Annotated in this window: 51 protein-coding genes (1 of these 51 running past the window's edge); 24 read left to right on the forward strand and 27 right to left on the reverse strand. The window is 65.8% G+C overall.

Annotation, left to right across the window (positions count from 1 at the left end):
* Positions 1-28 precede the first annotated feature (28 nt).
* The 5 genes from HNO88_RS08015 (at position 29) to HNO88_RS08035 (ending at position 4,194) form a co-directional block, all read left to right on the forward strand.
* The gene (locus tag HNO88_RS08015; protein ID WP_184243868.1) at positions 29-370 is read left to right on the forward strand and encodes an HNH endonuclease signature motif containing protein; all 342 of its coding nucleotides are present in this window, start codon (positions 29-31) and stop codon (positions 368-370) included.
* Positions 371-505: 135 nt separating this feature from the next.
* Positions 506-1,237 carry a transglutaminase family protein gene (locus tag HNO88_RS08020; protein WP_246381344.1) on the forward strand — a complete coding sequence of 244 codons (732 nt, stop codon included), beginning with the start codon at positions 506-508 and terminating at the stop codon, positions 1,235-1,237.
* Between the two features lie 123 nt (positions 1,238-1,360).
* Complete coding sequence (locus tag HNO88_RS08025) at positions 1,361-2,032, forward strand: peptidase (protein ID WP_184243872.1); 672 nt, start codon at positions 1,361-1,363, stop codon at positions 2,030-2,032.
* Between the two features lie 144 nt (positions 2,033-2,176).
* The gene (locus tag HNO88_RS08030; RefSeq protein ID WP_184243874.1) at positions 2,177-3,304 is read left to right on the forward strand and encodes an App1 family protein phosphatidate phosphatase; all 1,128 of its coding nucleotides are present in this window, start codon (positions 2,177-2,179) and stop codon (positions 3,302-3,304) included.
* 140 nt (positions 3,305-3,444) lie between these two features.
* Positions 3,445-4,194: an SDR family NAD(P)-dependent oxidoreductase gene (locus HNO88_RS08035; protein ID WP_184243876.1), complete on the forward strand. Its 750-nt coding sequence runs from the start codon at positions 3,445-3,447 to the stop codon at positions 4,192-4,194.
* 24 nt (positions 4,195-4,218) lie between these two features.
* Here the strand turns inward: HNO88_RS08035 and HNO88_RS08040 are convergent, their stop codons facing one another.
* Positions 4,219-5,097 carry a LysR substrate-binding domain-containing protein gene (locus HNO88_RS08040; protein ID WP_184243878.1) on the reverse strand — a complete coding sequence of 293 codons (879 nt, stop codon included), beginning with the start codon at positions 5,095-5,097 and terminating at the stop codon, positions 4,219-4,221.
* 126 nt (positions 5,098-5,223) lie between these two features.
* On the opposite strand from HNO88_RS08040, the gene HNO88_RS08045 reads away from it, so the two are divergent.
* From HNO88_RS08045 to HNO88_RS08065, 5 genes are all read left to right on the forward strand, one after another.
* On the forward strand, positions 5,224-6,102 hold the full coding sequence (locus tag HNO88_RS08045; RefSeq protein ID WP_312857019.1) for a transketolase: 879 nt from the start codon (positions 5,224-5,226) through the stop codon (positions 6,100-6,102).
* Between the two features lie 11 nt (positions 6,103-6,113).
* A complete protein-coding gene (locus HNO88_RS08050) occupies positions 6,114-7,109 on the forward strand; it encodes a transketolase family protein (protein ID WP_184243880.1) in 996 nt (331 codons plus the stop codon).
* Positions 7,110-7,158: 49 nt separating this feature from the next.
* Complete coding sequence (locus HNO88_RS08055; RefSeq protein WP_184243882.1) at positions 7,159-8,457, forward strand: MFS transporter; 1,299 nt, start codon at positions 7,159-7,161, stop codon at positions 8,455-8,457.
* 89 nt (positions 8,458-8,546) lie between these two features.
* Positions 8,547-9,914 carry a carbohydrate porin gene (locus HNO88_RS08060; RefSeq protein WP_184243884.1) on the forward strand — a complete coding sequence of 456 codons (1,368 nt, stop codon included), beginning with the start codon at positions 8,547-8,549 and terminating at the stop codon, positions 9,912-9,914.
* Between the two features lie 186 nt (positions 9,915-10,100).
* Positions 10,101-12,470, forward strand: a complete 2,370-nt coding sequence (locus tag HNO88_RS08065) for a membrane-bound PQQ-dependent dehydrogenase, glucose/quinate/shikimate family (protein ID WP_312857025.1) — start codon at positions 10,101-10,103, stop codon at positions 12,468-12,470.
* A gap of 222 nt (positions 12,471-12,692) precedes the next feature.
* On the opposite strand, the gene HNO88_RS08070 is transcribed toward HNO88_RS08065, so the two are convergent.
* From HNO88_RS08070 to nhaA, 3 genes are all read right to left on the reverse strand, one after another.
* Positions 12,693-13,439 (reverse strand): SDR family NAD(P)-dependent oxidoreductase, encoded by a 747-nt coding sequence (locus HNO88_RS08070; RefSeq protein ID WP_184243886.1) that lies wholly within the window; start codon positions 13,437-13,439, stop codon positions 12,693-12,695.
* A 96-nt stretch (positions 13,440-13,535) separates the two neighbouring features.
* Positions 13,536-14,348, reverse strand: a complete 813-nt coding sequence (locus HNO88_RS08075) for an SDR family NAD(P)-dependent oxidoreductase (protein WP_184243888.1) — start codon at positions 14,346-14,348, stop codon at positions 13,536-13,538.
* A gap of 321 nt (positions 14,349-14,669) precedes the next feature.
* On the reverse strand, positions 14,670-15,887 hold the full coding sequence (nhaA, locus tag HNO88_RS08080) for a Na+/H+ antiporter NhaA (protein ID WP_184243890.1): 1,218 nt from the start codon (positions 15,885-15,887) through the stop codon (positions 14,670-14,672).
* A 313-nt stretch (positions 15,888-16,200) separates the two neighbouring features.
* Between nhaA and HNO88_RS08085 the strand changes: the two genes are divergently transcribed.
* Both HNO88_RS08085 and HNO88_RS08090 read left to right on the forward strand, forming a co-directional pair.
* Positions 16,201-16,872, forward strand: a complete 672-nt coding sequence (locus HNO88_RS08085) for a hypothetical protein (protein WP_184243892.1) — start codon at positions 16,201-16,203, stop codon at positions 16,870-16,872.
* A 57-nt stretch (positions 16,873-16,929) separates the two neighbouring features.
* A complete protein-coding gene (locus HNO88_RS08090) occupies positions 16,930-17,733 on the forward strand; it encodes a hypothetical protein (protein WP_246381349.1) in 804 nt (267 codons plus the stop codon).
* A gap of 166 nt (positions 17,734-17,899) precedes the next feature.
* Here HNO88_RS08090 and HNO88_RS08095 read toward each other — a convergent pair whose 3' ends face one another.
* From HNO88_RS08095 to HNO88_RS08105, 3 genes are all read right to left on the reverse strand, one after another.
* Positions 17,900-18,955, reverse strand: a complete 1,056-nt coding sequence (locus HNO88_RS08095; protein ID WP_184243895.1) for an NAD(P)H-dependent amine dehydrogenase family protein — start codon at positions 18,953-18,955, stop codon at positions 17,900-17,902.
* Positions 18,956-18,969: 14 nt separating this feature from the next.
* Positions 18,970-19,776, reverse strand: a complete 807-nt coding sequence (locus tag HNO88_RS08100) for an SDR family NAD(P)-dependent oxidoreductase (RefSeq protein WP_184243897.1) — start codon at positions 19,774-19,776, stop codon at positions 18,970-18,972.
* Positions 19,777-19,875: 99 nt separating this feature from the next.
* On the reverse strand, positions 19,876-20,271 hold the full coding sequence (locus tag HNO88_RS08105; RefSeq protein ID WP_312857020.1) for a ribonuclease HI family protein: 396 nt from the start codon (positions 20,269-20,271) through the stop codon (positions 19,876-19,878).
* A gap of 66 nt (positions 20,272-20,337) precedes the next feature.
* On the opposite strand from HNO88_RS08105, the gene HNO88_RS08110 reads away from it, so the two are divergent.
* Complete coding sequence (locus HNO88_RS08110) at positions 20,338-20,583, forward strand: glutaredoxin domain-containing protein (RefSeq protein ID WP_184243901.1); 246 nt, start codon at positions 20,338-20,340, stop codon at positions 20,581-20,583.
* A 31-nt stretch (positions 20,584-20,614) separates the two neighbouring features.
* Here HNO88_RS08110 and HNO88_RS08115 read toward each other — a convergent pair whose 3' ends face one another.
* Both HNO88_RS08115 and HNO88_RS08120 read right to left on the reverse strand, forming a co-directional pair.
* Positions 20,615-20,977 (reverse strand): DUF3253 domain-containing protein, encoded by a 363-nt coding sequence (locus HNO88_RS08115; protein WP_184243903.1) that lies wholly within the window; start codon positions 20,975-20,977, stop codon positions 20,615-20,617.
* On the reverse strand, positions 20,977-21,234 hold the full coding sequence (locus HNO88_RS08120; protein ID WP_184243905.1) for a hypothetical protein: 258 nt from the start codon (positions 21,232-21,234) through the stop codon (positions 20,977-20,979). The genes HNO88_RS08115 and HNO88_RS08120 overlap by 1 nt, the downstream gene beginning before the upstream one ends.
* Positions 21,235-21,471: 237 nt before the next feature.
* Here HNO88_RS08120 and HNO88_RS08125 point away from each other — a divergent pair, with 237 nt between their 5' ends.
* The gene (locus tag HNO88_RS08125) at positions 21,472-22,455 is read left to right on the forward strand and encodes a MucR family transcriptional regulator (RefSeq protein ID WP_184243907.1); all 984 of its coding nucleotides are present in this window, start codon (positions 21,472-21,474) and stop codon (positions 22,453-22,455) included.
* Positions 22,456-22,475: 20 nt separating this feature from the next.
* Here the strand turns inward: HNO88_RS08125 and HNO88_RS08130 are convergent, their stop codons facing one another.
* Positions 22,476-22,928, reverse strand: a complete 453-nt coding sequence (locus tag HNO88_RS08130) for a tRNA (cytidine(34)-2'-O)-methyltransferase (protein ID WP_184243909.1) — start codon at positions 22,926-22,928, stop codon at positions 22,476-22,478.
* Positions 22,929-23,024: 96 nt separating this feature from the next.
* Between HNO88_RS08130 and HNO88_RS08135 the strand changes: the two genes are divergently transcribed.
* The 9 genes from HNO88_RS08135 to HNO88_RS08175 all read left to right on the forward strand — a co-directional run bounded on the left by HNO88_RS08135 (position 23,025) and on the right by HNO88_RS08175 (position 36,469).
* Complete coding sequence (locus HNO88_RS08135; protein ID WP_184243911.1) at positions 23,025-25,334, forward strand: patatin-like protein; 2,310 nt, start codon at positions 23,025-23,027, stop codon at positions 25,332-25,334.
* Positions 25,335-25,414: 80 nt separating this feature from the next.
* The gene (locus HNO88_RS08140) at positions 25,415-26,581 is read left to right on the forward strand and encodes a hypothetical protein (RefSeq protein ID WP_184244060.1); all 1,167 of its coding nucleotides are present in this window, start codon (positions 25,415-25,417) and stop codon (positions 26,579-26,581) included.
* Between the two features lie 592 nt (positions 26,582-27,173).
* Entirely contained in the window at positions 27,174-28,154 is a 981-nt protein-coding gene (gene coxB, locus HNO88_RS08145) for a cytochrome c oxidase subunit II (RefSeq protein ID WP_184243913.1), read from the forward strand.
* On the forward strand, positions 28,151-30,664 hold the full coding sequence (gene ctaD, locus HNO88_RS08150; RefSeq protein ID WP_184243915.1) for a cytochrome c oxidase subunit I: 2,514 nt from the start codon (positions 28,151-28,153) through the stop codon (positions 30,662-30,664). The genes coxB and ctaD overlap by 4 nt, the downstream gene beginning before the upstream one ends.
* Positions 30,661-31,041, forward strand: a complete 381-nt coding sequence (locus HNO88_RS08155; RefSeq protein WP_184243917.1) for a hypothetical protein — start codon at positions 30,661-30,663, stop codon at positions 31,039-31,041. Before ctaD ends, HNO88_RS08155 begins: the two co-directional genes overlap by 4 nt.
* Positions 31,038-31,637, forward strand: coding sequence for a cytochrome c oxidase assembly protein (locus tag HNO88_RS08160; RefSeq protein WP_184243919.1), 600 nt, complete (start codon positions 31,038-31,040; stop codon positions 31,635-31,637). Before HNO88_RS08155 ends, HNO88_RS08160 begins: the two co-directional genes overlap by 4 nt.
* Positions 31,634-32,677, forward strand: a complete 1,044-nt coding sequence (locus HNO88_RS08165) for a c-type cytochrome (RefSeq protein ID WP_184243921.1) — start codon at positions 31,634-31,636, stop codon at positions 32,675-32,677. The genes HNO88_RS08160 and HNO88_RS08165 overlap by 4 nt, the downstream gene beginning before the upstream one ends.
* A 167-nt stretch (positions 32,678-32,844) precedes the next feature.
* Positions 32,845-35,337, forward strand: a complete 2,493-nt coding sequence (locus tag HNO88_RS08170) for a TonB-dependent receptor (protein WP_184243923.1) — start codon at positions 32,845-32,847, stop codon at positions 35,335-35,337.
* 85 nt (positions 35,338-35,422) lie between these two features.
* Positions 35,423-36,469, forward strand: a complete 1,047-nt coding sequence (locus HNO88_RS08175) for a phosphatidylinositol-specific phospholipase C1-like protein (RefSeq protein ID WP_184243925.1) — start codon at positions 35,423-35,425, stop codon at positions 36,467-36,469.
* Positions 36,470-36,533: 64 nt separating this feature from the next.
* Here HNO88_RS08175 and HNO88_RS08180 read toward each other — a convergent pair whose 3' ends face one another.
* From HNO88_RS08180 to HNO88_RS08190, 3 genes are all read right to left on the reverse strand, one after another.
* On the reverse strand, positions 36,534-37,298 hold the full coding sequence (locus HNO88_RS08180) for an SDR family NAD(P)-dependent oxidoreductase (RefSeq protein WP_184243927.1): 765 nt from the start codon (positions 37,296-37,298) through the stop codon (positions 36,534-36,536).
* A 167-nt stretch (positions 37,299-37,465) separates the two neighbouring features.
* On the reverse strand, positions 37,466-38,899 hold the full coding sequence (locus HNO88_RS08185) for an acyl-CoA reductase (protein ID WP_184243929.1): 1,434 nt from the start codon (positions 38,897-38,899) through the stop codon (positions 37,466-37,468).
* A 25-nt stretch (positions 38,900-38,924) separates the two neighbouring features.
* Positions 38,925-40,445: a hypothetical protein gene (locus HNO88_RS08190; RefSeq protein WP_312857021.1), complete on the reverse strand. Its 1,521-nt coding sequence runs from the start codon at positions 40,443-40,445 to the stop codon at positions 38,925-38,927.
* Here HNO88_RS08190 and HNO88_RS08195 point away from each other — a divergent pair.
* The gene (locus HNO88_RS08195) at positions 40,432-41,292 is read left to right on the forward strand and encodes an SDR family oxidoreductase (protein WP_312857022.1); all 861 of its coding nucleotides are present in this window, start codon (positions 40,432-40,434) and stop codon (positions 41,290-41,292) included. The two genes, HNO88_RS08190 and HNO88_RS08195, sit on opposite strands and share 14 nt — an antisense overlap.
* Before the next feature lie 4 nt (positions 41,293-41,296).
* Here the strand turns inward: HNO88_RS08195 and HNO88_RS08200 are convergent, their stop codons facing one another.
* The 14 genes from HNO88_RS08200 to HNO88_RS08265 form a co-directional block, all read right to left on the reverse strand.
* Positions 41,297-41,887 (reverse strand): TetR/AcrR family transcriptional regulator, encoded by a 591-nt coding sequence (locus tag HNO88_RS08200; RefSeq protein ID WP_184243933.1) that lies wholly within the window; start codon positions 41,885-41,887, stop codon positions 41,297-41,299.
* 72 nt (positions 41,888-41,959) lie between these two features.
* Positions 41,960-43,225: an MFS transporter gene (locus HNO88_RS08205; RefSeq protein WP_184243935.1), complete on the reverse strand. Its 1,266-nt coding sequence runs from the start codon at positions 43,223-43,225 to the stop codon at positions 41,960-41,962.
* 67 nt (positions 43,226-43,292) lie between these two features.
* Positions 43,293-45,815 (reverse strand): TonB-dependent receptor, encoded by a 2,523-nt coding sequence (locus tag HNO88_RS08210; RefSeq protein WP_184243937.1) that lies wholly within the window; start codon positions 45,813-45,815, stop codon positions 43,293-43,295.
* Between the two features lie 352 nt (positions 45,816-46,167).
* On the reverse strand, positions 46,168-47,646 hold the full coding sequence (locus HNO88_RS08215) for an aldehyde dehydrogenase (RefSeq protein WP_184243939.1): 1,479 nt from the start codon (positions 47,644-47,646) through the stop codon (positions 46,168-46,170).
* A gap of 53 nt (positions 47,647-47,699) precedes the next feature.
* Positions 47,700-48,509 (reverse strand): HpcH/HpaI aldolase/citrate lyase family protein, encoded by an 810-nt coding sequence (locus tag HNO88_RS08220; RefSeq protein ID WP_184243940.1) that lies wholly within the window; start codon positions 48,507-48,509, stop codon positions 47,700-47,702.
* Complete coding sequence (locus HNO88_RS08225) at positions 48,506-49,339, reverse strand: HTD2 family dehydratase (RefSeq protein ID WP_184243942.1); 834 nt, start codon at positions 49,337-49,339, stop codon at positions 48,506-48,508. Before HNO88_RS08225 ends, HNO88_RS08220 begins: the two co-directional genes overlap by 4 nt.
* Positions 49,336-50,613 (reverse strand): MFS transporter, encoded by a 1,278-nt coding sequence (locus HNO88_RS08230; RefSeq protein ID WP_221419891.1) that lies wholly within the window; start codon positions 50,611-50,613, stop codon positions 49,336-49,338. The genes HNO88_RS08225 and HNO88_RS08230 overlap by 4 nt, the downstream gene beginning before the upstream one ends.
* A gap of 17 nt (positions 50,614-50,630) precedes the next feature.
* Positions 50,631-51,578, reverse strand: coding sequence for an SMP-30/gluconolactonase/LRE family protein (locus HNO88_RS08235; protein WP_184243946.1), 948 nt, complete (start codon positions 51,576-51,578; stop codon positions 50,631-50,633).
* Between the two features lie 22 nt (positions 51,579-51,600).
* On the reverse strand, positions 51,601-52,485 hold the full coding sequence (locus HNO88_RS08240; RefSeq protein ID WP_221419892.1) for an NAD(P)-dependent oxidoreductase: 885 nt from the start codon (positions 52,483-52,485) through the stop codon (positions 51,601-51,603).
* 37 nt (positions 52,486-52,522) lie between these two features.
* Positions 52,523-53,719 (reverse strand): CaiB/BaiF CoA transferase family protein, encoded by a 1,197-nt coding sequence (locus HNO88_RS08245; protein WP_184243948.1) that lies wholly within the window; start codon positions 53,717-53,719, stop codon positions 52,523-52,525.
* A gap of 4 nt (positions 53,720-53,723) precedes the next feature.
* On the reverse strand, positions 53,724-54,869 hold the full coding sequence (locus HNO88_RS08250; protein ID WP_184243951.1) for a CoA transferase: 1,146 nt from the start codon (positions 54,867-54,869) through the stop codon (positions 53,724-53,726).
* Between the two features lie 185 nt (positions 54,870-55,054).
* On the reverse strand, positions 55,055-56,263 hold the full coding sequence (locus tag HNO88_RS08255; RefSeq protein WP_184243953.1) for an FAS1-like dehydratase domain-containing protein: 1,209 nt from the start codon (positions 56,261-56,263) through the stop codon (positions 55,055-55,057).
* Between the two features lie 263 nt (positions 56,264-56,526).
* The gene (locus HNO88_RS08260; protein ID WP_184243955.1) at positions 56,527-57,129 is read right to left on the reverse strand and encodes a cysteine hydrolase family protein; all 603 of its coding nucleotides are present in this window, start codon (positions 57,127-57,129) and stop codon (positions 56,527-56,529) included.
* Positions 57,129-57,671: the 3' portion of a GntR family transcriptional regulator gene (locus tag HNO88_RS08265; RefSeq protein WP_221419893.1), read on the reverse strand. The gene runs 123 nt beyond the window's last position; the window shows 543 of its 666 coding nt (coding positions 124-666); its start codon lies off the right edge, out of view — the gene reads right to left on this strand; the stop codon is at positions 57,129-57,131. Before HNO88_RS08265 ends, HNO88_RS08260 begins: the two co-directional genes overlap by 1 nt.

The raw sequence follows: 57,671 nt of genomic DNA on the forward strand, positions 1-57,671 counted from the left end.
GGCACAGCAACCCGATCCAGGCAGAAGCATGGCCCGCAAACACCCCAAGCATGGTCCCTATCCCGAAGACGCGCAGGACGAAGACGACGCGCCGGCTCCCGCAGTGCCTTGCTGGCTCTGTGGCCGGCCGCTGGGCAAGTCGATCGTCCTGCACCATCCCGTTCCGAAGAGTCGCGGCGGGCGCGATACCGTGCCGATGCATCCGATCTGCCAGCAGACGCTGATCGCCAACTTCACGAACTCCGAGATGCAGCGCCACGGCATGGATGTGGAGGGACTGCTGGCGAACCCCAACGTGCGCAAGTTCGTCGACTGGGTCGCGAAGAAGGAACCGGACTTCACCGCGACGATCACCAGGAAGCAGCGCTGAGCGCCCAGCGCCACGCCCGGGGGGCCGAGTTGCAGATCCCGCTGCGGCCCCCATCTTGCATCCATGCATGACGACCTAATCCAACTCGGCCTCGTCGAGGACGAGGACATCGATCTCGACGATGCGGCCCTTACATTGGCGCTTCTCGACCATCCCGACAGCGAAGAAGATCCCTGCCTCCACGTCCTGGCAGACATCGCCGAACGGCTCGACGACCTGAGCGGCGAAGTCACCGACGCGCGCCGGCAGGCGGCGTTGCTGGCCCAGGTTCTGGGCCGTGAATTCGGCTTCACCGGCGACACCGATACCTATGACGATCCGGCCAACGCCGATCTGTTGCAGGTTATCGGGCGCCGCCGTGGACTGCCCGTGAGCCTGTCCATCCTCTACGTCGCGGCGGCGCGGCAACTCGGGTGGATGGCCAACGTGCTCGACCTGCCGGGCCACGTTCTGGTGCTCGTCGGCGACGATCCCGACCCGGTGATCATCGACCCGTTCAACGGCGGGCGTGTCGTCGACCGCGATCAGCTCGTCGCCTTTGTGCGCGACATGAACCAGGGTCGCGAGACTGCCGTGACGCACGTCTCCACGATGTCGAATCGCGCCGTGCTGGTGCGCCTGCTGATGAACAAGGCGACCCGCGCCGAGGCAAGCGGCCAGGGCCGGCGTGCGCTCACCCTGTATCAGCGGATGACCGTCATGGCGCCCGGCTACCCCCATGCCTGGTGGGAGCGGGCGCGGCTCGAGCTCGCCGACGCGGACGTCGCCGCGGCGCGCAGCAGCCTGACCGCGATGCTGGAGGTCACCCGTGACGACGACATGCGCGCGCGTATCTCCGAACTGCTGTCATCCTTGCTAGCCAACTAAGGTCATTTACTTATTGCCTGCGGAGAAACACGCAGCGCAGCGTTGAAACCGTAAGCCCCTGTCCCACGTTGTTGGTCTGAGCGTCGCGCCGTTGGGCCCCACGCAAACACAAGGACTCACACGATGGCTTCCCTGAAAAGGCGCCTGATTGCAGTCGGCGCCGCGCTGGGCCTCAGCGTCTCGCTTGCCGGCTGCATGGGTGATTATGGTTACGGCGGCGTCGGCTACGCCTCCGACTACTACGACGGCTACGGCCCCTCCTATGCCTATGGCGGAGGCTATCCCGGCTACGGCGGTTATGGTGGCTACGGCGGATGGTACAACGACTTCTACTACCCGGGCTATGGTGTCTACGTGATCGACCGCAGCGGTCGGCGCTCCCGTTGGAACGACGGCCAGCGCCGCTATTGGGAGGGCCAGCGTGGGCGCGGACAGCGTTGGGGCGACGGGCGCGGCTACAATCGTCCAGGCCAACCTGACCGCGGGCGCGGCGATCGGCAGTATAGGGGGTGGCGCGGCGATGGTCAGCGAGGCGATGGTCAACGCGGCTCATGGCGCGGCGATCATCAGCCTGGCTTCGCGCGGCCGCAGGGTGAGCGCGGAAGCTTCCGCGGCCAGCCCGGCGTGACACGTCCGGACCGTCCAGCCCCTTCGGCCGGACAGTGGCGCGGTCGGGGTTCGAGCGTCGGAGCACCGTCCGGCTGGGGCGGTCGCGGGCAAGGCACGACCGGCGGCCGTGGCTATGGCGGCGGGCGTGGCTTTGGCGGGGGGCGCGGTGGACAGCGCCCGAACTGAGGCTGGTTGCACAGCCTGAGCTTCCGTTGCGCAGCGGCGTTGTCTCCACACACCGCTGACGCGAACGGATGAGCGGATGGGCGGGCCGCGCCCGGTTCCGAGCGATGTTCCGGAACGATCGGGCAGCGTCGGAATTCCTGGCAGATGGATACTGCCGATACCTTCGGACGCTGGCTCCGCTCGCTTGCTAGCGGGCTGGAGCAGGATGTCGACCAGCTCAAGGCCCTGCTGACGGATCCCGTGAAGCCGGGGTCGGTGCAGGTGCTGCCCTATGTCGGCTACCGCAATGCCACGGCACTTCGCGTGTCCGGGAGGGTCATCGAGCACCAGGCGCCGCTTAGCTCCGCCGAGGGCGTGCTCGACAAGTTGCGCGCCATGTGGACGATCTACAACAGCCGCGAGGTCGGCGGGATCACGGTGCGTTGCGAAGCCGATGGCGTCAGCGCGACCTGCGTCAGCGACGAGGAAGGCTACTTCGCCTTCGATCTCGCGATCGATCGCCCCTTGCCACCGCGCGCCTTGTGGGAGCATGTGACGCTATCGCCCCCCGGGCTCGAGCCGCACCTCCCGCTCAACGTTCCCGTCCTGGCCCCCGGAACCGACGACCACTGGGGCATCATCTCCGACATCGACGATACCGTCATGGAGACGGGCGCGACCGATTTCGCCGCCAACTGGCGCCGCATCATCCTGGAACAGCCGGCCGAGCGGCTCGCGGTGCCGGGTGCGGCCGATCTGTACCGGCTGATTGCGCGCGACCATGCCGCGCCGACGCGACCGTTCTTCTACGTTTCGTCCAGCCCCTGGAACCTCTACGGCTTCCTCACCCAGTTCATGGAACTGAACCGTATCCCGCACGGTCCCATGTTCCTGAAGGACCTTGGCATCGACGCGGGCAAGTTCATCGATGCCGGGCACAAGGGCCACAAGCTCGACGCCGTCCGCACCATCCTGCGGTTCTACCCCGAGCATCGCTTCCTGCTGATGGGCGACAACGGCCAGCAGGATGTCGAGATCTACGCGCAAGTGGTGAGCGAATTCCCGCAGAGGATCGGCGCCGTCTTCATCCGCGACGTCTCCGGCGAGTGCGGCACCGGCGCGAAGGCGGCGCACCTTGCCGAGATGGCGCGGCTCGGCGTGCAGACATACTGCGCGGCCAGCTTTGCCGACGGCGTCTCGATCCTGCGCGCGCTCGATATCGACAATCCGGTCGAGGCCACGCGCGCTTCTGGCGAGGGCGCTGCCGTCGCTGCCGGGACTGAAGCCGGTTGATTCCGGAGCGGGAGGCGAGCAGCGGCGCCATCCATGCCGAGTGAATCTGCTTCATCCAAGCTGCGAACACTGCGTTTGTTACATGCGATACGCCCGCCTACCTCGCCGATGCGGCATAAAGTTCGCGATGGAGAGGTACCATGCTGTTGGAAGGAAAAGTTGCAATCGTCACCGGCGCCGCTTCGGCGCGCGGCATCGGGCGAGCGACGGCGCGCACGCTTGCCGATCACGGCGCGCAGGTCGTCATTCTCGACTTGGATGCAGACACGGCGCACGAAGCGGCACAGTCGCTCGGCAGCGCGCACCTCGGGCTGGGCGCCAACGTGGCCGACGAAGCCGCAGTCGCTGACGCGGTCGACGCGGCCATGGCACGGTTCGGGCGCATCGACGTGCTGGTCAACAATGCCGGCATCACTCAACCGGTGAAGACGCTCGACATCCGCCGCGCCGACTACGACCGCATCCTCGACGTCAACTTGCGCGGCACGCTCATCTGCTCGCAGGCGGTGATCCCGCACATGATCGCCGGCGGCAGCGGCAGCATCGTGTGCATCTCGTCCGTCTCGGCACAGCGCGGCGGCGGCATCTTCGGGGGCCCGCACTATAGTGCCGCCAAGGCCGGCGTGCTCGGCCTGGCCAAGGCCATGGCGCGCGAATTCGGGCCGCAGCAGGTACGCGTCAACTCGATCGCTCCGGGGCTGATCTCCACCGACATCACCGCCGGCAAGCTCAGCGATGCGCAGGAGGCGGAGATCCGTTCGGGCATCCCGCTGGCTCGGCTCGGCCGCGCCGACGACGTCGCCAACGCGGTGCTGTTCCTGGCAAGCGACTTGTCGAGCTATCTCACCGGCGTGACGCTGGACGTGAACGGCGGCATGTTGATCCACTAAGGATCACCCCGCAGGAATTGCGGCTCAGCCAGCCCCGTCGGCGATCTCGGCCAGCACCCAGCGAGTGAAGGCCTTGACGATGGGGCGGGTGGCGTTGCGCTTGGGATAGACGAGGTAATGCCCGGTTTCGAGGAGGTCCTCGCTTCTGCCCGCCAGCGGCGCCACCAGCCGCCCGCTCGTCAGCTCCCGCTCCGCGAGGCGAGTCGAATCCAGGCAGATGCCGAGCCCGTCGGCCGCGGCGCTGATCGCCATGAAGCTGCGGTCGAAGCGCATCATCGCGCCCTGCCCGGGCTGCAGTCCGTTGATCCGCAACCAGTTGTCCCATTGCACCGACTTGAGCGTGCTGCAGATCAGCACATGCGAGAGCAGGTCTGCCGGCTTCGCAATCCTGGCGGCCAGCTCGGGCGCGCAAAGCGGGCTGATCCGCTCTTCACCCAGCGGGTGGACGATCATGCCCTCCTGCTCTCGCAGGCCATAGACGATGTCGGCGTCGAACTCGTCGTTGGTGAAGCGGCTGTAGTCGGTGTCGGCGGCGATCTGCACTTCCATGCCCGGGTTCGCCGCCAGGAACTTGTGCAGCCGCGGCGTGAGCCACTGCGCGGCGAAGCTGGGCGCGGCGTGAAGCCGCAGCATCTCGGCCTGCCGGGTCGTCACCGCCTTGATGCCCGAGCGGACCAGCGCCAGCGCTTCCTCGACGGGGCGGTGTAGCGTCCGTCCGTCGAGAGTGAGCGCGAGTTGCCGGCCGTCGCGATCGAACAGGATCGCACCCAGATCGCGCTCCAGCTTGGCGATCGCGTGGCTCACCGCGCTGGGCGAAAGGTTGAGTTCGTTCGCCGCTGCCTTGAACGACAGGTGGCGGGCGGCGGCGTCGAAGACGTGAAGCGATCCCAGGCTGATGTGCATGACGTCACATGAACGAAGTTCATCCACGATGTAAACATAGCGTTTGTCTAAACGGGGCGTCTGCTTTCAATTCGGACGATGACAGGACTGCCCCACGAGGGGCGGATTGCCGAGAGGAAACTGAACGTGAGCGCCTCAGCCGCCGTCAACATGCCTGTTCGCCAACTGGCGGAACATGCCTACCACATCCGCAAGCACGCCCTGCGCATGGGCGCCGTCCAGGGCCAGGGCTACATCGGCCAGGCCCTCGGCGTCGCGGATGTGCTTGCGGTCTCCTACTTCCGGGCCTTGCGCTACCGTCCCGAGGAGCCGCAATGGGAAGGACGCGACCGGTTCCTCCTGTCGATCGGACATTATGCCATCGCGCTCTATGCGGCGCTGATCGAAGCCGGGATCGTGCCCTTCGAGGAGCGCGAGACTTACGGTTCGGACGATAGCCGGCTGCCGATGTCGGGCATGGCCTCGTACACGCCCGGCATGGAGATCTCCGGCGGGTCGCTGGGCCAGGGCCTGGGCATCGCGGTGGGCATGGCGCTGGGCCTGAAGCGCAAGGGCTCGGACCGTTTCGTCTACAACCTGCTCTCCGATGGCGAGCTAGGTGAAGGATCGACCTGGGAGGCCGCCATGTCGGCGCCGCACTGGAAGCTCGACAACCTTATCGCCATCGTCGATTTCAACAACCAGCAGGCGGACGGCCCCTCGATGGACGTGCTGGGCCATCCCGATCTGGTCGCCAAGTTCGAGGCGTTCGGCTGGCACGCACAGCGGGTGGACGGCAACGACATCGAGGCGCTGGTCGCCGCGTTCGATGCCGCGCGCGAACTGCGCGAGCCGCGCCCGCGCATCATCATCTGCGATACCCTGATGGGTCGCGGCGTGCCGTTCCTGGAGAGCCGCGAGAAGACGCACTTCATCCGTGTGGATGAGGACGAGTGGGACAAGGCGATCGCGGACGTCGACGCCGGCTGGGTCGCCCGGGGCGGCGCCGTGAACAGCGCGATCTGAGGAGTAAGACCATGAACGCACCTGTCCGCCTCAAGACTTCGGCCATGATCGCCTCGATCGCCGCCGAGGGACAGCGCACCATCAGCGCACCGTTCGGCCACGCGCTCGCCAAGGCGGCCGAGAGCCGCCCGCGGATTGTCGGCATGACCGCAGATCTGGGCAAGTACACCGACCTGCACATCTTTCAGGCCGCTCACCCGGACCGCTTCTACCAGATGGGCATGGCCGAGCAGTTGCTCATGATGTCGGCCGCCGGCATGGCCCGCGAGGGCTTCCAGCCCTGGGTCACGACATATGCCGTGTTCGCCGCTCGCCGCGCCTACGATTTCCTGTGCCTTGCCATCGCTGAGGAAGACCTGGACGTTAAGGTGGTGTGCGCGCTGCCGGGCCTCACCACCGGTTACGGCCCCTCGCATCAGGCGACGGAGGATCTCGCGATCTTCCGCGGCATGCCCAATCTGACGATCATCGATCCGTGCGACGCGATCGAGATCGAACAGGCGACCACCGCCCTCGCCGACCATCGCGGGCCGGTCTACATGCGGCTGCTGCGCGGCAAGGTGCCCGCCGTGCTCGACGAGTACGATTACAAGTTCGAACTCGGCAAGGCGAAGCTGCTGCGCGACGGCAACGACGTGCTGATCGTCTCGTCGGGCCTCATGACCATGCGGGCGCTGGAGACCGCCGACGCCTTGCGCGCCGACAAGGTGGACGTCGCCGTGCTTCACGTGCCCACCATCAAGCCGCTGGACGAAGCGACGATCCTGGTCGCCGCCGGAGCCAAGCCGGGCCGCCTGGTCGTGGTCGCGGAGAACCACTCCGTCATCGGCGGACTGGGCGAAGCCGTCGCCGGCGCCATGATGCGGGGGGGCGTGCATGCACCGTTCCGGCAGGTCGGCCTGCCCGACGCGTTCCTCGACGCGGGCGCACTGCCGACGCTGCACGACCGCTATGGCATCTCGACCAAGGCCATGACCGACAACATCAAGGCGTGGCTTGCCGCGTGATCGTGACGTGGGACCCGAAATATCGGGACCGCGCGACAAGGAGAGGACAATGACGACCGTCGCCCTTAATGCGGCCGACCAGCCGGCAAGCACCACCGCTTATGGCAAGATCGCCTGGCGCGTGCTGCCATTCCTGCTGCTGTGCTATCTCGCCGCCTATATCGATCGCGTGAACATCGGCTTCGCCAAGCTGCAGATGTCGTCCGACCTCGGATTTTCCGAGGCTGCGTACGGCCTTGGCGCCGGGATCTTCTTCATCGGCTATTCGATCTTCGAAGTGCCCAGCAATCTGATGCTGCACAAAGTGGGTGCGCGGCGCTGGATCGCCCGGATCCTGGTGAGCTGGGCGATCGTGTCGGCCGGCTTCTCCTTCGTGCAGACCGAAACGCACTTCTACATCCTGCGCTTCCTCCTCGGCGTCGCCGAAGCCGGCTTCGCGCCGGGCGCCCTGCTTTACCTGACCTACTGGTTCCCCGCTGCCCGCCGTTCGCGCGCCAACAGCATCATGTTCCTGGCGATCCCGCTGGCCGGCATGATCGGGGCGCCGCTCTCGGGCCTGATCATGGAGAAGATGGCCGGCGTCGCCGCCTGGGAAGGCTGGCGCTGGATGTTCGTGATCGAGGCGGTGCCCGCGCTCGTCGCCGGTCTGGTGACCTTCCGCTTCCTGCCCGATCGCCCCCAGGACGTCGACTGGCTGACCGCCGAGGAGAAGCGCCAGGTCCTGGATGACCTTGCCGAGGACGCCGGAGCGCGCACCGACCACCTTTCAGTGCGCCAGTTCCTGGCCGACAAGCGCTTGTGGCTCCTGTGTGCCATCTACTTCGCGGTCGTGATGGGCCAGTATGCGATCACCTTCTGGCTGCCCACGATCATCCGGAACGCCGGTGCAGCCACGCCGCTGATGAACGGGCTGCTCACCGGACTGCCTTTCCTCGCCTCGATGGTCGCGATCCTGGCCTTCAGCTTCTCCGCCGACAAACATCGCGAACGGCGCTGGCACCTGATCGCGCCGATGGTGGTGGGCGCCGTCGCCCTCACGATCGCCTCGTTCGTGCCCGAGAACCTGACGCTCTCGATCATGCTGCTTTCGGTCGCCGCGGCAGGCATGCTGAGCGCGACGGTGATGTTCTGGAGCTTGCCGCCGGCATTCCTGGGCGGTGTCTGGGCCGCGGCCGGCATCGGCGGCATCAACGCCATCGGCAACGTCGCCGGCTTCGTCTCCCCTTACGTCATCGGCTCGCTGGTGTCCGCGAGCGGTGACCTGCGACTGGGTCTCTACGCCATCACCGCGGCCGTGCTGATCGGCGCCGCACTGGTGCTGCGCGTTCCCACCAGCGCCAACCGCTGATCCGAGCAGGGTGCGCGCCCCGCGCGCACCCTGCCTCCCATGAACGATCGAGGGCTCACCGCGACGGTGTCGCGGTGGAGGAGAGCCTTATGCTGCTGCTTGCCCTGGCGGCCACGGCCGCCGTGAACGCGGATGCCGATTCGGTTCCGCTCCGCCCCGCTTCGCAGGATGCCGTCGAGGCCGCAGCGCCGCGCTCGGCGGAAGGTCCGCCCCGCCCTGCCCCTTCGGTGACCGGCGCACCGCCGCCGCCTGCGCCGCACCTGCTAGGCGACTGGGGCGGGCTGCGCACCGCGCTCGAGGAAAGAGGCGTCACGCCGACGCTTCAGTACATCGCCATGCCGGCCTGGAACGTGAGCGGCGGAACGCGCAAGCGGGTCGAATATGCCGCGCAGTTCCAAGTGGGCGCGAGCGCCGACCTCGGCCGGATCGCAGGGATCGAGGGCGGGAGCCTGCAAGTGCTCGTCACCAATCGCCACGGCCGAAATCTGACGGCGACCGCGGGGCTGGAGGTGCTGCAGAACCCCCAGGCGATCTTCGGGGCCGGCCAGATCTGGCGATTGTCGCAGCTTTTCTACCGCCAGCGCCTGGGCAAGGCGGAGCTGAAGCTGGGCCGGATGAGCATCGGCGAGGACTTCGGCACCGCGCCCTGCTTCTTCGAAAGCCTCTATTTCTGCGGCATCGTGCCCGGCCACGTCACGCCCGACTACTGGTACAACCCGCCCGTCAGCGTCTGGGGTGCGCGGGTCAGAGTGGAGGACGGGCTCGGCTATACCCAAGTCGGCCTCTACGAGCGCAACCCCACCAACTTGCGCGAGGATCGCGGCTTTTACCTCGGCACATCGGGGCAGACCGGGGCGCTGATCCCGCTCGAACGCGGCTTCGTCGTCCGGCTGGGCGGAGACGCGCGCCGCACCGGCACCTACAAGTTCGGTGTCTGGCACGACACATCGCGCAGCACCGATCTCGTGCGCGACACAGGCGGTGGCCATGCCGCGCTGTCTGGCCTTCCGCTCGCGCGGCAGCGTGGTCGATGGGGCGCCTACTTCGTCGCGCGCCAGCAACTCACCGCAGCGCGGGAGGATGGCAGCGGAGTGGTCAACGTCTTCCTCAGCGGCACCCTGACCGACGCGCGCACCAACCTCATCCGCTCGATCGCGGTGGCCGGCGCGACCTGGTCGGGCATCATCCCCGGACGCCCTCGGGATGAGATCGGCCTGGCGATCGGACGCACGCGGATCAACCCGCGACTGACCCGCGTGCAGGGCCTGCAACGGGACGCCGGGTTGACCGATCGGACGCCGCAGCGAGCCGAGTGGGCGGCCGAGCTCGCTTACTCGATCGTCGTCGATCCGGCTTTCAGCTTGCGACCGAACCTGCAGCTCTATCGTCATCCCGGCGGACGTTCCGACCGAAGCACCGTCACCGTCCTGGGACTGGGCGCCTTCGCCACCTTCTGACATGAACGCCGGTCATGCTCGGCGGTATTTCTGCACGTCACGCCCTGTTTGCTTGAGATTGGCGCGGCGATGGCCGAAATGCGTTCCAACTCTGGCCCGCGCGCGACATCTTGGCGCGGGCGGCGATTTCCATTCGCGCCACCTGTCCCCCCTCGTGGCGAACGTGAAAGGTTTTATTCCTTGGACGTGACGAAGCGCGCGCGGATAGCGCCCCTCGCATTCGGCGCCGTACTGGCTTTGCTGGGCGCCTTCTTCGCCGGGTTCGGCGGCTGGCTCGCCATGCTGGGCGGCTCGCTGTACTACGTGCTGATCGGCTTGCTGATGATCGCCAGCGGCGTGCAGGTCGCGCGCGGCCGGCCCTCGGGCTTCTTCCTCTATCTCGCGATCTGGCTGATCACCGTGGTCTGGGCCATCTGGGAGGCGGGCAGCGATCCCTGGAAGCTGGAGGTTCGCCTCTTCGCGCCAAGCGTGCTGCTCGCGCTGTTCCTGATCCCCGCGATCGGCGCCCCGGCGCGCACCCGGGTTCCGGCGAGCGCGTGGCGCGGCTTCCAGGCGGCGACGGCGGCCGGCGCGGTCGGGATCGTCGGCCTCATCCTCTACGCAAGCTTCGGGCCGGAGCGCGGCGCGGTCTCGCAGATCGCGCAAGCCTCTGCGCAGCGGCCCACCGATTGGGCATTCTACGGCAACGACGCCGGCGGAACGCGCTACAGCGATGCCGGGCAGATCACGCCGGCCAACGTGAATGACCTGGAAGTCGCGTGGATCTCCAAGAGCGGCGACGGTCCGGACGAGACCGAGATCAACCACAAGGGCCGCGAGTATCACTCCGAAGCGACCCCGCTGAAGATCGGCGATACGCTGTTCACGTGCACGCCACACTCGATGGCCATGGCGATCGACGCGTCCACCGGCCGCACGCGGTGGAAGTTCGATCCCAAGCTCCCGCGCACCAATCCGTACATCGTCTGCCGAGGGGTTGCCTACCATGCCGCTCCACAGGCGAGCGAGTGCAAGACGCGCATCTTCCTGCCCACCATGGACGCGCGCGTCTTCGCGCTCGATGCGGCCACGGGTCGGCTGTGCCGCAGCTTCGGGCGCGACGGCGCGGTCGATCTGCGCGATCAGACCGGCACCTGGCCTCCGGGCTGGCAGGTTTCCACCTCCACCCCACTGGTGCTGAACGACCGGCTTGTCATCGGCAGCCGCGTGATCGACAACATGACGACCAATGCGCCCTCGGGCGTGGTGCGCGCGTTCGATCCGGTCACCGGCGAGCAGGCCTGGGCCTGGGACGTGGGCCGGTCGCCCGATGCACTGCCGGGCCGCCTGCCGGAAGGTCAGGAGTATACCCGCAGCACGCCCAACGTCTGGGGCCCGATCACCGGCGACCCGAAGCTGGGGTTGGTCTACCTTGGCACGGGCAATCCCTCGCCAGACTACTACACGGGTTTCCGTCGCCCGTTCGACCGGCGCTTCGGCTCCTCGATCGTGGCGCTCGACGCGGCCACCGGCAAGTTGCGGTGGAACTTCCAGATGGTCCACGACGACATGTGGGACTTCGACACGCCGATCGGGCCTTCGCTGTTCGACTTGGCGGATGGGACTCCCGCGCTCATCCAGACCACCAAGATGGGTCAGGTGTTCATGCTCAACAGGGTGACCGGCAAGCCGATCGCCCGCGTCCAGGAGCTGCCCGTGGATCAGGTGGGTGCGCCCGCGAACACGTTCCTGTCTAAGACCCAGCCGTTCTCGACCGGGATGCCCAGCCTGATCCCGCCCAAGCTGACGCCGCAAGACATGTGGGGCGCGACCCCGCTGGATCAGCTGATGTGCCGCATCGACCTGGCGCGGGCCCGCAACAGCGGGATCTACACGCCGATCGGGCCGACGCGGTCGATCGGGAACCCGGCGTTCGACGGCGTCACCGACTGGGGCGGCGCCTCGGTGGACACGCGCAACCGCGTCATGTTCGTCAACACCATGAACATGCCGTTCTACTTCGAGCTGGTGGACCGCAACACGGCGCGCGGCAAGGAGCTGCTGAAGCGCAAGAGCAGCGGCGGCGAGAACGCCAAGAAGCTGGACGTGCGGCTTCAGACGGGAACGCCGTACCTGGCGACGCTGCGTGCCTGGCTGAGCCCGGCGACAGTGCCTTGCGTTCCCCCGCCGTGGGGTGAGCTGGTCGCGATCGACCTAGACTCGCGCCGGGTCCTTTGGCGCAAGACCCTGGGCAGCGCCCGTGACAACAACCTGTTCGGGCTGCAGCACAACCTGCCGCTGCCCACCGGCACGCCGAACCTGGGCGGGTCGATCGCGACCGCGGGTGGCCTGGTGTTCATCGGCGCGACCACCGATCAGTACTTGCGCGCCTTCGATGCCCGCACCGGCACCGAGGTGTGGAAGCACCGGCTGAAGGCGGGCGCCACCGCCACGCCGATGACGTACATTGGCAAGGACGGCCGCCAGTACGTGGTGATCACCGCCGGCGGACATGGAGCGCTGGGCACGCGCTACGGCGACGAGACGATTGCCTTCGCTCTGCCGCGCGGCGATTGAATGGGGAGTGGCTTGAGCCGAGCGGGTCGGCTGCGCCGAAGTGGCTTGGGTCGGGTGTTCGGCCGGACACCCAAGCCGGCGTGATCCGCGGATGACGCCGGTGCCACGAGGCGCGGGCCGACGGTGATACAGAGGGCGGGATCTTGCAGCCGAGCCTTCGCATCGAACCGACGCGAGTGGCCGGAGCGGCGATGGAGTGCGATCACTCCATCGCCAACCGTCTTAGATGTACATACCGCCATTCACCGCCAGAACCTGGCCGGTGATGTAAGCGGCCTCGTCCGAGGCCAGGAAGGCGCATGCCGAGGCGATCTCGTCCGGCGTTCCGGCGCGCGAAATCGGGATCATCGGCAGGATCGCCTCGAGCGGGAACTCACCGGCTTCGATCGCGCGATGCATCTGCGGCGTCTCGCAGACCGAGGGAGCGATGGTGTTCACCGTCGTGCCATGCGCCGCCATCTCGCGCGCCAGGCCCTTGGTCAGGCTGATGACGCCGCCCTTCGCCGCGGAGTAGTGCGCCATGTACATGCCGCCCGACTGGCCGGCATGCGACGAAATGGGAACGATGCGGCCCCACTTGGCCTCGATCATGTCGTTCACCGCGGCCTGGATCGTGTGGAACACGCCGGACAGGTTGATGTCCATGACCTTCTGCCATTGCGCGGCGGTCATGTCCTGAAACGGAACCATCGGCGCGATGCCGGCATTGGGAACCACGATCGTGATCGGCCCGAACTCCTGGCGGATACGCGCATAAGCCGCGTCGATCGCGGCTCTGTCGGAGACGTCCACGTTCGCGGTCAGCACATTGGCACCGGCCGAGCGCAGCGCATCCGCCTCCTGCTCGAGCAGATCCTGCTGCACGTCGAGCATGGCAGTGGGGTGCCCGTCACGGGCGAAGCGCTGAGCGATGCCCAGCCCGATCCCGCCAGCGGCACCGGTGACGACGACTACGCGGTCCTTACTCATTGCATGCTCTCCCAACAGGAGCGTGCCGGACGCGCCACGATCGGCGTGGCCGGCACCTCCGAGAATCATTTACTCATGGTCAACGGCGCCGCGCGATCAGGCGAGGACGCCGCCATCGACCACCAAGGTGCTGCCGGTCATGAACATGGCCATGTCGGAAGCGCAAAACAGGATGGTGCGGGCGATGTCGTCGGCCGAGCCGTGGCGTCCGAGCCGACCGCCGCCGATGCCGGGGATCCCGGTCGCAGCCGCCATGTCCTTCCCGGCGTCGGCCAGGAACATGGTCTTCTCGGTGAGCATCACGCCAGGCGCGATGCCCAGGACCCGGATATCGTGCGGCGCGAGTTCGATCGACATCTGCCGGGTGAGGCCGACGACGCCGTGCTTCGAAGCGACATAGGCAGCCTGCCCCGCCGCGATGCCGTTGATCCCGGCGAGCGAGGCGACGTTGACGATCACGCCGCCCTGCCCTGCTGCGATCATGCGGCGCGCCGCTTCACGCGCGCCGACGAAGGTGCCGCGCAAGTTGATCGCCTGGACCTTGTCGAACTCGTCGTCGGTCAGGTCGAACAGCGGCACATGCGAGGCTACGCCCGCATTGTTGACCCAGATGTCGAGCGATCCGAAGTCGCCCACCGCCTTGTCCGCCACCGCGGTGATCGCCTCGGGGTCGCCGGCGTCCATCCTGACCGACGTCACCGTGCCGCCGAACTCCTGCGCCAGTTCGCTCGCGGTCGCCGCAGCCTTCTCCTCGTCGAGATCGGCGATCAGCACCGAAGCGCCCGCTTCGGCAAGCCGGCGCGCGGTGGCGCGGCCCAGGCCCCACGCAGCCCCCGTGACGACGGCGACACGGCCCTGAAGCGAGATCAGCTCCTGGAGGGGCTTGGATGAAACGTCCTTGATGGTCATGCAGCTTCCTTCTTCCGACGCACTGCGCCGGTTTTGTGGCGTGACAGTGATATGCAGCCCGGCCGATGGCCCGACGGCTCGGCGTCGAGCCATACGGATTCTTCAAGCGGCGACAAGACTTTCAGCAAGGGGGGTGAGCTTCACCTACAGGTCGGCCAGTCCGCGCACGATGAAGCTCGGCTCGAAGCTGTAGCGGCGGTTCCCCGGAGTGGCGTGACGTTCTTCGTCGAGCTCCATGTGCGAGGTCTTGGCGAGCGGCTTCTCGAACAGGGTGCGGACCTCGGCGCGGGCGACCGGACTGACCTTGCGGATCGGCGTGGGTCAATCGGCCTGGGCGCTGGTGGCCGCAGGCACGCTCCGTGCTGCGTCGGAGCGCTCGGGGCGCACGAAGCGCAGGACAAGGTAGCCGCTGAGCCCGGCCATGAGCGAGCCGGCCAGGACCCCGATCTTGGCTTCGGCCTGGAGCAGCGGATCGCCGGGGAAGGCAAGCAGGGCGATGAAGATACTCATCGTGAAGCCGATGCCGCACAGCAGGGCCACACCCAGCATATGTGGCCAACCGGCGTGCGCCGGCATGTCCGAAAGCTTCAGGCGAACGGCCAGCATCGCGAAGCCGAACACGCCGACCACCTTGCCCATCAGCAGGCCGAGCGCGACGCCGAGCGTTACCGGCGCCAACAACGCACCGGCGGGAAGGCCGAGCACGGGAACGGCCGCGTTGGCCAGAGCGAAGATGGGCAGGATCACGAAGCCGACCGGAAGGTGCAGCGCGTGCTCCAGGCGGTGAAGCGGGCTGGCGCTGTGCGCGTCGCTTGTGCCCGGCGTGCGATCCATCGGAATGGTGAGCGCGAGCGCGACGCCGGCAAGCGTGGCATGAACACCCGAGCGCAAGACGAATACCCAGAGCACCAGGCCGACCAGCAGGAAAAGCGACAGGCGTCTCACGCCCGATCGATTGAGAGCGACCAGCACCGCAAGCGCCATTCCGGTGCCCGCGAGGTCCGGAAGCGAGATGCCCGCGGTGTAGAAGAACGCGATGATCGCCACCGCCCCCAGGTCATCGATGATCGCCAGCGCTGCAAGGAAGATGCGCAACGATGCCGGCACCCGCTTGCCCAGCAGGGCCATGACGCCAAGCGCGAAGGCGATGTCGGTGGCAGCCGGAATCGCCCAGCCCGATGCGGTTGCTCCCCTGTTGAACGCAAGGAAGATCAGCGCCGGGACGATCATCCCGCCCGCCGCCGCCACCCCCGGCAAGATCCGCCGCGGCCATGTCGAGAGCTGGCCGTCCAGCATCTCCCGCTTGATCTCGAGACCCACCAGCAGGAAGAAGATCGCCATCAGGCCATCGTTGATCCAGTGGCCGAGTGACAGTGGCCCGACATAGGCGTGCAGCAGGACATCGAAGTCCGGCCCGATCGGCGAATTGGCGATGACGAGCGCGACGAGCGCAGCCACCACCAGCACGATGCCGGAGGACGCCTGGGCGTTGAGGAAGCGACGAATGGCGCTGAGCGGTATCAGGCGGGCAGGCGCCATGGGCAATGGACTCCGGGCAAGGCTTCTCGTCGCTGGCGGCCCGACCAGCGAGAAAACCTGCCCGCCAGAACCGACGAACACCCAGGCGGGGCTTAGCAAGGCTCGCGGTAGGCGGCAAGCGCGCGGCATTGCGTCGTGCACGTAGCGACGAAGAGGGCCGAAGATGGAGGCTCACCGTGCCGCAGCCTTCGCGTCCGCCCCTCCCGTGCACGCGCAGAGCAGGCCGTCCGCCGTCGGATCGAAAACGTGCATGCGTTCGAACCGGCGACCGAAAGATCATTGATTTGGGTCGTTGGAGCCGCGACGGTGCGGCATGGACTTCATGAAGTGGCTCAACTCGCTCGACGAGTTTCTGTTCGAGGTGATGAGCTGGCTCGTCTTCTTCCCGCTGACGCTATGGCGCACGCTGGTGCAGCCGTTGGAGATGATGGCCTATGCCGACGCGCAGTTGGCGCTGCCGGAGGATGAACAATACGCCGCCGCCGTCAGCCCGCCGCTGTTCCTGGCCCTGGCGCTGCTGATCGCGCACGGCCTGAGCACCGCCTTGGGACAAACGGACGCGATCATCGCCAACCGCCATGGACTGGCCGCACTGGTCGACAGCGAGACAAGCGCGCTGCTGTTGCGACTGGTGGCGTTCGCCACGATCCCGTTGGTCATGTCGGTTCAGTTGCTTCGCCGGCGAGGCGTGAAGATCGTGCGCGGCACCCTGCGCCTGCCCTTCTATGGCCAATGTTACCCGGCGGCGGCGTTCGCGCTGATGCTCAGCCTCGGTACGACCCTGGGATCTGTACCGCATCGATCGGCTCACATCGCCAGCACCGTCCTGACGATGCTTGCGTTCCTCTACTTCCTCGCCGCCGAAACCCGCTGGTTCATGGCTCAGCTTTCGATCAAACCGCTGCGCGCGTTTGGTGCCGCCGCGATGGGCTTGCTCGAAGGCTTCGCACTACTTCTACTGGTGGGATTCCTGTTCACGCGATAGAAGGACACACCATCATTGGAAGTTCGATCCATGCGGATGCACTATTCAGCGCCCTCGTTGCTTCTGTTGATTGGCACGCCCCTCGCGGCGCAGAGCCCATCGGACCTGTCGGACCTCGTGGGCGCGCGCGGCGCCGGCGGCGAAAGCGAACTGCAGCGCCGCGGCTATGTCTTCGTGCGCACGCAGGAGGGCGACGACCGCAAGTGGAGCAACTGGTGGAATCCCGCGCGTCGGCAATGCGTGACAGTCGTGACCATGAACGGCCGGTATGATTCGATCACGGCCACGCCGGCGCCCGACTGCAACCAGCAAGCGAAATCCGCTCAGGCAGATCGCGGCCGTGGCGCCCGGCCTCGCCCCGACCTTGGCTATGGCGCGCCCGCTCCCCAGGTCGGCTCTGCCAGCTACGCGGATCGCGATCGGGGAAGCCAGTATCGCAGTGACGCCGGGCTTGGTCTGGTCTGCTTCGGGGACGGCCAGCGGCCACGAGCGGCCACGAGCACGGGCTGGACCTGGAACAGCAGCTCGCGCCGGTACGATTACGGCAGCCGCACGCAACTGACGCAGGAGCATTTCGATGCGTCGCTGATGCTGCAGCTGGACGGCAACTCGGGCCAGATCCGCTTGCCCAAGAAACTGATCCCGCCGCTCCACTCGCGCGGGCAGGACGACTGGTGGCAACTCGACAATGTCGTGATCGGCGCCGACACGATCAGCGCGAGGTATCGCCTGAACGGCCTCAACAAGCCCCGGCTCACCGTCGATCGTCGGAGTGGGCGCATTACTGTCGTCGGCTCCGGTGATTACGCGTTCCGCGGCAGTTGCGACCTCGTCGACGACGCCCAGCAGCGGCGCTTCTGATCGGTCATCTGCTGCATGAAGGCACGCCGGGTAGCGTGGTGTCGACGACGGTGACAGTCATGTGCCGCCGCTCTCAAGGCGGCACCCCTTCTCACCCTGAACCGTCACTTCGCCCTCGGCTTAACGTCCGATCGATTCTGATCTCAGCTGAAGGTAGGCACGGCGCTCAGCGCCGTACCAGACCCTTGGGCTCCACCACGCCCAGGTCGACGTGGTCGACGATCCCCGGAGCGGCGTCGCACACCGCTCCCACCGCCGTGCAGCCGACCAGCCCGGTCCACGGCAGGCCCAGGAACGGATGGCGACCGTCCTCGTCCTCCATGCTCATCAGGTGGCATTCCAGTGGCGGCTCGCCCTTGATGCGCACGCGGTACTTGGCCTCGCCCTCTTCCCACAGGTGGTCGAGGTCGGTGCCCAGCTGCCAGTAGAAGTGGTAGACGATCAGCGGCGCGCCTTCGCACCAGGCGGTCCACTCGTAGTGCTGGCCGCCGACGGTCCCCGCCTTGACCTCGCCGAACTGGTGCTTGATGTCCTTGGTGGCGCGCGACACCTCGAACTTGACGGTGACGTTGTCGATCTCCTTGCCCAGCCCGCGCGCGATCATGTCCATGCTGGAATAGAAGTGCTTGTAGGTCTCGGGCGAGCGGCGCGGGTTGGCGAGCAGTTCCTCCGGGTCGGCGCCGAAGCCCATGATCTCGGTGTAGATCATGGGGTTGCGGACCTTGTCGATGATCTCGGAGACCTCGACGCAATCGACCCGGCTCATCAGCCGCGCCAGGGTCAGCGGCAGGATATCGCCCGAAAAGCCGGGATGGATGCCGCAGCCGTGGAACGAGACGCCGCCCGCCGCACAGGCCTCCTCGATCCGCCGGGTCTCCTCGGGCAGCCACTTGTTGGGCAGGTGCGGGCCGGCGGGCGAGACGACGTTCTTGCCAGAGGCGAGCAATGCACAGACCTGCTCCAGCGGCGGCGTCATCATGCTGGGGGAGAACAGCACGCAGTCCGCATCCAGCGCCAGGATCGCGTCGATGTCGCTTGTGGCCTTCACCCCGGTGGTCGCCGGCAGGCCAACCAGCTCGCCGGCGTCCTTGCCGACCTTCTCGGGATTGGTGACGTAGACGCCGACCAGCTCGATGGTCGGGTTCTCGATGAAGTACTTCAGCGCCGCCGAGCCGACAACGCCCGTGGCCCACTGGATGACGCGATAGGTTTTCTCAGCCATGGTTCGGCTCCTCTTCAATTCAGGCCGCGGCTCTGGCCGCCGTCGACGCGGTAGTTGGCGCCGGTGATGAAGCCCGAGCGCGGGCTGGCGAGCATGCAGGCGACCATCGCCAGCTCCTCCGGCTTGCCGACGCGGCCGACCGGCGGAATATCGAACACCTTCGCCTCGCCGAATTTCTCGCAGATTTCCTCGAAGCTGGCGTCCGGATTGCCGAACTTCTCGCGCCCGAAGCGCATCAGGCCGTCGACCATGATGATGCCGGGCGTCAGGATATTGGCCGTGACGCCCACGTTGCGCAGAGAGCCGGCCAGGCTGACGGTGTAGTTGTTGAGCGCCGCCTTGGCCGCCGAATAGTCCGCGCCGACGTTGTTGGGCTGCATGGCGACGGCGCTGGAGACGTTGACGATGCGCCCGAACTTGGCCCCAATCATGTCGGGGATGCACAGCTGGCACAGCTGTACCGCGCCCAGCGTGTTGGCCTTGTAGTTCGAGAGGAAATCGGCCGCGTCGATCTCGTGCGGCTTCTTTGCGGAATTGCCCTCCGAGTTGCCGCCGGCGTTGTTGATCAGGATTTCGACGTTGCCGCCCAGCGCCGCCACCGCCTCGGCATGGACGGCCTGCGCGCCGCCGTCCTCGGCCAGTTCACCGATGGCGACACCGGCTGCGCCGATCGCCTTCGCCACGGCCTCGGCCCTTTCGCGATTGCGGCCATGCACGACGACCTGCGCGCCTTCCTGCGCGAGCATGCGCACGATCGCCTCGCCGATGCCGCTGCTGCTGCCGGTGACCAGAGCGCGGCGGCCCTTCAGGTCCAGATCCATGTTCGTCGCTCTCCCGTCTTGGCGCGCGAGAAACCACGATGGCGGACCATGCGCTATCCCCAGATGGGAATGCCGATGTTTTACCATCCACCTCGCGCTTCAAAACAAGCCACGCCGCGCCAAGGCAATGCCGGCAAGGTTCTTCGTGCGCGGTACATGACGCAAGCCAACCCGCGCGAAGCCGGCCGCAGCCTGGTGGAACCTGGCGAGGTATGGCGCCAGATGCGGGCTCCGGCACTTCTGTCGCCCGCTCGCCTGGGCGATCACCAGGGCGGAGTCTCCTACCAGCAGGATATCCGTGCAGGCTTGCGCATCCGCGAGTTCCATCGCCATGAGCAGCGCCAGCCATTCGGCCTGGTTGTTGTCGCCATAACCCTGATCGTCGCGGAACCAGGCCACGCCGCGGCTTACCACCGCAGCGTGCATCGGCCCGGGATTGGGCGCGCAGCCACCGTCGAAGTGGAAGGTGCGACGCTCGCTCGGGTGTGATGGCACGGAACTGCGGCCCTGCTGTGGCTTTGATCCCATTCGCGGGATCTGACCTTCGCGATGGAGACTGGCATGGCCGATAGCAAGAGCGCGACGTTGTACCGCATGGTGCTGCCCGATCACACCTGCCCGTTCGGGGTTCACGCCAAGCAGCTGCTGGAGCAAGCCGGCTTCGAGGTCGAGGACAAGGTGCTCTCGTCGCGCGAGGAGGTCGACGCCTTCAAGGACGAGCATGGCGTCCAGACCACCCCCCAGGTGTTCATCGATGGCGAGCGCGTTGGCGGCAGCGACGATCTGGAGCGCTACCTGGCTCGCTAAGCCTGCGACCGCTTTTTGGCGAGGCGACGTTCTACCCCGGCTCGGGCCTGGACCGCTTCTCCCCGGTCTCGCTGGACGCACGGCTCGGTCGCGAGTGGATCGAGCGGCTGCCGACCTGAAGACCGTCACTCGCCATTTGTGCGACGCGGATGCGGTAGGGACCTGAACGTGTCGGCATATCCTGGCCCTTCCAGCTGAGGCGTACCAGGCCGTCTGCGATGAGGCCGTCCACCGCGGCATGCACGAGGGGCATCGCCTCGCGCCAGTGCGTTGCCGCACCCTCGGCGGTGATCAGCCTGGCGACTTCACTGGGGCAGATCGTCGCTCCCGCCTCGCGTTGTACCAGCAAGGACAGCAAACCGGCGCGCGCGTCGTCGATGCCGGTCGCCGCCATCACAGGCCGATTTGGTCCAGTGCGGAGGCAAGTTCGGGATCCATGGCCTGGGTGCCTTTCGGCGTCAGCCGATTGAGCACGGTCCTCACGCGCTGTTGCGCGACCTGCAAGGTCTTGTGACGAACCTCGCGCGTCCAGTTGGTGCGGCGTAAGCGACTCTGGTTCAGCTGTGCCGCCCATTTCTGTTCCTCGGCGGCAAGGATCGCCAAGGCCAGCCGCAATCCATCGCGCCGGCCATGTGCATAGTCCTCAGACATCGAGAGATCCCATAATTGCTCCAGTCCAAGACAATGCGCGCATGCTCAGGTTGTGCCGCATATGGCCTGCGGCTGTTCGATTTGCATGTAAAGTGCATGAAAATTGGCACCGCGTCGCTGTTCGAGAGTTCGCCGAACAGTTGCTCGTAATCAGCTCTTTGCAGACTGGTCACGGTGCCGCGATGCAGCTACGTCATGATCTCGCCAGGTCGTCGTCGCTATGGAGAGCTCCAAATCATGCCCGAAGTCGAACAAACCGCCGATGTCACCACCCTGACGGTGCAATTGCTCAGCGCATATCTGGCCAACAACTCGGTGGCATCGGGCGAACTGGCCGACCTCATCCGCACGACGCGCGCTGCACTGACCGGCGAAGCCGAAGTCGACGCGGCGGCTGCGCCAGAGACGTTCACCCCTGCGGTTTCGGTGCGCAAGAGCCTGGCCTCTTCGGAGCACATCATCAGCCTGATCGACGGTAAGCCGTACAAGACCTTGAAGCGTCACCTGGCATCGCATGGCCTGACGCCCGACACTTACCGCACGCGCTACAATCTGCCCTCCAGCTACCCGATGGTCGCGCCCGACTATGCCGCGCATCGGCGCGCGGTGGCGCAGAAGGTGGGTCTCGGCACTCGCAAGCCTGTCGCCGACACTGCGGAACCGACCGAGCCGGTAGAAGCAGCCGACCAGCTGATCGAGGCCGCCCTGCCCGATGCGACGCCGGAACAGCAGCCCGAGCCGACGAAGGCGCCTGCCAAGAAGACAAGCGGACGGCCGGCGAAGAAGACGGCAGAGGCCAGCCCGGACGAGAACACCAGCGCCTCCGACGCCCCCTCACCCAAGGCATCCGACACGCCGGTAGAAGCGGAGGGTGCCGCTGCGCCAAAGCGCAAGGCCGGCAAGGCTCCCAGCCGCCCGCGCAAGGCGACCAAGACCGAAGCGGAAGGCGAAAGCAGCGCTGCGACAGCCGAACCGTCCTCGCCCTCGGCGGACGAGGCGGCGCCTGAAACCGCCGCGCCGAAGCGCCGTGGCCGGATCGGCCTGTTCAAGGCAGGCGCGTCGGAAACGACTGCCAAGGGCGACGCCGAACCGCAGCAGGCCAACGCCGCCGGTCCGGTAGAAGCCGCGTCGCCCAAGTCACAGCCCAAGCCCAAGAAGAAGGCGCCGCGCATGGCTCGCGAGCCCGGCAAGGCTGCAGCCGCGAAAGACAGCGCGAGCTAGAGCTGCCCGCGCGCGAAGGTTCAGCCGGGCAAGCCTTGGGTCTGACGCAAGGCTTCGCCCAGCACCAGCGCCGCGGCGGTGGCCAGGTTCATGGATCGCACTTGCGGGCGCATGGGCAGGCGCAGGCGCGCGTCGCAGACTTCGGCCACATCGCTAGGCACGCCCGCGCTTTCCTTGCCGAACAGCAGGATATCGTCGGGCCGGAACTCGAAGCGGTAGACCGACTGCGTGCTCTTGGTAGTGAACAGCAGCAGCCGCCCCTCGTCGTTCGCCGTCCGAAAGGTCGCGAAGTCTGGGTGGCGGGTGACCGTCACGTGATCGATATAGTCCATCGCCGCGCGCCGGACCCGCCGGTCATCCCACACGAAGCCCATCGGCTCGATGATATCGACGCTTGCACCCAGACACGCGGCCAGGCGCATGATCGCGCCCACGTTTCCGGCGATCTCCGGCTCGAATAGGGCGATCCGCATCGCTGCTGATTGGCGGCGGCGATGCGACAATGCAAGCCCTCGCCTGCGCGAGCAATTGCAGTGGCATAGCCGGCTCGGGTCTGGCACTGAGCAGCGATGCGGCAGAAGGAACTGCGGATCGGGCTCGTCTGCTACGGCGGCATCAGCCTGGCCGTCTACATGCACGGCGTCACCAAGGAGCTGTGGAAGGCGCTGCAAGCCAGCCGGTGCCTGTGGTCGGGCGAGGAGGCGCCGGGCGGCAGCGTCACCGTCTACCTCGACCTGCTGCGCACGATCGAAAGCCGGCACGCGGTTCGCCTGCGCGTCATCGCCGACATCGTCGCCGGCGCCAGTGCGGGCGGGATCAACAGCGTCTTCCTGGCGCAGGCGATCCACTCGGGTCAGTCGCTCGAACCGCTGACCGAGCTGTGGCTGGACACGGCGGACGTGGACGCCCTGCTCGATCCGGAGGCGCGGCCAGGCTCGCGCGCCGCCAAGTTCTGGGCGACACCGCTGGTGAACTACCTGCTGCACCGTCCCGGCAATGCCGTGAGCGAAACCGTGGCGCCCGAGACGCGGGCGGAGGTTCGCGAGAAGCTGTCGCGCCTGATCCGCTCGCGCTGGTTCGAGCCGCCGTTCAGCGGCATCGGCTTTTCCCGCCTGCTGAGCCGTGCGCTCTCGGCGATGGCGGCGGCCCCGTCCGCGCCGCCGCTGCTGCCGCAAGGCCATCCGCTCGACCTGTTCGTCACCGCCACGGACTTCAAGGGGCATCTGGAGACCTTGCACCTGCATTCTCCCCGGCTTGTGCTGGAGAGCGAGCACCGCCTGACCTTCGCCTTCCGTGCGCAGGCGAGAGGGTCCGGGCCGCTTGCGTCAATCCCGGAACTGGTGATGGCCGCCCGCGCCTCGGCAAGCTTTCCCGGTGCCTTCCCGCCGCTGATGATCGAAGAGATCGACAACCTGGCGGCGGAGGAGGAGCTTGCCTGGCCCGGCCGCGACGCCTTCCTGCAGCGCACGATGCCCGAACATGCCCGCCGCGGGGAGCTCGATACCGTGGCGCTGATCGACGGCTCGGTGCTGGTCAATGCGCCGTTTGCCGACGTGGTGCGGGTGCTCCATGATCGGTCCGCCGCGCGCGAGGTCGACCGCCGCATCGTCTACATCGACCCGACGCCCGACCGGCTCGGACAGGCGATGCGGCGGGACACGAAGGTGCCCGGCTTCTTCCCGGTGATCTTCGGCTCGCTTTCGGCGATCCCGCGCGAACAGCCGATCCGCGACAACCTGGAGGCGCTGGAGGCGCAATCGCGCGACATGGCGAACTTGCGCCAGATCATCGAGGCGCTCCGGCCGGAGGTGGAGGATACGGTGGAGCGCCTGTTCGGCCGCACGCTGTTCATCAATCGACCGACACCCAAGCGCCTGGCCGCCTGGCGCATGCGGGCCCAGCGCGCCGCCTTCGAGCAAGCGGGGTTCGCCTATCACGGCTACGCGCAAGTCAAGTTCAACACGATCGTTTCGGCGCTGGCGCAACTGGCGCACCAGGCCGCGCCGGAGCTGGAACTCGCCTCCAGCGAACCGATCCGCCAGCGCCTGCTGCAGCACCTCTCCGACCTTGCGCTGGACTGGAAGCAGGGCTTGCGTGACGCGACATCGCCCACGATGATCGCCTTCTTCCGCTTGCACGACATCGCTTTCCGCATCCGCCGCCTGCGCCTGCTCGCCCGCACGGTGACGCAGGAGCGCGATGCGGACGAGGACGCGACCGAGCAGGACCGGGACGCGGCCCGCACCGCGATCTACGATGCGCTGGCGCTCTACCTCGCGCGCGAACCGCTCAGCGCGCTTGGCCCAGAACTGCCCGGCCTTGCTCGCGATGTGATGGAGGAGCCCGGCGCGCTGATCCAATACATCGCCCGGCAACGCGACCTCGAAGGGATCGACGGCAAGGTCGACGAAATGCTGGCACAGGCCCTGGCAGACATGCCGGTGTCGCTGCGGCGGCGCGTGCTGTTCGCCTATCTCGGCTTCCCGCTCTACGACACGGTGACGCTGCCGCTGCTGCGGAGCGAGAACCTGACCGAGTTCGAACCGGTGCGCGTCGATCGGATCAGCCCCGAAGACTGCCACGCCATCCGCCCGGCCGGCGACGGCACGCTGCGTGGAACCGAGTTCTACAACTTCGGCGCCTTCTTCAGCCGCACCTATCGCGAGAACGATTATCTCTGGGGCCGGCTCCACGGTGCCGAACGCGTCATCGACCTGATCGCCTCGACCCTGGAGCCGGAACACAGCATCGCGGCGGATGACCTGCTGCGCTTCAAACGAAGCGCGTTTCTGGCGATCCTCGACGAGGAGGAAGCGCGGCTCACTGCCGATCCGTTGCTCGTATCCAGGATCAGGGACGAGATCGCCGCGGCCATGTGACCGGCTCTCGTTTTCGCTTCACCACCTCAAAGACAGCATATACTGTCTTGGTGAACAGCCGGAGTCCTGCCTTGTCCGCCATGCCGCCCAGCATCCTTGCGCTCCTGTCGGATCTCGAAGGGGCTGTCGCCAATCTGAAGGACACGTGGCGCCCCGAGGACCCCGCCTATATCGCCGACGTCTATCGCCAGACGATGACGAGCCTGTCCTACGCGTACTTCGCGTACTTCCATGCCGATGCCGAACACCCCGACTGGGCGCCGCTGTGGAACCCGGTCTATACGCTGCAGCCCAATCCCGACGACATCTACGTGCAGTCGCCGATCAGCGGCAGGTACAGCTATCGCGTCTCGGGCAATCGCGGGACCTGCAGGATCCTGTCGTTCACCAGCCAGAAGGCGGCTTCCGGCACCGTCGACGAAATGCCGCATCCCAATGGCCACAACGAGCTCGACACCAACGACCTGAACATCCCGCTGGGCGCGGACTTCGAAATCCTGTTCAGTGCCGAAAAGCCGGACGGGTATACCGGTCATTGGGGCCGCATCGATCCCGAGGCGACCTACATGTACTTGCGCTATCGCAGCTACGACTGGCTGAATGAGGTCGATCCGGTGCTGTCGATCGAGTGCCTCGACGCGGTGCCGTCCAAGCCGCGCCTCAGCCCGGAGCAGATCGCCGACCGCATTCGCGAGATGGCCAAGTTCCCCAGGCGCAAGACCGACTTGTACTACGCCATGCAGAACGGCGTGAAGGAGCGTGTCGGCTTCAACGTGTTCGAGCCGGTCAGGTATCCGGGCGCACTGGTCAAGCAGACCTACTGGCCCGCATGCTTCCAGTTCGCCGCCGACGAGGCGCTGATCATCGAGACGGAGCTGCCCGAGGTGCGCCCGTACTGGAACATCCAGCTGAACGATCCGTACTTCAATGCGCTCGAATACGTCTACCGGCTGAGCAGCACCAACGGCCACTTCGCCAAGACTTGCAGCGACGGCAGGTTCCGGGCGGTGATCGCGCTGGAGGATCCGGGCGTCCCCAACTGGCTCGACCCAGCCGGCTACACCGAAGGCGGCATCTACGGCCGCTGGTACGAGTGCGACACCGAGCCCGTGCCCACCATCAAGCGCGTGAAGCTGGCCGAGCTGCGCGATCATCTGCCGGCCGACACCCCGTTCGTCACGACCGAGGAGCGACGACGGGAACTGGCCGACCGCGTCCGAGCCTGCCAGCGCCGCCGCCGCTGGTGAGCAGATCGCCGCGCGCGAAGCCGACCGATCTTGACATTTAGAACCACATCGGTTACACGCCGCAGCAGGTCGGATGCAGACGAGCGGCTTTCAGGCCTGTCGCTCTTGCCCGCACCACCCCGCGGCCGGCGCTTTAGACGGGCGTCTGCAACCATGCGAAGCCTTGCTCTCACTCGAGAGGTCGGCGGCAAGCTGCGAGCCCGTCTCGCCGGCGCTTCGCGTATCAGGGCCGATCCGGCGGCGCTTACGCCTTCCCACGCCGGACGTTCGCATTACTGGAAGCGCGAGCCAACCCTGTCGCGCCAGGGCAGCGCCGGCCGCATCCGTCCGCGTCTGACTTCTACCTGGCGTAAGATCCGCAGTCGCCGGCGGAGAATGTCCGATGGCCCATGCAGACCGCAGCCGACTGGTCGCTCCCGATCGCGCCTTGCCGTTTGCATCGCAAGAGCTTGCCGATGGCTTCTGATCTTCGGTGCATCCTATCCCCGACGTGATCTTCATCCTGGACGGGATCGCCAAGGTAGGTCCCATTTCCGGCAGGGCCCATCCATCGTCGCTGGACAGTCTGCCACGCCAACTCTAGGCTCCGCCGATGCGCGTGAGACCAGGCACGATCGTTAAGGGCCTGTGCGGAACCGCGCTGCTTTTCCTGTCGGGATGCAATCGCCACCAGTCCGCTTTGTCGCCATTCGGTGACGATGCGGCGCGCATCCAGGTCATGACCGTCGTGCTGGTGGCAGGGGCCGTGGTCATCGGCATCGCGGTCGCCGCGCTGATGGTCTGGGCGGTCCGCCTGCCCGCCAATCGGCTGACCCTGGTTGGAGGCGAGCGCTTCATCCTGATTGCCGGCGGCATTGTCCCGTCAGCCGTGCTGCTTGCGCTGCTGATCTACAGCCTGCCCGCCATGCGCCCGCGCGACGTTTCGCCGGGCGACCTGAACGTCGCCGTCACCGGCGAGCAGTTCTGGTGGCGCGTCCGGTACGAACCCCCGGGCGCCACGCCCCTGACCGATGCCAACGAGATCCGCATCCCTGTCGGTAGAACCGTGCGTCTGCGCCTGTTGGGGGGAGACGTCATCCACAGCTTCTGGATCCCGGGACTGGCGGGCAAGGTCGACATGATCCCCGGTCGTGAGAACACCCTGGTGGTGCGGGCGACCAGGCCCGGTGTGTTCCGCGGGCAATGCACCGAGTTCTGCGGGCTGAGCCATGCACTGATGGCCTTCGACGTGGTCGCCATGCCGCCAGAGGCGTTCGACGCCTGGCTTGCCGGCCAGCAGGCAGCACCGGCACGGGCCGCCGCCCCCGGCCAAGCCCTGTTCGCGCAACATGGCTGCGGGGGATGTCACACGATCCGCGGCACGGAGCATGCCGGCACGATCGGTCCGGACCTCACCCGCATGGGCGCGCGGAGAAGCCTGGGCGCCGGCACCCTGCCTCCGTCCGAAGCGAACATCGCCAGCTTCATCCGCCACCCCGAGCATCACAAGCCCGGCGTGCGGATGCCGGCCTTCCCGCACATGCCCGAGCGCGAGGCCATGGCCATCGCCCGCTACCTGAAAGCGCTTCGATGAGCTTGCACGCGCAGGACGATCCCGCACTCCGCGAGGCACAGGAAGCGCGGCTGCGAGCGGCATGGCAGCGCCCGACAGGCTGGCTGACGCGCTGGACCGACACCAACAACAACCGCGTCGGCGTGTGGTACGTCCTGACCGCCTTCGCCTTCATGCTGTTCGCCGGCGTGCTGGCGCTGATCATGCGCACGCAGCTGGCGGTGCCGGACAACGACCTGGTCGGTGCGTCCACCTTCAACCAGCTGTTCACGCTGCACGGCTCGGCGATGATGTTCCTGTTCGCGGTGCCGATGTTCGAGGCGGTGTCGATCGTCCTGCTGCCCCAGTTGCTCGGCGCGCGCGACCTGCCCTTCCCGCGCCTCTCCGCCTTCGGATACTGGAGCTTCCTGATCGGCGGCGTGTTCGTGCTCGGATCGATCTTCTTCGACGCCGCGCCCGATGGCGGCTGGTTCATGTACCCGCCGCTGACGACGCGCACCGACTTGTCGGGCCTGGGCGCCGACATCTGGATGCTGGGTCTCTCCTTCATCGAGGTCAGCTCGGTCGCCGCCGCGGTGGAGCTGATCGTCGGCGTCCTCAAGTGCCGCCCGCCCGGCATGCGCCTCAACCTGATGCCGCTCTATGCCTGGTACATCCTGGTCGTGGCGGTGATGATCCTGTTCGCCTTCCCGCCGCTGATCGCGGGCGACATCCTGTTCGAGATGGAGCGCCTGCTCGGCTGGCCGTTCTTCGATGCGGCGAAGGGCGGCGATCCGCTGCTGTGGCAGCACCTGTTCTGGATCTTCGGGCATCCGGAGGTCTACATCATCTTCCTGCCGTCGATAGCGCTGTTCGCGATGCTGATCCCGACGTTCTCGCAGCGGCACTTGCTGGGCTATCCCTACATCGTGCTGGCGGCGGTGGGCACCGCGTTCCTCAGCTTCGGACTGTGGGTGCACCACATGTTCGCGACCGGCCTGCCCAAGATCAGCCTGGCGTTCTTTTCCGCTGCATCGCAGGCGGTGGTGATCCCAACCGGCATCCAGATCTTCGCCTTCATCGCCACTCTGGCCGCGGGGCGGGTCATCTTCTCGACGCCGCTGCTCTACGCCACGGGCAGCCTGGCGATCTTCGTCATCGGCGGCCTGACCGGCGTGATGGTGGCGGTCGTGCCGTTCGACTGGCAGGCGCACGACACCTACTTCGTCGTCGCCCACCTCCACTACGTGCTGATCGGCGGCACCTTGATGCCCCTGTTCGCCGGGCTGTACTATTACTGGCCACTGGTGACCGGCAAGAAGCTGTCCGACCGGCTGGGCCGAACCGCTTTCTGGCTGCTGATGGCCGGCGCCAACCTGACCTTCTTCCCGATGCACCTCTCGGGCCTGATGGGCATGCCCCGCCGCGTCTTCACCTATCCGGAAGAGCTCGGCCTCGCCGGTCTCAACCTGGCGTCCACGGCGGGCGCATACCTGTTCGCCGTCGGCGTGCTCGTGATCGTGATTGACCTCGCGCTCTCGCCCACGCGCGCCAAGGTGAAGCGCAACCCCTGGAACGCGGGCACTCTGGAGTGGCTCGCCCTGCCCGAGGACGAGGACTGGGGCATCCGCTCGGTCCCCCTGATCGAGACGCGCTACCCGATCTGGGATCAGCCCAACTTCGTGCGCAAGGTGGACGAAGGCCGCTTCTTCCTGCCCGACGCCGAGGAAGGCCGGCGCGAGACGATCGTGACCTCGGTGCTCGATGCGCGGCCGGTCGCGGTGATCCGGCTGGGCACGCCGTCCTGGTTGCCGATCCTGGCGGCGATCACGGTGGGCGGGGTGTTCATCCTCACCACCTACCACCTCTATTGGGCCGCGCTCGGCAGCGGGATCTTGGCGCTGGGCGTTATCCTGCGCTGGCTGTGGACCACCGCCGAGATTCCGGAGAAGCCGTGCAAGCCGATCGGACATGGGCTGGAGCTGCCGCTCTATGTCGCGGGTCCGGCAGCGCCCGGCTGGTGGGCGGTGTTCATCACCATGCTGGCCGATGCCACAGCGTTCTCCGGGCTGCTGTTCGGCTACTACTTCTTCTGGACGGTGCACAGCGACTTCCCGCCGCCCAGTGCGGGTCCGGCGCCGACCTGGCCGATCGCGGCGCTGGCGCTCACCGCCGCAAGCTGGGGCGCGACGATCATCGCGCGCGAGGTGCACCGGCGCGGCCGCGTCGGACTGACCCGCGTGCTGCTGGCGCTGGGCGCGGCCCTGTCGCTCGCTTCGATCGCGGCAGGCCTCGCCGGCCCATGGCAGGCGCAGCTCGATCCTGCAACGAACACTTACGCGGCGATCGTCTGGACGCTGGCGATCTGGACGGTAGTGCACTCCGCGGTTGCCGCCATCGCCCAGCTCTATGGCCTGGCGCGCAGCCTGGCGGGCCGCACCACGCCTTCGCACGACGCGGACGTGCGCAACATCACGCTGTACCAGCACTTCATGCTGTTCACCGCCGTGCTGACCTGGCTCACGCTCGGGCTGTTCCCGGAGGTGGCATGATCACGCGCCTGGTCGATCGCATTCAGACACTGCGGGCCACGCTGTGGACGCTGATCGCACCGCCGCTGGTCTGGGCCGCCCACTTCCTGCTCTCCTACCTGTGGGCCTCGGTCCTGTGCGCCAAGCGCGGCGCCTTCGCCACGGAGCCGGCGCTCTTTTGGGGATGCACGGTGCTCGCGCTCGTCGTGATCGTCGGGTGCGGCGTGATTGCGCACATCCAGTCGCGCGTGCCCGGCGACAACCCGCCGCATGAGCAAGGCACCAAGGTGGATCGCCTGCGTTTCCTGGCCTATTCGACATTGCTGCTGGCCGGGCTCAGCTTCATCGGCGTGATCTTCACGGCGGTGCCGGTGCTCTTCCTCACGGACTGCCGGTGAAGGCGGCACCCCTCCTTGCTGCCGGCGCGCTGATGGCATCGTCGGTGCCCATGGCGAGGCAGGGCGTGACCGGCCACATGGCCGCGCACATGATCGCTGTCGCGCTGGCCGCCCCGCTGCTCCCGGTCGGGCTGCGTGCCACCGCCTGCGATCCCACGCGCCTCGCGCCGCCATTCGCAAGCGCGCTGGCGATGATGGTGCTTGAACTCGCGGTGGTCTGGTCCTGGCACCTGCCCGCGGTGCGCGCCGCCGTCGGCCACGATGAGGCGCTGCATCTGCTCGAGCTCGCCTGCTTCCTGATTGTGGGCACGCTGTTGTGGTCCGCCGTGCTCGCCCCCGGCACGTCGTCGCGCCCCGCTGGCATCGGCGCCCTGCTGCTCACCTCCATGCACATGACGCTGCTGGGCGCGCTGATCGGCCTGGCGCCGCGCACGCTGTACCCCACCCTGGCGCACGCGCCATTCGCAGGACTTTCGCCGCTGCAGGACCAGCAACTCGCCGGCGTCGTGATGCTCCTGATCGGCGGCCTCAGCTATCTGGTCGGCGCGTTGGCGATCCTGCGGCAGCTGCTGGGCGACGAAGGCGAGGCGGCATGACTATCAGGATCACCTTGAAAAGAGCGCTGCTTGGCGTGTTGGCCGTGGTCCTGCTGGCCCTGGCCGTGGGCTGGTCGGGCGCGATCAACGTCGCCGCATCGAGCGGGCACTGGAAGGTCACCGAATGGTTCCTCCACTGGGTGATGCGCAACTCCGTGCAGACGCGCAGCTACTGGCAAGCGCCGGAAGGCCCGGCCGACCCCTCGGGCCTGGTCAGCGCCGCGGGGCACTTCGCCCTTTCCTGCGCCGGGTGCCACGGCGCACCCGGCCAGCGGCCTTCGCCGGTGATGCAAGGGGCGACGCCGCCCGCGCCGAACCTGTCGATCAATGCGCGCGAATGGACCGACCGCCAGCTGTTCTGGATCCTGCAACACGGCGTCAAGTACAGCGGCATGCCTGCCTGGCCCGCCAAGGGCCGCGAGGACGAGGTGCGGCGCATGGTCGCATTTGTCCGTCGCCTGCCCGGGATGACGCCGGCGCAGTATCGCGAACTCACCGGAGGGCCCTTCGGGGTCCAGGGCCAGGGCCGTTTCGAGGCTTGCGCCGGCTGTCACGGCCAGGATGGTCGCGGGCGTGGTCAGCCCGACATTCCCGTGCTGGGCGGACAGCGAGCCGACTACCTGCTTGCGTCGCTGCGCGCTTACCAGACCGGGCACCGCAACAGCGCCGTAATGGGCAACGCCGTGGCGCCGCTGCCGACTGAGGCGCTGGAGCCGCTCGCACAGCGCTTCGCCGCCCTCCCCGGCCTTGGCGGATCGCACCCGAGCGCTGCCGATCCGCTGGCGTGGCAGATCATCCACAAGGGCCTGCCCGATCGCGAACTCCCCGCCTGCGCCAGCTGCCACACGACGGGCAAGCGCTACCCGGTGCTGGAGGGGCAGAAGGCCTCGTACCTCGCGGCGCGACTGCGTGGGTGGCGGGGCGCGAAGGAGACCGTCGACGCTCGCAAGAGCCACGCGACGATGCCGGTCATCGCCCGCCGCATTCCGGAGGAGCTGATCGACCGGATCGCGAAGGCCTATGCCACGGCCGAGCGCTGACCAAGACCCGCGCGTCGCAGCTCAGCCGGCGCCGATGATCGGGTCATCCGCCCACCGCGTTGTCTCGCAGATGCCATCGAACTGCGACGAAACCGTCACGTCGATCCCCTAGCAGACCCCTCGCGCGATCGGGAGCATCGCCGGTCGCACTGCTAGGGGGTTTCACTTTGAAGAATACGATCACGCTGCGGTACGCTGCGGCGGTTGCAGCCTTGTGCGCGGCCTCGACCTTCACCAGCGCGCAGGCGCAAGAGGGCTCGGCTCCGGCCAGTGAGGCCGATGCGGCGGACGAGATCCTCGTGACCGGTCGCCTGGGCACGGTGGCCCAGCGCAAGATCGACGCGAGCTATTCCATCACCGCCATCCAGGACGAGGACATCCGCGCCCGCGCGATCGACAACCTGGCGAACGCGCTGCAGACCGTCCCCGGCGTCTGGGCCGACGATTCCGCCGGCGTGACTGCCAACAACACACGCGTGCGCGGCATCCCGCGCGGCGGCTATGAATCGCTGGCGGTCTACGAGGACGGCCTGCCGATCCAGCACGATCCCGGCATCAACTGGATCAACGTCGACCAGTTCCTGCGCATCGACGAGACCTACGCCTCGATCGAAGCCGTTCGCGGCGGTCCCTCCTCCATCTTCGCCGCCAACGCGCCGGGCGGCCTGATCAACTTCATCCCGCGCCAGGGCGCCGACACCCTGAGCGGCCTCGTCAAGCTGACGACCGCCGATTACGGCCAGATCCGAGGCGATCTCTGGGTCGGCGGTCCGCTGGGCAACGACGGCTGGCGCTTCTCGATCGGCGGGTACTACAACAAGGACCAGGGCGTGCGCGATCCCGGGCCGACCGCCAACAACGGCGGCCAGGGCCGGGTGCTGATCTCCAAGGAGTTCGCCCGCGGCCACTTGTCGTTCGGGGTCAAGTACATGGAGGACAACAACTTCTTCTTCGACGCCATCCCGCTGCTGCGCGAGAGCGATGGAGACATCGTGCCCCTGCCCGGCTTCAACGGTCATGACGACACGCTGACCGGCGTCCAGGACGGCAACGTCCTGATCCGCACGCCCGAGGGCATCCGCGATGCCGATTTCAACCTGTTCAACCAGTCCAGCGACTTGCAGCTGACGATCAAGGGCGACGTCGAGCTGGACGAGATGACCACGCTGCGCGGCGGCTTCCGCTATCGCGACTCCAAGACCAACCGCAACGCCCGCGGCCTCAACAGCCTGAGCACGCAGACCGCTTTCGTCACGACGGCAATCCGCAACGCAGCACAAAGCGCGTTCGGGCCCAGCACGCTGCGCTTCGTCTACAACGACGACGGCACCGCCTATCCGGCGAACGCCAACGGCAATGGCCTGATCGGCGTCAACACCTTCCAATCGATCCAGAACCCGATCGAGGAGGCGACCGCGCTGATCGAACTCGGCCGCGTGTTCGAGACCGGCATCGGCCGCCACGACGTGAAGATCGGCGCCTACTTCACCACGGCCGACTGGGCGCATGACCGCAACGACGGCGTGGGCATCACCGAAGTGACGGACAATGCCCGCCTGCTCGATCTCATCGCGGTCAACGCGGCGGGCCAGGTGGTCGGCCGGGTGACCGACAACGGCATCCAGCGCTACGAGTCCCGCTTCGCCCATGCGATCGGCGGCTACGACGACATCGCCTTCTACATCGCCGACGAGTGGCAGGTGACCGATCAGCTCCGCATCGACGGCGGCTTCCGCTGGGAGAAGATCTGGATCAAGGGCGTCAGCGAGCGAGTCCGCAACTACAACCTGGGCGATCGTACCACTCTGGCGGACGACAGCGTGTCCTACGGTTCGGGCGTGTTCAACAACTTCAACGAGGCGTTCGACGATCACAGCTACACCTTGGGGGTGAACTGGCAGTTCATGCCCAATGCCGGCGTGTTCGCGCGCTACACCAACAGCTACCGACTGCCGCAGATCGGCCAGTACCGGGACAGCTCGTTGCCCATCGACGTGCGCAGCCAGTCGATCGAGCAGGCCGAGGGCGGGGTGAAGTTCCAGAACAGCTTCGGCAGCCTGTACGCGACGGTGTTCTACAACTCGTTCAAGGACGTGCAGTTCACCAACACCTTCCTCGATCCGCAATTCGGCACGCGCCAGGAGGTGAACTACGGCGACGTGCGCACGATCGGCGTCGAGCTGGAGGCCAATGTGCGACCGGTGTCGTTCTTCGAGCTTTCCGCGACGGGTACCTACCAGGACCCCAAGTTCAAGAACTACACGTACAATACCGCGGTGAACGGCGTGCTGGTGTCGACCTCGTTCGACGACAATCGTCCGAGCTCGATGCCCAAGGTCATGTTCAGCGTGCGCCCGCAGCTGCGCCTGTTCGACGATCGCCTGCGCTTGCTCGGCGAGTGGCGGCACGAAGGCAACAAGTTCAACGACGATGCCAACGTCGTGAAGCTGCCCGCGTTCGACGTGTTCAATGCCAGCGTGCAGTTCGACGTGACCGAGGCGGTGACGCTGTCGGTCAAGGGCAACAACCTCAGCAACTCGCTCGGCCTTGGCCAGGGCGGCGGCGGACAGGCGATCCCGGGGCAGTATGACGGCAACGTGATCCTGGCGCGTCCGATCTTCGGCCGCAATTTCCAGGGCTCGGCACTGTTCCGGTTCTGAGCTTGAAGTGACGCAGAGGCACGTCACCCTCGCCCTGTGCGAGGGTGACGTGCCTCCCGATAGCTGCATACCAGAGGGATCTATCATGCCCGCGACCCTGTTTGCCCTCGCCCTTGCCGCAGCGCCGACGGCCCCGCTGAAGATGAACGACATCACCGCTGTCGGCACCCACAACAGCTACAAGCTGCCGATGCCGGCCGAGACGATGGATGCGCTTCGCAAGGCCGATCCGCGGGCGGCCGATGCGCTCGACTACAGCCATCGCCCACTGGCCGAGCAACTCGATCGCGGCGCACGCCAGCTGGAGATCGACGTCAACTACGATCCGGCCGGCGGCCACTACGCGAAGGGCTCCGACAATCCGGACCTTCTGAAACCCGGCTTCAAGGTGCTGCACATCCCCGGCATCGACAATGCGACCCAGTGCACGCTCCTGACTCAGTGCCTTCGGTCCATCAAGGCGTGGTCGGACGCGCATCCGGGCCACGTGCCCATCCTGCTGATGTTCAACGCCAAGGACGCCAAGAACGGCCGCGCCGGCGGGATCGACGCTCTGCCTTACGACGAGACAGCCTACGATGCGCTGGACGCCGAGATCCGCTCGGTTCTGCCGCCGGACAAGCTGATCGTACCAGACGATGTGCAGGGTGACTATCCAACGCTGCGCGATGCGGTCCTGGCGAACAACTGGCCCACGCTCGAAGAGGCGCGCGGTCGCTTCCTGTTCGCCCTCGACGAACCGCCGGCCAAAGTTGCCGTGTACCGGGGCAAGCGCAAGTCGCTCGAAGGCCGGGTGTTCTTCATCAACACCGACGAGGCATCGCCTGCGGCCGCCTATCTCACGCTCAACGATCCGGTCGCGGATCGGGCGCGGATCGCGGCGGCAGTGAAGGCCGGCTATCTGGTGCGCACGCGGGCCGACGCCGACACTGCCGAGGCTCGCACGAACGCGACCGGGCGCCGGCAAGCCGCGCTGGCCAGCGGCGCGCACTATGTCTCCACCGACTATCTGTGGCCCGATCCCCGCCTGTCCGGCTACCACGTTCCGGTCCGCGCCGACGCTCCCGCGCGGTGCAACCCGGTTCGCCGCCCTGCCGGATGCATCGACACCAGGCTGGAGGCTCCGCGCTGAACCGTCTCGCGGTCACCAACACACCTGCGCCGTGCAGCATTAAGGGCCTTCGGCAGCGTGCTGGTTACTGACGCATCGAGTTGCCGCCGTCGACACTCAGCACTTGCCCGGTGATGAAGCTGCCCTCGTCGGACATCAGCAGTGCGCTCATCGCGGCGATATCCTCGGGCCGGCCCAGTCTTCCAACGGGGACCCTGCCCGCCATCTTCGCTGACGTATCGGCATCGATCATGCTTTCGAAGCGATCGTGCGTGATGACGCCGGGAGCGATCGCATTGCACCGAATGCCTTCCTTGCCGAAGCGGTTGGCGACGTTGCGGACGAGTGCGTGGACAGCGACCTTGCTCATCGCATAGGCCAGCCGAACCGGCTCACCCGCAAATGCCGCCCCGGAAGTTGTGAACACCAGCGATCCGCCACCCCGCTTCAGCATCTCGGGGATCGCTGCACGGGCGCAGAGCACGGATCCGCGTGCATTCACCCGCATGACTTCGTCGTAGGCCGACATCGGCAAGCCAAGAACGTCAGCTTGGGTGGCACTGTCCGCGAAGCTGGCGAAGTTGGCATGGAAGCCGTCGAGACCGCCGAACCGCGATACCGCCAGTGACACCGCCGCACCAATCGCGTCCTCGTCCGATCCGTCCAGATCGACGCCTATGGCCGTTCCGCCAGTGCCCTGCGTGATCTCGCGCACGGAGCGGTCGACACCGTCGCGATCGATATCGCCCAGTACGACACAGGCCCCCTCCTGTGCGTAGCGCCGGGCCAGGCCGCTGCCGATGCCACCCGCTCCTGCGACGATCACGACTTTGCCCGTCAACCTTTGCATACTGCTCTCCCGTAAGCTGCGCAGCCTCCTTGCGTAAGGCGTTCGACCGAAGCGCTCAAGCGCGCCGAGCGCGTCGGAGCATGTATCCGCCGACAGGCCGGGCCGGCGGGCAGGTGCCGGCCCTCCGCTCTTTCTCGCTTGCGATCGGCCGCTCAGCCGAGCCGTGCCTATCCCGCGTCGGCGCCGTCCTCGTTCGCCATCCAGTGAACGAACCGGTGCAGAGGGTACATCGCGTCGTGCGGATTGCCGATCGCGCTTGGGCCTGCCTCGCCCAGCCGCACGATCCTCTGTGCGCCCGCACTCGACAAGTGATCCCGCAAGCTGGCCATCCGCTCGAATGGATAGACGCCGACGGTCTGCGTGGCGACGTTGACGTACTTCATGGCATCCATGAGATCGGGGACCAGCACCACGTTCGACGTCTTTCGGATCGGATGGAAGTCGACTGGCTCATCCGACCGAATAGCGATGCCCCTGCCGTCGGTTTTCCCGCAGACGGCATAATCATCGTCCATCATCCGAAGCATGTCGATCTGCTCCTTCAGATCCGCGTCGAGCGGGCGCGGCGTGCCTTCGTCCATCCGGTCGACGCGGATTTCCTCGGCGAGGATCTTGCAGTAGCGGTCAGCCTGGTCGGCGGTCGCCTCGATGAACGTGAACCGGCTGCTGACACAGGGTTCCTGTCCACCCATGGACACGTCTGCCGCGTTGAGCGCAGCGACGTGCGCCATCGTCGCGTCATCAACGAACGCCTCGCGACCGACCATCGAAATGGAGGTCTTGGGGTCGAAGGAAACCAGCTGAAAGCCCGGGCCGATGTACTTCATGACGTTGTTGATGGCATCGCCGCCACCCCAAGCCACGAGCTTGTCGAAGTACTGCGGGCGGTACAGGACCCGCTCGATAGCCTCGTCGCCCCCCCGCCAGTAGATGGCGGACATGGATTGCACGACGGGGTGGTTGGGATCGACCTCGGCCATCGTGCGCAGGAATGCCACTGTCGAGAACGGGTCCGCAGAAGCCATCTTGAACAGGCTGACCGACTTGACGAGCGCGGCCTGAGCGATCGAGCGGATCCCCTGGCTGGGCGCGTTTCCGGGCAGGACGTGGATCAGCCGCGGAGCAAAGGCTCTGATGAAGCTGCGGCGCCCCTGATGGTCGGTATGCGGCACCCACTCGTCCAGCGCGGCCGGATTGGGAAAGTTCTGCTCAACCATCTCGCGCAGCGAGGCGCGATCCAGATATTCGATCGCGTTCTGCAGCTGGTACTGGATAGCCAGACGGGGCTGAAGACTGACCTTGGCGATGCGATCGATCGTGCCTTGGATGTGTGCATTGTTCGGATCAGCCAACTTCTGGCCGGCTTCGTAAAGGAAGTCGATGATCTCCGCGATCGGGGTATTGAGCATAGGCGGCAGCTCTGCTCGCGGATGAATAAGACTATCGAGGTCGATCTTCGGCGTCGCGAAATCCACCCCCAGGTCACGCGAGCGGTGGATCTGATCGGTACCTTCAACCACCTTTCCGCGAATGAAGAAAGGTGCCGAGTCCGGCGTCGTTTCGCTTGTTTGCGCCGCAACGGCACTGCTGATCGTGCTCATATGGTCTCTCCCGGAAAATCGGTAATCAGGTCAGGCCGCGAACATAGGCGTCGACGGTGCCGGCGCAGCCGATCTTGTCGTCGCCTTCGAGGTCCGCATAGCGGGCGATGTCGTCCTTGATCGATGGTGAGGCATTGCCGCACACGCAGGGCGTGAAGTCGATCTGTACCCGATCACCGGAGATCACACCGCCCCAGCGACCGTCCATCGAGAGGTCGAAAAAGGCGGCTCGTGCCTCGGTAGCGCTACCAACGTTCTCAGCCACCAGCGCATCGCCTTCCTTGTTGAGGGGGATCGCGACGAGCCAGGCAGGCAGGTGATAGCGATGCCCCTCCTGGCAGCGGGGTATCGTGGTGTTGATCTCCTGCATTCCGTACATCTGGAAGATGAAGCGAGGCTGGAGATTGAACGTTTCGTACACGAATTCGCGGTAATCGTCCGGCAACTGCGCGCGCTTCAAGCCACCGCCCAGGTAGACGCCGTTTTCAGGGTTGAAGTCCTTGCTGGAATATCCGCGTGCGCGAACTGCTTCAGCGAGGGGGTAGAGTGAACCCCACATGCCCGTGATGTAGAGTTTCTGCTCCCGCTTCGCGATGATGTCCTCGACGGAACCGGCCTGGGCCGCGTCGAGCCCTTCCTGCCTTCTTGCGGACTCTGCCTCGAATTCGGCGATCTCGCCTGGCTTCGCCGTACCGTCGGCGATCGCCTTGCGCAGCGTGATCATCTTGGTCATCGATCCGATCGTGACCGGCGGCAATCCGGAATTGAACCGGGGCGCCGCCGGGTCGACGAAGGCCCCCATGAGGGCCATCCCCATCGCCAGGTTGCGCGGCGTATAGGCGACAGCACCCGCTGCTCCCGCAGCCGTTCGCATATCCCCGACCCGCATGTCGGATCCCCACTCGACGGCGGCGACACCGTCCCGGGCGGCGAAATCCAGGTCCTGCTGCGAGGACACCAGCATCGCAGACTTTCCGGTCGTGCCCGAGGAGCAGGAAACGTGAAGCCCTGCCGCACCGCAGGCCGCGACCCAATCGTCGATCTCGGCAACGGCCGACAAGTCGACAGCGTCGGTAGGATGCGCGGAAACAGTGCCAAGCCACTTCGTGAGCCGGTCCCATTTCTTGTCGATCAGGAAGGCTTCAGGGTAACTTTTATAAGCCGTGTGAGGCAGAAGCAGCGGCACAACGTCTGCAAGCTCCGTGACCTCGGTGATATCGGCATCGGCGGCTCGCAGCTTGACCAGCTTGATACGATCGACCTGCTCTTGGAATCGCTCGTTGATCGCGGCGATCTGCGTCTGGCGAACGTCATCATCGTATGCGGCATAAGCGTCCGCAGTGCCCACCATGCTGAGCAGCTTATCACAGTTCACACCCAAGTGCCGTCTCCCGGAACGAATCGATTGCCTGGTTGGCAAGCTATCAGTTATATGAAAGAACACAACAGCGCTTCGAGGAGACGGCGCGCGTCGAGGGAGAGACCTGATCATGCGAGCAAATCCGGTGCCGACACAAATCGGAACTCTGTCTGTGATCACAGGCACGGGCGGTCTCGGTTACGAGACGGCCGTGGCCTTGGCGGCCGCCGGAGGGAGGGTCATACTAGCCGGGCGCAATGCCGAGAAAGGCGCGCAGGCCGTCACCTCCATCACGGCCAGGACCCCCGGGGCAGACGTCACGTTCGAAGCCCTCGACCTTGCAAACCTGCAGTCGGTCCGGGACTTCGCGGAACGGCTGCTTGGTCGCGCTCAGCCGATACATCGGTTGATCTGCAACGCGGGCATCATGTCGCCGCCCAAGTTGGAGCGCACGGCGGACGGCCACGAAGTGCAATTCGGCGTCAATTACCTGTCCCACTTCGCGCTCACCGCGCGACTTATGCCGTTGCTTCGAGCCGCGCCCGCAGCACGGGTCGTCAGCGTGACCAGCCTTGCCCAGAACTACGCCAAGCTGGATCTCGGCAATCTCGATAGCGAAAAGGCGTACCATCCGGGCAAGGCCTACTGCACGTCGAAGCTGCTCCAGGCCATGTTCGCGGTGGAATTGCAACGTCGCAGCGACCAGGCCGACTGGGGCATCACCAGCGTGGCGGCACATCCGGGTTTCGCGGGTACGAACCTGTTCGAGACTGGAGGTGCCGTCAGCCGCTTGATCAGCACTCGGATCATCCTGCCGATGATCGGCCAATCCGCGGCCGGAGGCGCACAATCCATACTGCTCGCCGCGACGGCAGCTGATGTTCGTGGCGGGCTGCTATACGGCCCTACGGGCTTCATGCACATGCGAGGGGCGCCGGGCCTGGGCAAGTACCCTGCCCTCGTTCACGATGAGGGCTTGAGAGCACAGGTCTGGAAGCTGTCCGAAAGCCTGACGGGCGTGTCGTACGAGTGAGGCGTCAGCGGGCGCCGATCAGAGGCCGCACATTGCGAGGTCGTGCCGCAACGTCGACGATCAGGGCGTTGAAGATCGTGACGACGTCTTCCAGGGGATAATCGGCGGGTTGGCGAAGCCACCAAGCCAGGATTTCGAAGATACCGCTCGTCACGAACGGGACGGCGAGGTCGACTGGCAACCATGGGTTCGCCCTTGGGCGAGTGCGCGATTCCTCCTCGGAAAGCCGCTTGAACTCCTCACGCATGACGTGCGCGGCGCCGCCGTTCAGAAGAACCGTCCAGAGAACCCGATGCTCGTCCACATAGCGACACAAGGCATCCGCGCTGGGCACCGAGGTCTTCGTAGCATCGACCGCCAGGAGCGAGCGCACCTCTGATGTGGCGATCTCCTCGACCAGTTCGCTCTTGGTGGCGTATCGGCGGAAGAACGTGGGGTAGCTTAATCCGGCTGTCTCGGTGATTTCCTTGATCGAGATTTCATCCAGAGGCTTCTGCTCGATCAGTTTCAGGAACGCAGCTTGCATCGCCTTGACGGAGCGTTGCGCCCTGGCGTCGGAGCTCTTGGATGGCGTCGTGGTTCGCGCTCGGGCCAAATTCAGGTGTCCTTGATCGATCGACTGCGGTTCTTGCCTGCCCCTCGCTCAAACACTTGCGCTTGTCAGCTATTAAGTCGGCTTGATCTCGGATGCTGCCCTGGTCCAGTTGGGGTACGGCCCTAACCGGAAGATGAGTGCCGAGCACAAGACGCTCGTGAAGACGCCGGCCCACAGCAAGGGCACATAGGATCCCGCATAGTCATAGATACCGCCGGCCACGACGGAACCGAGGCCGCCCCCTATTCCGACCAGACTCGTCATGACTCCGAAGATCTTCCCGAAGTGCGCCATGCCTGCATAACGCGCCGTCAGGTACGCGCAGATCTGAAGCTTCGCGCCCGTCGTGTAGCCGATGATCATCATCGCGATCACGTACCACCATGCCAGGTGCTGCGGCTGTATCAACATGAGGTACGCCGCTACCGGCGTCAGCAGCGTCAAGGCACCGATAAGACCGGCGTTCCACCGATCCGCCATCCACCCGGTCAGGAGCTTTCCGGCAATCGCAGCGGCGCCCGACAAACTCGCGAGCCAGGCCGCGTCGCCTCTCGACACTCCGACCGAGGTGAGGATCGGCACCTGGTGGATGAGTATGGCCGTGCCGATGAACATGGTGATCAGGGTGGACACTCCGATGCGGATCAAGGGAACGTCGCGGAGCGCCTGCCGAAGCGTCAGCCCGGAAAGGGCGATCCCTTTGTCCGGTCCCTCCTGGCGCCTGTCCATGGAGAGGCGGACGCGATCACGTGAATCGTAAAGGAAGAAGACCGCGAGCAACACGCATGGCGCTGCCCATCCCAGGCCAAGCCACAGATAGGCTTGCCGCCACCCGTACTCATCTGTCAGCCACTGCGCCAGGGGCGGCGCGGCGATCTGTGACACGGCAGTGCCGCAAAGCACCACGCCAAGCGCAAGGCCGCGCGCAGCGGTGAAGGCGTTGGAGATCGCTGTCGTCCAGATCGTCGCCTTGATGCCCAGGCTGACCAGTCCGTAAAAGAGCCATAGCAAGTACCACTGCGCCAGTGATCCGTTGGCCAGACTTACCAGTGCCAGCGCAATACCCGTTAGTACCAGCGAAGGGATAGCCAGGCGACGGCTGCCGAACCGATCGACAAGGCCGCCGATCGAGGGCGACAGAAGAACCATGATGATGGCTGGAATGACGCTGACGACGGAAATTTGCGCCCGCGCCCAGCCAAACTCGGCCTGGAGTGGCTCCATCACCAGTCCGATCACATAGGACGATATGGTGTGTAGAGAAAAGCCAGCCGCCGACGCGAGTACCAGGGGCCAGTGCGCCCGCCACTCGCTTCGTGCTTGCATGCCACTCGTCACGAAATGATCTCCTTCGATGACTGCCGTAAGTGTTCGAAGGTCGAAACACTTACGGCAGTCGGATCCTTTAGAATTCGATCATGAGATCGACGCCGTACGTCCGTGCAGGCACGTAATTCGCCGAGGTGCTGAACGGCGTGAACAGCGCAGTCGTAGCGTCACGCCTGTTGGTCAGGTTCTTGCCCCACAGCGCCAGTTCTGCATCGACTGGACCGATCGGCAGATGGCGAAGAGCCAGACGGCCGTTGATCGTCCAATAGCCATCCACTTGGGCAGCGCCACGGTTCCAATCGAAGATTTGCAGATCGGGATTAGCTGCGAAGCCCATCTTACCTTGGTAAAACGCGTCCGTGCGCAGGCTGAGCGTCGCTTCGCCGAACAGGGGCTGTGTCTCGTAGGCGCCATACGCGCTCGCCGTCCACTCTGGCCGCGCCGTGACGTCCAGCCTACCGCCATTGGCCGCCAGGACACCCGGCTCGATGAACGGGAACGAGATATCGACGTAGCTAAGGCTACCACCGATCGTCAGGCCGCGCGTTGGCGCTGCGGTCACCTCAAGCTCGAAACCACGGGCTCGAACCTTGCCCTGATCGCCAACGAACACGCTGAGTTTCGGAAGTATCTCGTTGGCGACGACCGGGCCATATAGTTGCGTCAGGATCGGCAGCGCCAGAGCCGCGGAAGCCACCGTCGATGTCGATTGCGACTGCTGGAAGTGGTTGTAGTCCACATGGAACAAGGCGAGGTTGGTGCGTAGCTTGTTCCGGAAGAAGTCTGCCTTGACGCCAACCTCCCAGGACTTAGCAGTCTCTGGTTCGTAGGGGATGCCGCCGGTGGATCCGCCGGAGACGAATGAATTCGAAAATTTGCCGTAGACCAACGTGTCCTGGTTCGGTGTCCAGTTGATGCCGACCAGGAAGTTCGGCTTCGTCTTTTTGAAGTCCGGTGGAGAAACCATCATGTCGGGAGAGACGATGCCGGTCGGTCCACGCGAATTGTAGGTGAACGTGCTGGATTTCTTATCGCGCGTGATGCGCGCACCCAGGACCGCCTCGAGTTGTGGCGTGAACTTGTACTCGAGCTGGGCGTAAGCCGCGACCGAGGTGGCTTTGTTGTTGTAGATGCCCTCGTTGCCGAGTGGGATGGCGCCGTTCTGAGGAACGAAGGTCGGGAAAGACAAGGTGTTCTGCAGGCCGTCAGGTCCGCCAGCCACGTCCTTCGAGTGGAACCAGAGCGCACCCGCAGTGGCGTTCAAATTTCCGGTCGTGAAGTTGACCTGGAGCTCGTCGCTCCATTGCCTGGACGTTGAAGCGGACTGAGCCGCGACAAGAAGGAAACGCTGCCCCACGAGCGGCTGCAGCTGGCGCGCGAAAGCAGGGATCGCCGCTTGCGCAGCGGCAGCATTTGGGATGCCGGGGCTGCCGATCGAACTGAACGCCACAAGGGTGGCATAGGGGACCAACGCCGGCTGCGTGAAGGTGAGGCTGCTGATACCGTCGATGGGCGTGGGCCCGAGCACGCTCGACTTGCGATATGCGAAGATGTTCTTGACCGTGAGACTATCGGTGGCCTGCCAGGTCGCGGTGGCGCTGTGACCCTGGACCGTCTGCGTCCTTGGCACCGTGAAACCGTTCGTCGCGACGTTCGGACGCTTGCCGTCCGCCCGGACATAGAGTTCCTGGCTGGCATACAGGGGCCGCAGGATATTGCCGACCAATGCAGGCAGGCCGGCGAATGCCGGATCGTATCCCACGATTCCCGTCACATCGGGCGTGCCCTCGTCTTCATTGCGATCGTACTTGTAGACGACCTTGAACGAATCCGAGGGTTCGAACTTGACCGCGCCGAAGTAGGAGTTGGAGTCGATCGTCCCGAGCCAGTTCGGTGAGACTTGCACGCCATACCGAGAGGACGATCTATCCCAGATGAGTCCTCCTCTGGCGTTTCGGACCTCGCCACGGCGATAGTTCCGCACGAAGCTGCCGAATGCGGTGAACGGCCCCATCTGCGGCAGGTCGGCAGTTACCCGGTACCGGTAGGCGTTGCGATTGCCCAGGCTGGCTTCTGCCTTGATATGCGGGTCGCCGGTAGGATCGCGGGTGGTGACGCTGATCGCCCCGGCCGTCGCATTACGGCCGAACAGTGTTCCTTGCGGCCCGCGCAGGACTTCAAGTCGCTGGATGTCGGGAAGTTCGAAAATCGATCCGCGTGGGCTGCTTACGTACACACCGTCGATGTAGATCGAGACCTGCTTGTCGGATCCCGGAACGACACCGAAGCTGCTCTGCCCACGGATCGTGAAGACCGGCACCGAGCTTCCGCCCGGCGAAGGCTTGACCGTGACGCCCGGAGCAATCGACGACAAGTCGTTGACGGAGAAGATCCTGTTCGCCTGAAGGCTATCCTGGGTAACCGCAGTGACCGCGATCGGCACATCCTGCAGGCTCTGTTCGCGCTTTTGCGCCGTTACGACGATTTCCTGGAGCCCCCCATCGCCTCCGGTATCCTGCGCGTACGCAGGCGCGCCATGAAGGACGACGGCCAGCCCCGTGGAAGCAAACCAAACACTACGACGATGCCAATCGATCACTAACTATCTCCCCATTCGACAGGCGTTCTCGCCCGCTTTCGTTATTTGTTCTGATCGGGCGTACGTCGGCGTCCAAGTTGCATCGGCTCCTCCTCAGAATCCGACAACCGACACTCTCTTGTGCGAACCTTCTGCATGCCGGGAAAAACGACCACGAGCCTGGCATCGCAGCCAACCAGCCGACCACACTTACGCTTGATTCGATCAGGCAGCGCTTAAGCCACAACACTGTCTAAGTGTGTTTTTTCATGGAACACAACTAAAATCTGCGCATCCCGGACCTTACTCCTCATTAATGTCTGTGAGGCGCGCGCAACCAGATCAAGGAGGCCACATTCCGACTGCGTTCTGATCAGAATTTCATCGAGAACGGATCACGCTTATCGTTCGAGAAGTCGATGAAGACGGTCTTCGTCTGCGTGAATTCGAGAATGCCAGCCTCGCCGCGGACCCGGCCGAAGCCTGAATCCTTCATCCCGCCAAACGGTGCTTGCGGTGCCGCGACACGGTAGGTGTTGACCCAGACGACACCGCTGTCGATCGCACGCATCATCCGCATGCAACGCGTGATACTTTCCGACCAGACACCGCTGGCGAGGCCATAAGGCGTGTCGTTGGCGATCTGCACGGCCTCCTCTTCCTCGTCGAAAGGAATGATCGAGAGAACCGGGCCGAAGATCTCTTCGGCCGCGACCTTCATGTCGTTGCGCACGTCCGCGAAGATCGTCGGCTCGATGAAGAAGCCCTTCTCCAATGCGGCCCCTTCCGCGCGCTTGCCGCCGGCCACCAGCCGGGCGCCATCGTTCCTGGCCGCATCGATAAAGGACAGGATCTTGTCGAACTGCGGCGCATTGGCGGCAGTGCCCATCTCGGTTTCGGGCAGGCGTGGGTCCCCCATCCGGATCATCGCGGCGCGCTTCGCCAGTCCCTCTACCATGCGCTCGTAGATCCCCCGCTGCACCAGCAGGCGCGATCCGGCGATGCAGGTCTGGCCGGTGGCACCGAATATCCCGGCGAGCGCACCGATCAGCGCCCGATCGAAATCGGCGTCATCGAACACGATGTTGGGCGACTTGCCGCCAAGCTCCATCGTGACCGGCTTGAGGTTGCCGCCGGCGACTTGCGCGATCGTACGCCCGACGCCGGGGCTTCCGGTGAAGCTGATCTTGTCGACCTTCCGGCTCGACGTAAGCCAGCGGCCCACGTCGGCGGCTCCGGTGACCACTTGCACGACGCCTGCGGGGAATCCCGCCGCCTCGCAGATCTTCACGATCTCGATCGTCGTGCTCGACGCGTGCTCGCTGGGCTTGAGGATCACGCAGTTCCCGGCAGCAAGGGCCGCGGGCAGCGTGTTGGTCAGGATCGCGACGGGCGAATTCCACGCCGTCACGCAGGCTACCACGCCGAACGGCACGCGGATGGTCAGATCCAGCGTGTCCTTCTGATCCAGGGGCACCACATCGCCGTGCATCTTGTCGGCCCAGGCCGCATAGTAGCGGAATATGCGCGCGGCGTAGCCCATCTGATTATGGGTTTCGCGGATGACCTTGCCGTTGTCGGTCGTCTCGAGCAGGGCCAGGCGGTCGGCGTCGGCATCGATCAGGTCGGCCGCCTTGTTTAGCAGCTTGGAGCGCTCGCCCGGCGAGGTCTTGCGCCATACGGTATCGAACGCGCGGCGAGCGGCGTCGATCGCGTCCTCGACGTCCTGCTCGGTCGCGACCGGGATGTGCCCGTGAACCTCCTGGTTGTACGGATTGGTGGCATCCATCGTGGCACCGTCGGCCGCATCGCGCCAAGCGCCATCGATGAACAGTTGGTAGTTGGCGGTCATCTTCGTCTCCGAGAACCCCGCAGGGTCCATTGATTTACAAGATCCGGCGTCGCCTAGAGGACGCGCTCAGCCCAACGCACCATCGCGATGTCGATCATCTTGCCGTCGAGCACGCCGACGCCGTCGGGCGCCGCTTCCAGGATGCGCCGGGCGCGGACACGCTCGTCGTCGCTTGGCGAATAGTTCGTGTTGATCGTCGCGATCTGAGCCGGGTGGATCGCGGCTTTGCCGTGGAAGCCCAGAGCACGCCCGGCCGCGCAGTCTTCGCCAAGCAGATCGGGGCGGTCGATGGCGAAGAAGGGTGAATCGATCGCCACGATCGCACCTGCCGCGGCGGCGTTGACGATTACGGCACGCGCATAGTCGGGGCGGAACACGGACACATCCTGGCCCAGGTCCGCCGCGTAGTCGGCGGCGCCGAACATGAGGAAGGCAAGGCGTTCGTGCGATCGGGCAAGATCGGCCGCCTGAGCGATCCCACGCGCGCTCTCGACCAAGGCGCCCGCGCGAGCCTGCGATCCGCCTTCCGCCAGGACCTCCGACATGAGCCGGACCTGCTCGGCGCTCTCCGCCTTGGGCAAGAGGATGAACTCCGGGCCGCTCGACAGTCCGGCAATCATCGCGAGGTCGAGCAGTCCGGCCACTGTCGAAAGCGGATTGATCCGCACCGTCACCTGCTGGCGCACCGCACCGCGATCGGAGAGGAACTCGGCGACATGCCGGCGAGCGCTGTCCTTGTCTGCTGGCGCAACGGCGTCCTCCAGATCCAGGATCAAGCCTTCGGCCGCAGTCGCGCCAGCCTTCGCGAAGCGATCCGGTCGCGAGCCGGGCGTGAAGAGCAGGCTGCGAGGCACCGTGGTCATGCGGCAGACGCCGTGCTGACCGTCGCCACCATGTTTTTCGCCTCGCCCTGCTGGGTCCAGACCTCTGCGCCGCCTTCGCTCGGCCCACCGCAAACGTGCAGCGGCACGCCATCGAAGGCCGGCTGTTGCCCACGGAAGCTGAAGCCCGTGATCGGCGCATCGAGGTTCCGCTCCGCGAGGGCAATCAGCAGCGTGGCTTGTAGCGGCCCATGAACGACGAGCCCAGGATAAGCCTCTTCCTCGATCGCATAAGGCCGGTCGTAGTGGATGCGGTGGCCGTTCATGGTCAGAGCGGAGTAACGGAACAGCAGCACCGGATCGGGGTCGACCTGCTCGAGCCAGTCGGTTTGCGGCGCCGACGCCGCGACGGGCAGCGGCAAGCTGGCACTTGCCGGCTCGCGATAGACCAGATCCTGCTCTTCAGTGATCGCCACGCCCTCGCCTGCATCAAGCTCGTGGCGCACGGTGACGAAGACCAGCGTTCCGGTGCGGCCCGTCTTCTCGTTGACCGACAGGATCGTCGAAGTCTTCGTCACCTGGGCGCCCAGCAGCAGCGGCTTGTGGAACGTCAGGCGTCCACCTGCCCACATGCGACGGGGCAACGGCACCGGCGGCAGAAAGCCGCCTTTTGCCGGGTGACCGTCCTGACCAAGGCCGGCGGGCGGCTTCACGTCCCAGAAGTAGAGCCAATGATGCAGCAGCGGCAGAGGATCGCCGGCTTTCAGCGCTCCCTCGCCACCCAACGCGACGCTCAAGGCGTTGCTGCGGGCACAGTCCAGCGTGTCGGTGGAGGCCTGGCTGCGGCCTACCCAATCATCGAAGTCGCTCAATCAACTCTTCCCTTTTCCATATCAATGATCCGCGCCGGGCGCGCGAAGGCGGTTCCGGCCAAAGTGGCGAGGCCGGCGAGAAACAACAGCACTCCGGTATTGCGGGACAGCCCCTGGACGACCAGCAGCTGCGCCACGAACGGCACGACCGCGCCCCCCAGGATGCCGCCCGCGTTGAAGGCGAGCGAAACTCCGGTGTAGCGCAAGCGCACCGGGAACAGGCTCGCCAGCCAGCTTCCCAGCGGCCCATTGTTGAAGCCGAGCACCAGCATGGCCGCGCACAGCGTCGCACCCAGCAGCAGCAGCGATCCCGATCGCATCCCCGCCTCGAAGATCAATCCCACGATTGCGGTCGCGATCGCCCCTCCCGCGAGCACGCGCGCCGGTCCGATGCCGTCCGCAAGTCGTCCGGCCATCAGGATACCGGCGACGTAGAAGCCGTTCGCCACCATCTGCACCATCAGGATCGACTGGCGATCGTACCCCAGTTCGCCGACCGCCAGTGCAAGCGCGAAGGAGGTAGCGATGTAGAACACGGCAAAGGTCGACACGACGCCGGCAGCGCCCGCTATCAGATGCAGGCCGTGGCGCGAGACGACATCGACGAACGGCACGCGCACGACGTTCTCCCGCTCGACCGCAGCCTGGAACTGCGGCGTCTCCTCGATCTTGAGCCGTACGTACAGGCCGATGGCCACCAGCAGCGCACTGGCCAGGAAGGGAATGCGCCAGCCCCAAGCCATGAACTGCTCCTCGCTCAGCAACAGGCCGAGCAGCAGGAACACGCCGTTGGCGGCCAAGAAGCCGATGGGCGAGCCGAGCTGCATGATAGAGACGAAGCGGCTCTCCCACCCTTTAGGAGCATGCTCGGCGGTAAGCAGTGCCGCCCCGCCCCACTCGCCACCAAGGCCGAAGCCCTGGCCGAACCGCATCAGGCAAAGGAGTGCCGGCGCGATCCATCCGGCTGTGGCGTATGTCGGCAGCAAGGCGATGGCGAACGTCGATACGCCCATGGTGAGCAGCGAGGCGACGAGCGTGGACTTGCGTCCGATACGATCGCCGAAGTGGCCGAAGAACGCCGCGCCGATCGGCCGGGCGAGAAACGCGATGCCGAAACTGGCGAAGGCGAGCAGCGTCTGGGCGGCCTGGGACTCTGCCGGGAAGAACACGGGTCCGAAGACCAGCGCGGCTGCGGTGCCGTAGATGAAGAAGTCGTAGAATTCGACGGCCGTGCCCATGAGCGCCGCGAAGAGCACGCGGCGCTTGTCACGCATGGGGTGGGGCGTTGTGCTCATCGCTGGTGTGGCAAGGGTAGGCCCGGGCGAGGCCAGTCCACCGCGATCAGCAAACCATGGCCGGATACGGTGATGTACGCCGTCCTCAGGTCCGCACCGCCAAAGCAGATGTTGGTGCAGTAAGGCTCTGGCCCTTCCCAGTATTCCAGCTTTTCGCCTTGCGGAGAGAATACGGTGATGCCGCCAGTGACAAGCGTTCCGACGCAGATGTTGCCACTGGCCTCTAGGGCCATGGAGTCGAAGCGCTGGTAGCCCGTGGCTTGCCCCAGCAGTTCGCCACCGTTCGGTGAGGGCCAGGCCTTCTTGGCGACCTCTCCCCTGCCGGTGACGGGCCAATGCCAGAGCCGCCCGGTCTCAGTCTCGGACACGTAGAGCGTCTTCTCGTCGGGCGAGAGCGCAATGCCGTTCGGTGTCAGCAGCGGGAACACGGCCTCGCGGATGGAGCTACCGTCGGCCGCCGCATGATAGACGACGCCGCTGTCCATCTTGCGATCATAGGTCTTGCCGTGATCGGTGAACCACATGTCGCCGTTCGCATCGAAGGTGATGTCGTTCGGACCGTTGATCGGCACATCGCCGCAATGCGTGTAGAGCGTCGTCACCTCGCCAGTGGCCAGATCGACGCGCTGGATCGAGCCGCCGATGTAGTCGTGCGCGCGACCGTGGGGGCGATCGTACCCACGAACCCCGAAGATATCTTCCTTGAGCCAGTGGAAACCGCCGTTCTGCGCGACATAGCAGGCCCCGTCAGGCCCGATCGCCGCGCCGTTCGGACCGCCGCCAAGATGCGCGACGACCTCCTTGCGGCCATCGGGCAGCACCCGGATGAGGCGACCGCCCTTGATCTCGACAACCAGGACCGAGCCGTCAGGCATGGCGATCGGACCTTCGGGAAAGATCAGTCCGTCGGTGACGATGCGGTGTTCGAGCTTTCGCCGTTCCATGGTGCTCTCCCGTGGGCCGCCGCTATTTGCGGTCGACCACCTCGATGATGGCTGGGAAGTACTTCTCACCGATCCCCTGGTCGATGGCGGCCTGGTAGTACTCGGTCACCAGGCGCGGCAGGCGCGGCTCGACGCCCATCTGCTCGGCGAGTTCGATGGTGTAGCCGATGTCCTTCACCGCGTAGGCCATCGGGAACGCCTTGGCCGGGAAATCGCGAGGCGCCATCGCCTTCTTCGCATGCGTCTGCAGCGCGAAGGAGTTGCCGGAGCCCAGCCCTACCGCCTCGATCAGCTTGTCCGGCGCGACACCTGCCCGCTCGGCAACGACCATCAGTTCGGCGATCGCGGCTACTTGTTCGAACAGGAGCGTGTTGTTGATCAGCTTGACGACCTGCCCGCAGCCGACCTCCCCGCAAAGGGTCACGTCAGAGCCCATGTAGCCCAGCAGCGGCTTGATCCGGGCGAACAGGTCCTCGCTGGCACCGACCATGATCGAGAGCGTGCCGTCGATGGCGGCCTGGCGGGTGCGCGCCACCGGCGCATCGGCAAAGGCCAGACCGCGATCCAGGAGCAAGCCTGCGACCTCACGCGCTTCCGCGACACTGGTGGTGGAAAGGTCCACCACGATGGTGCCGGGGGCTGCGTGTTCGGCAATCTCTTGGCTGACCGCGTGAACCTGCTTGCCGCCAGGAAGCGAGAGAAAGATGACCTGCGCCCCCTTCGCCACTTCGCCGACCGATGCGGCCGCAACGGCTCCGTTGGCGACTTGCGCGGCCAACGCGTCCGGGTTCATATCGAACGCGTAGAGCGGCGCAGCATGCTTTCTCACTGCGTTCGCGCACATCCCGCTCCCCATGACACCCAGGCCGATGAAGCCCAGGACCGGTGCTGCAGTCTCGTCTGCCACGTCTCTCTCCCTCGCGGACGGCTCGCGCCGCCGCGTTTCAATAGATCACTTCCGCATCTTCAAGCGCGCGCCGCTCGTCCCGCCCCATGCCGAGGAGTTCGCCGTAAACATGGTCCTCATGCTCGCCGAGCTTGGGCGTGCCACGGTCGATGCCGATTTCGGAGCCCTTGGACAGACGCATCGGCACGCCGACTGCCGCACGCAGCTTGCCATCGGGTTCTGCGACCTCGACGATGGCACGGCGCATGCGCAAGTGATCGTCGCTGGCGATCTCCGGCGTCGTCCACGACGCATGCGCGCCGATGCCCGCCTGCTGCAGCTGCGCCGCTGCCTCGCCGGCATCCTTGCCCGCCGTCCACTCCGAGACGATCGCATCTATAGCAAAACGGTTTTCCTGACGGTCTGCTTCCTTGGAGAAGCGTGCGTCGCTTGCAAGCTCGCTGCGCCCCATGAGATCGGCCAGGGCGCTCCACTCCGCGTCGCTGGTCACCGCAAGCGCCAGCCAGCGATCCTCGCCCTGCGCCGGGTAGACCCCGTGCGGCGCCATCCGCGGGTGTGCGTTGCCCCGCCGTGCCGGCGATCCGCCCGCAGCGGCGAGCAACATCATGTCGCCCACGAGCGCGGCCGCCACTTCGCGAGCGGCGACATCGACATGGCTGCCTTTCCCCGTCGCACGGCGTCGATGGAGTGCGGCCATGACAGCCGTCGCGGCATGCATGCCGACCGTGTGGTCCATGACATGCCGGATCTCGACCGGCGGCCCGTCCTCGTATCCCGTCAGCTCGCCCAGGCCACCCCAGGCGCCGAACAGCGGCGCGTAACCGGCGAAGTGCGAATCCGGACCACTCTGGCCGGAGGAGGAAACGGAGAGCATGACGATGTCGTCCTTGACGGACTTGAGCGCCTCGTACCCAAGACCAAGCCGATCCATCACGCCCGGGCGAAAACTCTCTGCCGCGATGTCGCTGACGCCGACGATGCGCTTGGCCAGAGCAATGCCGTCCGACTTCTTGAGGTTGATGCGGACCGACAGCTTGGTCGAAGCCACTTGATCGAACGTCGCCGGACCCATGCGACCGTAGACCGGATGCGGCTTGCGGAATGCGTCCGGTCGCATCGCGCTCTCGATCTTGATGACCTCGGCGCCGAGCTGGGACAGCAAGTTGGTGCAGAACGGCCCGGCGTTGTGGACCGTAAAGTCGGCGATGCGGATGCCGGCGAGAGGTTTTGCCATGCGTTCAGCCTTTCGCCCGTGCGAGAACCGGCATGTCCTTGAGCGGCGGGGGTCCGCCGGCCAACGTGAGAGGCGCGGCATCGAAGTGGAATGGCGAGACAAGCACGTCGAGCTCGCCCGCATCGCCGACAGGAAGCTTCTGGAACACGCCGCGATGCCGCTCTTGCGGATCGGCCAGGATCTGCGCCGGCGTCTTGTAGCGCGCCAAGGGAACTCCGAGGGTCTGTCCGGCGCTCACGATGTCGTCCACCTTGCGAACGGCAGCCCACGCGCGGATGTGTTCGTTGATCTCGGGGCCACGCCGGCTACGCTCAAGCGAGTCCGCCAAGGCAGGATCGAGCGCCCACGCCGGATTGCCGAGAAGCTTGACCAGTCCATCCCACTGGCGCTGCTCCAGCGTCAGCAGTTCAAGGTAGCCGTCTTCGCAGGGGATCACGCCGCCGTAGCGAAAGCTTCGCTCGACACGGTGCTCGATCGAGCCGTCACCCAGCCGCTGTATCGCGAACGCGCCGACTGCAAGGTTGGCGTCCTGGCATGATATATCGACGAACTGGCCGCCGCGCGCCGGGCGATCCCACAGGGCCGCCAACGCGCCGAGAGCCGCGGCGATGCCGCCCTGCATCGCACCGAAATGACCGGCGATCTTGAGCGGCGCGCGATCCGGAAACATCTCGACCGCCAACCCGTTCGGCAGCAGGTTACCCTCGCCACCGGCATGCTGGATGACGACATCCTCACCTTTCCACCCGCACTTGGGGCCGGAGGCGCCGAACGGCAGCACCGAGACATGGATGAGTTGCGGATAGCGGCCAGCGATCGCCGCTTCGTCCAGGCCGAGCCGCTCACGTTCCGCGACCGGCGTATCATCGATGAAAACGTCGGCATCCGTCAGCAGCTGCGACAGCCGCGCTGCATCGGCCACCACCTCGCTGTCCATTCCGGCTGCGAGATATGCGAAGAGTGCGCTTGTCGCGCCTGCCTGGCCATCTTCGCACGGCAGGAATGGTGGCTCGCGCCGCAATGGCGTGCCGCCCTCCGGTTCGGCGAGCAGGACCTTGCCACCCATCGTGCCGAGCAGCCGCGCCGCATAGGCGGCGGCAACACCGCTTGCGCGAACCACGATGGACAGATCGGAAAGCGGCGCGGTCATCGAGCGTGTCTTCCAGTGGCTTCTTCGAGACGCGGCACGTGCGCAGCTCAATAGAAATGGATCGGCACGGCTCCGTGGATGGACAATGCGGCGCATGCCGTTCTATCCATCCACGGTACCATGGCGTTGCGCGGCCCTGCCACCCCGTCGAGCAAACTCGCGGGAAGCCAGGGCCGCGCCGTGAGTTACCGAACGACCGGAAGTTCCAGATCGAGACCCGAACCGTCGACGAAGACCTTCGTGTTCGGATCGAGCGAGGGCAGCACCACCGTGGCGAGGCCCGGAGTAGTCAGCTCGCCGCGCTGGTTCTCGCCCTTGATCTCGATATCGACCAGGGCGTAGCCGTCCTTCATGTACTTGCGGGTCACGGTGCCGCGGGCCCAGGTGCAGTCGCCCATGGTGTTGAAGCGGCTCATGCGGGTGCGGATGCGCTTGAGGAAGCCGGCGTCGCCCATCCAATTGGTGACGAGGCTGGCCATCCAGGCCGAACGCTGCGGACCGTAGTCGTAGACGCCGGGCACGCCGACTTCCTTGGCGGTCGATTCGCGGTGATGGCCGATGCCGGTGTACTCGATCCCGCCGCCCGCCTCGGGGTTGCGGAAGAAGTGTCCCGGATGCTTCACGGCGTTCTTGAAGATCACGCCATGGGTATGGCCACGGCCGCAGCCCACGAGGAAGCCCATCGTGTCCATCAGGCTCAAGGGACCGCGCACGATCTCGGGCAGCTGCTCACCCTCCTGGACTTCTTCCCAGTAGCGTACGTTGCCGCCGCGAATGTTCTTCTCTTCGTCCAGGATCGCCTGGTCGATGTGCTCGAATTCTTCCGGCGTGTACTCCGACTGCTTAATGTCGTCGTACTTGCCGGCCTCGCGCGCAGCCTTGCGCTCGTGACGCGTGCAGGTGCCCAGTGCTCGGCTGACCAGCTCGCCGCGCTGGTTGAAGTAGCTCGCCTCGACGTACTGGAGGACGAGCGTGCCGGAGAACTGGCTTTCCTTGACGTCGACGCCGACCACGCGTTCGATCGCGGTGATGCGGTCGCCCGGGCGGATCTGGCGGAAAATCTCCCAATCGTTGCCGGCGTAGAAACCATGCACACCGGGCAGCCCCCACCGCGTGCGGCCGACCCAGCCGAACGCCATGGGGAAGTTGGGGTGAGCGATCATCGAACCATGACGCGTCAGGCGACCGACTTCGAGATCGCGGTACAGCGGGTTGAGGTCGCCGATGCCGTTGCAGAAGTTGCGGATCGTGTCCTCGGTGGCGTCCTGCAGATAGGGCCCTTCGGGCCGCAGCTGCATGCCGATCATGTTCTCGGCCGCCTTGATCGCCTCGGGCGTGATCTTGCCCTCCGCGGGGGCTCCGCCGACTTCGCCTTCTTTCAGATCGCCTGCCATCAATAGCTCCTGTTGAGGCGCTACGATGCTGCGCGCCCTGAATGCCGGCCGATGGATAGTGCATTATCCATCGGCGTCAAGGCGTAGCATGAATGGAAAGGTGAGCCCGACAATGCCGGGCGCGTGCGAACCTCCGCGGAAAGCGTGAGGGGAGTTCGAGGTGAAGCCGGGCAATGCATGTCGAGGCGCTCCAAGGCACCTTGTTGCTGGCTTGCGGATATGTGGCTGGATCTCCCATCCGCAGGACGCGGATGGTGGAGTGATCAGGCTGGCGAGGTCGTGTCGCCCTCGTCCCAGCGGAAAGCCCGGCTTTCCACAATCTGACCGAAGCGCCCCATGCACGCCACGGCGTGGTTGTGCTCGTCGGGCGTCACGCCTGCGCAGCAATCTTCCAGCACCACGACTTCGTAGTCGCGATCGTGAGCCTCGCGAGCACCGGAATGCACCACGCCGTTTGTGGAAACGCCGCACATGACGATGCGGCTGATCTTGTGAGCCCGTAAGATGGCTTCCAGCGAAGTCGAATAGAAGGGGCTGACGCGGTGCTTCACGATGTCGAAATCCTGCGGCTCCGGCGCAATCGAATCGTGCACCTGTGTCCCCCAGGTTCCGAGCTGGAAAATCCCGTTCTTGCGGGCACCCGAGAAGATCGGGGACGCTTCGGGCGCCTCCCGGTAATCGCTCGAAAAACCGACCCGCACGTAGCCCACAAGAGCCCCCGCCGCGCGTGCCGCCGCGATCGCAGCTCGCGTGTTCTCGAGGACACCGCGCTCCTTGACCTGAACGCCGTAGGTCTTGGCGTTGAAGCCGTCCTCAGCGACGAGGTCGTTCATCATGTCCATGACGAGGAAAAGCGTCGGCTTCATCAGGCGTGTCTCTCTGGATCGGTTACATTGGCGTTGAGCGATGCGCGCAATTCGTCGAAACCCGCCTCGATGTGCTGGCGCGTCGCCAGCATCGCTGCGGCGGCGTCCCCCGCAATCAGCGCGGCGAGCAGTTCGTCGTGCTCGTCGGACGCGCGTCCGACGCGGCCTTTCAGGCGATTGATCAAGTCGAACGGATAGCGCGCCCAGAGGATCTGCACGAAATGCAGCGTCTGCGGCATCTGCGCGATCTCGAACATGCGATGGTGGAAGCGATAGTTCGCGGCTCGCGCGGTTTCGTTTTCACCCTGGTCGAACGCCGTGCCGAACTCCGACGCCAGGATCTTGAGTTCGGCAATGTCGGCGACCGTGACCCGCTCCGTAGCCCCGCGCACGAGTTGCGTTTCCAGCAGGATTCGCAGGTTGAGGACTTCCGTGGAGGTCTCGATATCGAAGGGCGCGACAGTCGCTCCGCGATAGCTATCGACCAGTACGTAGCCCTCGGCGGCGAGCAACTTCAACGCCTCCCGCACGGGCGTGATGCT

The organism is Novosphingobium chloroacetimidivorans, from assembly GCF_014204535.1.
GTDB classification, from domain to species: domain Bacteria; phylum Pseudomonadota; class Alphaproteobacteria; order Sphingomonadales; family Sphingomonadaceae; genus Novosphingobium; species Novosphingobium chloroacetimidivorans.

Bases quoted from the DNA above. Each gene is read 5' to 3' on its own strand.
- nhaA (WP_184243890.1), bottom strand. From the start codon at position 15,887: ATGGCGCCTGCCCGCCTGATACCGCTCAGCGCCATTCGTCGCTTCCTC.
- HNO88_RS08040 (WP_184243878.1), bottom strand. From the start codon at position 5,097: ATGCACATCAGCCTGGGATCGCTTCACGTCTTCGACGCCGCCGCCCGC.
- HNO88_RS08235 (WP_184243946.1), bottom strand. From the start codon at position 51,578: ATGGAACGGCGAAAGCTCGAACACCGCATCGTCACCGACGGACTGATC.
- HNO88_RS08230 (WP_221419891.1), bottom strand. From the start codon at position 50,613: ATGCGTGACAAGCGCCGCGTGCTCTTCGCGGCGCTCATGGGCACGGCC.
- HNO88_RS08085 (WP_184243892.1), top strand. From the start codon at position 16,201: ATGGACTTCATGAAGTGGCTCAACTCGCTCGACGAGTTTCTGTTCGAG.
- HNO88_RS08030 (WP_184243874.1), top strand. From the start codon at position 2,177: ATGGATACTGCCGATACCTTCGGACGCTGGCTCCGCTCGCTTGCTAGC.
- HNO88_RS08115 (WP_184243903.1), bottom strand. From the start codon at position 20,977: ATGGCGGCGACCGGCATCGACGACGCGCGCGCCGGTTTGCTGTCCTTG.
- HNO88_RS08015 (WP_184243868.1), top strand. From the start codon at position 29: ATGGCCCGCAAACACCCCAAGCATGGTCCCTATCCCGAAGACGCGCAG.
- HNO88_RS08215 (WP_184243939.1), bottom strand. From the start codon at position 47,646: ATGACCGCCAACTACCAACTGTTCATCGATGGCGCTTGGCGCGATGCG.
- HNO88_RS08165 (WP_184243921.1), top strand. From the start codon at position 31,634: ATGACTATCAGGATCACCTTGAAAAGAGCGCTGCTTGGCGTGTTGGCC.
- HNO88_RS08110 (WP_184243901.1), top strand. From the start codon at position 20,338: ATGGCCGATAGCAAGAGCGCGACGTTGTACCGCATGGTGCTGCCCGAT.
- HNO88_RS08135 (WP_184243911.1), top strand. From the start codon at position 23,025: ATGCGGCAGAAGGAACTGCGGATCGGGCTCGTCTGCTACGGCGGCATC.
- HNO88_RS08250 (WP_184243951.1), bottom strand. From the start codon at position 54,869: ATGACCGCGCCGCTTTCCGATCTGTCCATCGTGGTTCGCGCAAGCGGT.
- HNO88_RS08180 (WP_184243927.1), bottom strand. From the start codon at position 37,298: ATGCAAAGGTTGACGGGCAAAGTCGTGATCGTCGCAGGAGCGGGTGGC.
- HNO88_RS08245 (WP_184243948.1), bottom strand. From the start codon at position 53,719: ATGGCAAAACCTCTCGCCGGCATCCGCATCGCCGACTTTACGGTCCAC.
- HNO88_RS08255 (WP_184243953.1), bottom strand. From the start codon at position 56,263: ATGGCAGGCGATCTGAAAGAAGGCGAAGTCGGCGGAGCCCCCGCGGAG.
- HNO88_RS08155 (WP_184243917.1), top strand. From the start codon at position 30,661: ATGATCACGCGCCTGGTCGATCGCATTCAGACACTGCGGGCCACGCTG.
- HNO88_RS08120 (WP_184243905.1), bottom strand. From the start codon at position 21,234: ATGTCTGAGGACTATGCACATGGCCGGCGCGATGGATTGCGGCTGGCC.
- HNO88_RS08220 (WP_184243940.1), bottom strand. From the start codon at position 48,509: ATGACCACGGTGCCTCGCAGCCTGCTCTTCACGCCCGGCTCGCGACCG.
- HNO88_RS08185 (WP_184243929.1), bottom strand. From the start codon at position 38,899: ATGAGCACGATCAGCAGTGCCGTTGCGGCGCAAACAAGCGAAACGACG.
- HNO88_RS08060 (WP_184243884.1), top strand. From the start codon at position 8,547: ATGCTGCTGCTTGCCCTGGCGGCCACGGCCGCCGTGAACGCGGATGCC.
- HNO88_RS08140 (WP_184244060.1), top strand. From the start codon at position 25,415: ATGCCGCCCAGCATCCTTGCGCTCCTGTCGGATCTCGAAGGGGCTGTC.
- ctaD (WP_184243915.1), top strand. From the start codon at position 28,151: ATGAGCTTGCACGCGCAGGACGATCCCGCACTCCGCGAGGCACAGGAA.
- HNO88_RS08055 (WP_184243882.1), top strand. From the start codon at position 7,159: ATGACGACCGTCGCCCTTAATGCGGCCGACCAGCCGGCAAGCACCACC.
- HNO88_RS08070 (WP_184243886.1), bottom strand. From the start codon at position 13,439: ATGAGTAAGGACCGCGTAGTCGTCGTCACCGGTGCCGCTGGCGGGATC.
- HNO88_RS08025 (WP_184243872.1), top strand. From the start codon at position 1,361: ATGGCTTCCCTGAAAAGGCGCCTGATTGCAGTCGGCGCCGCGCTGGGC.
- HNO88_RS08035 (WP_184243876.1), top strand. From the start codon at position 3,445: ATGCTGTTGGAAGGAAAAGTTGCAATCGTCACCGGCGCCGCTTCGGCG.
- HNO88_RS08260 (WP_184243955.1), bottom strand. From the start codon at position 57,129: ATGAAGCCGACGCTTTTCCTCGTCATGGACATGATGAACGACCTCGTC.
- HNO88_RS08100 (WP_184243897.1), bottom strand. From the start codon at position 19,776: ATGGATCTGGACCTGAAGGGCCGCCGCGCTCTGGTCACCGGCAGCAGC.
- HNO88_RS08175 (WP_184243925.1), top strand. From the start codon at position 35,423: ATGCCCGCGACCCTGTTTGCCCTCGCCCTTGCCGCAGCGCCGACGGCC.
- HNO88_RS08125 (WP_184243907.1), top strand. From the start codon at position 21,472: ATGCCCGAAGTCGAACAAACCGCCGATGTCACCACCCTGACGGTGCAA.
- coxB (WP_184243913.1), top strand. From the start codon at position 27,174: ATGCGCGTGAGACCAGGCACGATCGTTAAGGGCCTGTGCGGAACCGCG.
- HNO88_RS08130 (WP_184243909.1), bottom strand. From the start codon at position 22,928: ATGCGGATCGCCCTATTCGAGCCGGAGATCGCCGGAAACGTGGGCGCG.
- HNO88_RS08050 (WP_184243880.1), top strand. From the start codon at position 6,114: ATGAACGCACCTGTCCGCCTCAAGACTTCGGCCATGATCGCCTCGATC.
- HNO88_RS08075 (WP_184243888.1), bottom strand. From the start codon at position 14,348: ATGACCATCAAGGACGTTTCATCCAAGCCCCTCCAGGAGCTGATCTCG.
- HNO88_RS08095 (WP_184243895.1), bottom strand. From the start codon at position 18,955: ATGGCTGAGAAAACCTATCGCGTCATCCAGTGGGCCACGGGCGTTGTC.